The sequence below is a fragment of the Sulfurimonas sp. RIFOXYD2_FULL_34_21 genome (assembly GCF_001830805.1).
GTDB lineage: Bacteria > Campylobacterota > Campylobacteria > Campylobacterales > Sulfurimonadaceae > Sulfurimonas.
This window is the reverse complement of record NZ_MICH01000006.1, coordinates 1-57,671: the sequence shown is the minus strand read 5'-3', so window position 1 is coordinate 57,671 and position 57,671 is coordinate 1. Positions and strand designations below refer to the sequence as shown.

Below are 57,671 nucleotides of genomic sequence, written 5' to 3'. Positions count from 1 at the left end.
TGATTTTGTTTTAAAATATCAACGCCGTATTGAGAGTGCTTCTGCATTATAGCTATCTCTTCAGTTGTTAAAGTACTTTTCTTATTGATAATAGCCGCATCAATTTTTTTTACACCTACATCATGAAGTAGAGCCGCTACGCCGAGTTTTACTAACTCATTGTTTGAAAATTTAAGAGTATTGCCAAGAGCTAGGGCATATATAGTTACATGTAGAGAGTGAACTTTTAAAGAAAAGTCATCTATTAAATACGGCATTGTATTTTTTATAAAAATCTCATCATACTTTATTAGGTATATAATAGACTGAACAATCAGTTCGACACAGTTTAAATGTATTTTGTTATCTTTATTTGTTAGAAACATATCAAATAACTGGTCGTTTACATCATATAGAAGCTGGATTCTTTTTTGCATAGCATCTTTGTAGTGTCTAACATAGTATTTTAAATTTTCGCAAGAGAGAATCTGCTTATTCTCATCCTCTTGTGAAATATATAAATTTTCCTGTTTTTTTAGTTTATCATACAAACTCTCAGACAGTAGCGTTCCTGCTTCGATTATGATGACATAGTTATTTTCTTTTTTGATAAAAAGATCATATAGAGTAATGTCACCAATTTTTAGAGTATTAATATCTAATAAAATATATGAACTTTGATAGTTTAATTTTGTTTTTACGATTTTCATGGTCGCAATTATATCGAAAAATATTGCTATAGATATTTTATAAAGCAATATTTTGATAAAATATCGCTCTTAGAATAAAAGGCAAAACAGCAATGCAAATGATAGTTGATTCTCTTAGAAAAAAAGGGAAGATTTATAAAAAGATGCAAGAGATCTCTCCTAAAGATTTGGGTGTAAGAAACAGAATGAAAATATATAAAGCTACTGATGTAAGCGGATATTTTTGGGCTATTTTTGCAATAAGCCAAAAAAGCAAACTTTTGATGAAAGATGTTCATAAGTTTGAAGAAATTTATGTAAAACTGTCTCTTTTTTGCGCACATAATTTTAAACATAAAATTATTTTTATAGATGCTCCGCTTTGTATAAAGGCTAAAGAGGCTTTTATACTACAGGGATGGAAAATTCAGTAATGCTCTTATGTGATATCGGAAATACGACATATCACTTCTTAAATGAAGAAACAAATTATAAAAAAGATGTTAAATCTTTTAATCCGTCATTGATAAAAGAGAAAATATTTTATATATGCGTAAATGTACATGTAAAAAAAATTTTAAAATCATTAGATAATTGGATAGATTTGTCTTCGTATATAGATATCTCAAAGTATTATGAAACTATGGGAATAGATAGAATTATGGCATGTGAAGCTGTTGATAACGGTGTTATCGTAGATGCAGGAAGTGCAATAACCGTGGATATTGTTAAAAACGGTAAATTTGAAGGCGGTTTTATTTATCCAGGCATCAAAGCGATGGGTGAAGCTTATAAAAATATATCAAACGCGCTTGATTACTCATTTAACTTTGAGGTTGATTTGGATAAAATGCCGAAAAATTCTAAAGATGCCATAAGTTATGGATATCTGAAATTGTTGCAAAGTGAAGTATTTTCCTATGATATGGATATATATCTAACAGGCGGAGACGCTTTGAAGTTTGCAAAACTGTTTCCAAAGTCACATGTAGATGAAATGTTGATATTTAAGGGAATGAAAAATATTATGAAAAGGGCTGATATATGCTGACGGTTGCACTTCCAAAAGGTCGTATTGCGCAAGAAACACTTGAAATTTTCGAGACTATTTTTGGAGATAGTTTTGCATTTGACGATAGAAAACTTATACTTGAAACTCCAAATTTTCGTTTTTTGCTTGTAAGAAATCAAGATGTTGCAACTTATGTTTTTCATCAGGCGGCAGATATCGGCGTTGTAGGACTTGATACGTTAGAAGAGCAGGGTTTGGATGTTATTCGTCTGCTTGATTTAAGACGCGGTATATGTAAAGTAGCTATAGGGATGAAAAAAGGCGAAAAGTTTGACCTTGATAAACCGGAAATCAAAGTAGCTTCAAAAATGGTAAACATTACTAAGCGTTACTTTGAAGAGAGAGCAGTTTCCGTTGATATTATAAAACTTTACGGCTCTATTGAACTCGCACCGTTGATAGGCCTTGCGGATATGATAGTGGATGTTGTAGAGACCGGTACTACGATGAAGCAAAACGGTCTGGAAGTTGTGCAGGACATCATGACCTCTTCAACATATCTAATTGCAAATAAAAACAGTTATATCGCAAAAAAAGATGAAGTTTTAGATATTTATGAGAAGATAAACGCAGTTATTAAAGCAGAGAAAAAATCTTAATATGACAAATCTAGACCTTTACGCAAAAAGCGAACATCTTCTAGGCATAGAAGAGGCGACTGAAGCGCTTTATGATTTGTATCGCTCGGAACTTGATGAGTATAAAGTAAAAACACTTTTAGATGTAGGCTGCGGTCGCGGCGGTTTTATGCAGCGTCTTATTAGTGACGGCGTTACATGTAAAGGTATCGACTTAAGTTCCGTTATGGTTGATGAATGCAAAGAGAGAGGTCTTGATGCAGAGTGCATAGATATTTCTGAGGCAAAAGGCAGTTATGATGCTGTTGTGGCTATTTTTGATGTACTTAATTTTTTAAATCAAGATGAACTGATAAAATTTTTGGACGTGGTTGCACAAAAACTCAATGATAACGGTGTTTTTATAGCTGACATAAACACTCTTTACGGTTTTAGCGATGTTGCAGAAGGTACTATGAGTAGTGAAAACGATAAAGAGTTTCTTATTGTCGATGCCGTTTTTGAAAATGATGAGCTTCATACTAAATTTACTCTTTTTCAAAAGAGTGATGACTCAAAATATATAAAATACCAAGATACGATAGTTCAATATTTCCATAAGATTAGAGTTTTTGAAAAACACTCAAGCCTGAAACTTATAGATAAGCAAACTTTTTCTCTTTATGATACAAAAGATAAAACACTGCTTATATTTAAAAAGAGAGTTGATTAGATAGCTTATATCCAACGCCTTGAACAGTAGATATAAAATCAATACCGACTTTTTTTCGCAGTCTAAAAATCATATTTTTAATGGCTGCATCGCTCATAACTCTACTCTCCCATATATCTCTTTGAACTCTTTCATGACTTACAACACTGTTTGTATTTTTAATTAATAACTCTATAAATAGACTCTCTTTTTTTGTCAACTGCACTGTCGTATCTTTAAGTAAAAGCTCTTTTTTAGAAGAGTCGTACTTCAAATTCTCAGCGATAGCAGTCACTTCTTTTGGCGAGAATTTAGAGGATATTTTTTTTAAAAGTAGTATAAAATCATCATATCTTATTGGTTTTAGCTCATATGAAATCAGATTTAGAGGAATTGCCCGAAAAAGAAACTCTTCATCCTTATATGCACTTAAAATAGCAATGACACACTCTTTATCAATTTCTCTAACTTCTTTTATGAAATCTAAACCGTCTTTTTCTTCTAATCTTATGTCAGAGATTATTACATCTATTCGATTGTCGCCAAAAGTACATAAAGCATTTTTTACACTAGTGCAAATAAATACTTTTCTAAAATAGATATTTAAAAACTCTGCCGTATGAAGTGCAAAATCTTCGTTATCTTCCAAAAAAAGCAAGTTAAGACGGGTTAATTTATCCATGTAATAAACTCTATCGTAAACATAACGCCTTTTTTTGTATTTTCAACAGTAATTACGCCATTGTTCTTTTCAATTAGAATTTTTGATATATATAAACCGATACCGCTACTGCCTTTTGTAGTTATGTTTGGAAGAAATACATCATCAAGAAGTTCCTTTTTTATTCCGCCGCCATTATCTTCAATTGTTACTTTTTGATTTTTGATGGCTATATGAATCTCAGGTTCTATTATATTTCTAATTTTAAATATATCTCTTGAGTTATTTAAAATAGAGAGTATTGCTTGTGAAAATTCATTTACATTTCCAAAAGTTAATTTTTCTTCATTTGAAGTTATATATATTTTTATATTGTCATAATAGAATGTTCCCTCAATTATAGTCAATATATCTATTATAGAGTCCGTTATTGAGAACTCTTTGTTTTCTAGAGAAGGTTCATAAAAATTTTTAAAGGTATCTATGGTTTCAGACATAAACATAATGATATCTTCCGTCTTGGTAATAGCTTTTAGCATATCTTCTTTGTTAATTTCTACTCCTAGGTTAATTTTCGCTTTATTTAAAACATTTATAGAGCTTAGAGATGTTAATGGCTGTTTCCACTGATGGGCAATATGCATCAGAAGTTCGCCTAAAGCGGCTTGTTTTGATTGTTGATAAATCATCTGCTCTTTTATTTTGTTTTTTTGTATCTCTTCTTGAACTCTTGATTCTAAGTTTTTTTCATAAGCTCTAAGTTTTAGGTGTGTATTTACGCGCGATATAAGTTCATCTGGATTAAATGGTTTTGTTATATAATCCACACCGCCTGTTTCAAAGCCTTTTTTAATATCTTCATTGCTATCTTTTGCACTTAAAAATATAATCGGAATATGTTCAGTTTTTGGACTCTTTTTTAGAACTTTACACACCTCAAATCCGTTCATGTTAGGCATCATAATGTCAAGTAGTATAAGGTCGATGTTCTTCTCTTCCATCGCTGTATCAATTGCCACTTTGGCATCTATAGCAGTTATTAAATCATATCTGTTTAGAAGTTCTACTAAAATATCTATATTCTCTTTTATGTCATCTACTATAAGTATTGTTTGCTTGTCTTGCATTTAGCAACTCCTTTGCTTCATTAAATTTATATTTTTGGACTAATTTTTTTACTTTCTTAAATAATTCATCGTCATGTTTTTCAAGAAGATATTTATCAATTTCGTCAATAAGCGGCTCACACATGTTAGGTCGTCTTGAAGCAACTGCCGTGTTAAGTTTTGAAAATAAAATCTCTATTTTTTCTTTAGTTATTGCTATTTTATCTTGCGTATCATTTTTATCTAAAATTTCTATACTGTTCGTAATAGGCATATCAAAATCAATACTACTTTCTTGAAGCTCAACTTCAAAAATAAAACTGCTACCTTTGTTTAACGTACTCTCAATCCAGATTTTACCGTTCATTAGTTCTACAAGCTCTTTACAGATGGCAAGTCCCAACCCTGTTCCTCCGTACTTTCTAGTAATACTCTCATCTGCTTGCGTAAAGGCACAAAAAAGCTTCTCTTGTTGCTCATTGCTTAGTCCGATACCCGTATCAATAACAGAAAATCTGAATATATCATTTTGCTGTTTTTCAATTACTATCTTTACATAACCGCTATTTGTAAACTTAACGGCGTTTGATGTAAGGTTTGTCAATATCTGTGTCAGCCGCAAACTGTCTCCGCAAATATTCATATGAGCCGTTTTATCATAAATAATTTCAAATGATAAACCTTTTTCATAGGCCTTTATTTTTATTAGATTATTTACATTGTCCAGAACTTCTATTAGGTTGAAATCCGTTTTATATATGTGTAGCTTTTTTGCTTCAATTTTTGACAAATCTAAAATATCATTAAGTAATCCAAGTAAATTATTTGAAGCACTCTCTATTATTTTTATGTAATTAAGCTCTTGAGACGTAGCCGCTTTTTTCTTTAAAAGATATGCCATGCTTACTATTGAGTTCATAGGTGTTCGAATCTCATGTGACATATTTGCCAAGAAGTTAGACTTTATCTGTGTTGCTTCTTCAGCTTTTACTCTTGCATTTCTAAGTTCTTTGTTTAAGAGCGAGAGTTTTGCGTTCCAGTAGAGTCCCGCTAATATTATTACTAGAGCGACAAACAAAATTTGCCATGCAAGAGTGTAATCAATCCCGTTTTCATAGTTAACTGCAATCCATTTGTTTAATATGTTTTGTTTTTCATCTTCGCTTACGCTAATAACAGCTTTTTCTAAAATCTCTAAAAGTTGTAAATCATCACTTCTTACACCGATTCCTTGATCTAAAATCTCGTCAAATTTACCTGCTATTTTAAGTTCGCCCGTAAATTCGGTTTGAAACATATATCCGATTGTAGCAAGTGTTCCTATAAAACCGAATAGCTCTCCTTTGCTTACTTTTTGAAGACCGTCTCTCATATCTGCTACATCAACTATATTTAGCTGTGGGTATCTTTTCTTTAAGATATCTTTACTCGCATAACCTATTGGTATGCCTACCTCTTTATCTTTAAGAGTGCTCAAGTCTGCGATAAAAGGTACGCTTGGTTTTGTGGCTATTACAAGGTGTGTGCTGAAATATGCGGATGTGAAGTTAAGATACTCTTTTCTCTCATCTGTTTGCATGACAAAAGATAAAATATCACATTTTCTCTCTTTTGCATACTGTACCGATTGCATCCATGAGTCTGTTTTTATTGTTTTAATAGGAGTAGATATGTTTTTTTGAAATATTTCAAAATAGTCTGCAGTAAGACCTATGTGCTTATCGTCTTTAAAACTCTCAAATGGCATCCATTTAGGGTCTATACAAGCTGTGATTACTTTTTTGTTTTTTAGATATTCTCTATCTTTGTCGCTAAGATTTGCAATATTGTTTATTGATTTTTCAATTCCGTCAATTTTAGAAGGTTCCTCTGGTTTTAAATTATTAAAAATATAACTTGATAATAGATTTGTTATATCATAATTTTTTTTTACCAATCCTAAGTTAGCATACATTTGGGCATTAAGTTTTATAAGCTCCGGAACAACGGCACCGATTTTAAATATATTTGTTTTAAAAAGTTTCTCTGTTTTTTGCGCCTCATACATTAGAGACTCTTTAGACTTTTTTTTAGAGTATTTTTCGTAAATTATATCAACTATCTCCTCTTTATGTTTAAATGCATACTCCCATCCTCTGTTTGTTGCTTGTGTAAATTTCTCTACTATCTCTGAATTCTCCATGGCAAATTCTTTACATGTAAACAGCTCTAAATCATAGGAGTATATTCCCAGATCGGAAGGATTTAATATATTGTATTTAACGCCTTCTTTGTTTAAAAAATAGGGCTGATTTGATATAAAGATTGACATAGCATCAACTTCGCCTCTTTTAAATTTTTCGATATTAAAATCATGAGGTACAAGTGTATAGTCCTCTTTATTTAATTTCCCCTCTTTTAGTAAAACACCGATACTCGTATGCTCTATCTCGTAAGGCACTGCCATTATCTTTTTGTTTTTTAGCCCAGAAACGGTAGTAATCTCCGGTTTAACTGCAAGGGCTAGAGCATTTTGTTTAAAATATGAAGCTAATAGGATAACTGGTTTGTCTCGAAGTTTATCTAAAATTAAAGAAGAAGATGAAACGCCGAATGTTGCTTTTTTCTTTATCACCTCATCGCTTATATCTATGCCATCTTCATATTCTCTTAGCTCAACGTCAAGACCTATACTTTTATAGTATCCTCTCTCTATTGCTGCATAAAATCCGGCAAATTCAAATTGATGTTTCCACTCCAATTGCACGGAGACTTTTTGGAGAGAGGCTAAAAGAGATGTAGAAATAAGTATAAAAAGCGCTATTTTTCTCAAATTGAACCTTTTTTTGTTTATACAATTTTATCACATAATGGTCTCAAAAAAGTCTCAATAATTTTAAGACCTTTTTGTGACAAAATATTGTTATAATCATTTTATGAAAAATTTTACAGAAACAATTTTAATAGTTGACGATACTGAGACGAATATTGATATATTGCTCGAACTTTTAGGCGATAAATATGATGTTGTTGTGGCACTAAATGCACAAAGCGCACTAGAGATAGTTCAAGAAAATGATATAGATTTGATTTTACTGGACATTATGATGCCTAATATGGACGGTTATGAGTTATGCTTGATTTTAAAAGAGCAGGAATTTACAAAAGATATACCTGTTATTTTTTTAACGGCTAAGGATGACGAAGAGAGTATAGAAAAAGCATATAAAGTCGGTGGAATCGACTATATAACCAAACCTTTTAAGCCTGTTGAGCTTTTGGCGAGAATAAATACCCAGCTAAAAGTAAAAGAGTTAATAGACCATCTGAATTTTATCTCCTCTTATGATGAGATGACGGGAATTTACAATAGAAGAAAATTTTTTGAGCTAGGTGAAGCAAAGTTTTCTCAAGGCCTTGATGATTTATATTGCGTTATGATTGATATAGACAAGTTTAAACATATAAACGATACGTATGGACATCCTACCGGAGATAAAGTTATAAAGCTTGTCACTAAAAGTATTGCAGAGCATATAGATAGTAAAGCTATATTTGGAAGGTTGGGAGGTGAAGAGTTTACTATACTTTGCACTCACTCTTCAAAAAAAGAGGTCGTTTCTCACATAGAGAAGATAAGAGAAAATATAGAAAAGCTTGAAATCCTCTCGGACAGTGGTGAAGTTATTAAATTTACAATCAGTGAAGGAGTGGCTTGTGCCGATAAAGATACAAAGTCTTTAGACGAGTTACTAAAAAAGGCGGATGTGGCACTTTATGAAGCAAAGGGATTGGGAAGAAATAGGGTGATTTTTAGATAGAATTTTTTGTAATTTAATTAAAGAGTAATTTTAACTAGCTGAAAAAGGCTCAAGGTATATCTTAGTTATTTCTGAGCTTGCACCAAGACGCATAGGCGGTCCCCAAAAACCGGTTCCTTTGCTTACGTAAATTTGTAAATTTTGGTTGTGTTGATGAAGTCCGCTTATGTAAGGCTGTTGAAGTCCAACCAAAAATTTAAAAGGGTAGAGTTGTCCGCCATGTGTGTGTCCGCTTAGTATCAAGTCAACATTGTCGTAAACTTCTTCTATAAATTTAGGCTGATGAGCCAGAAGCAGTGTAGGGGACTCTTTTTTGCCCAAAAGTGCTTTTTTTAAATCAGGCATATGGTTTTTAACTCTATATCCAAACAAATCATAAACTCCGACTAGGTTAAAACCTCTGCCGTCTTCTCCGATGTAAACATTTTCATTCTCAAGAACTTTTATGCCTAAAGACTTTACATGTAGTATAATTTTCTCTACTCCGTGAAAATATTCATGATTTCCGACTATATAGTACGTACCGTATTTTGATTTTAACTTAGTTAACTCATATAGAGTCTCTTTTGCACTTAAAATATCTACGTCAATCAAATCGCCCGTAATAACTACAATATCGCTATTTAATGCATTGACCTTATCAACCATATCTTTGATAAACTCTTTATTGATTAAACCGCCGATATGTATATCGCTTATTTGTGAAATTGTATATGGCTCTTTTAGGTTTTTGATTTTTACATGTACAGTTTCAAGTTTTATAAATCTTGCTTCGTACAAAGACCTAAGCATTAATGTTGATGAAACTGCCAAAGATGAGATATCAAATGATTTTTTTAAAAATTTTCTTCTTGAGTCTGAAATAGAAGCAAATGAGAGCAGCGTTATTGAAATGTCATATATAACAGCAGTACAAAAAAGTAAAAACAACACTCCTATCGGAAGAGAAAACAAAAAGTAGAGCCAGTTTGGAATATCCACATAATATCTTCCAAGCATATAACCGACAATTCCTATGAGATTTGCAATCAAAAAAATGCGCAGATAACTTTTAGTTTTTTTACTAATATCAAGCTTTGCAATAAGCCTTTTTGATATATACAGATTGAGTAAGATAAATACGCCTAAAAAGGCTGTAAAAAATAGCATAGGATTCATAAAACAAAGTATATCAAAGATAGTTTCTAAAAAGAAAATGGTATTATTTGCTAATGAAAAAATGTAAGATTTGCAACAGCACTACAACTCCCATAACCGACGTAAAAACTTCTAAAATATATCACAAATGTTCTACATGTGAGTATATTTTTTTAGATGAGTCCTTTTATGTAGATAAAGCTAGAGAGAAAAAGCATTACGATAAACATCACAACAGTTTTGAATCACTCGGTTATATTAAAATGTTTGAAAATTTGATAGAGGAGTTTGTTCTCCCACAACAACAAGATATAAAAACAGCACTTGATTTTGGATGCGGGGAGGGCGAAGTTCTACCTATACTTTTGGAGAGAAACAACATTACATGTGATAGGTATGATTTGTTCTACTTTCCAAAAAAAGTGTATGAGGATAAGAGATACGATTTAATACTTTCTACCGAAGTATTTGAGCATCTAAAAAATCCGCTTGAAGTTTTTAGTGAACTGCTTTTACATGTAGAAGAGGGCGGTTATCTTTTGCTAATGAGTGCTTTTGCTCCTGCAAACGACGATGAGTTTTTTAAGTGGTGGTACATAAGAGATATTACTCATATAGGCTTTTTCAACTTAGCGACTTTTGAGAAAATAGCAGATAGTTTGAATTTAAAAATTATTAAACATAACTTTAAAAATATTATACTTTTTAAAAAGAGATGAAGATAACAAATAAATATTGGCTATAATTTGGCATATTTATTAAAGGATTAGGATGAAGAATATTGTTTTTTCTATGTTTTTGGCACTATTTGTTGCATCAAATGCAAATGCACAGGGGAAGGGCGGTTGTGAGCTCTCTCAGGTAGGAGCGGTTGAGGTTAGTTGGATAGGTTATAAAACCAATGAAAAAATAGCTGTAGGCGGAGTATTTGACATAGTTTCTTACACGCCTGTTGCAAAGAGCGGTGAGAATTTTCGCTCAATTTTAGTGGGTTCAAAAGCTGTTATTGATGCTTCAAGCGTTAATTCTAAAAATGAAGGTCGTGACCAAAAACTTTCTAAATTCTTTTTCGGCATGATGAGTTCTAAAAATATTGAGGCAAAAATAGTAGATATAAAAGCCGATAAAAAAATTAAAGATGCTCCTAGAACGGGAATAGTAACGGTAGAGATAACTATGAACTCTAAAAGTAAAACAATACCTATGAAATATAGTTTTGCCAACAAAGTATTTAAAGCCGAAGGTATAATCGATATTTTGGATTTTGGTGCAAATGAAGCATTATCATCAATAAATGAAGCTTGTTTTGACCTTCATAAAGGGAAAACATGGAGTGAAGTGGGAATTGCTTTTAAAACAAATATAGAAGCGCTTTTGTGTAATGCAAAACCGCTTGAAACGACTAAATAAATTTTATCGCACTCTTAATCGCATTGATATAGCTAAGAGTCGAAGCTTTTCCTCTATAAGCTATATCAAAAGCCGTTCCGTGATCTACCGAAGTTCTTATGATAGGAAGGTTTAGAGATACGTTTATGCTCTCATCAAAATAGAGAGCTTTTAGAGGTGCTAAACCCTGATCGTGATACATAGCGACAAAATATTTATAGTCAGCTCTAAAGCGAGGCGTAAAAGCAATATCAGGAACTATTGCACCAAAAAACAGCTCTTTACCTATAATCTTATTTGCTTCACTTATAGCAGTTTCTATCTCTCTCTCTTCATCGCCGAGAACTCCGTTATCTCCTGCATGAGGATTTAATCCTAAAACTGCAAATTTCTCATTTGGCAGATTTTTATTTAAATCAAGAAAAAAGTTAAGCAGTTTTTCTTTTTTTATATGAGCAGGTACATCTTTTAACGGTATGTGTTCGGTATAGAGTGCGACAAACATCTTCTCGCATCCAAGCATCATAATGGCATCTTTTTTAAAGTAATCGCGAAGCAAGTCGGTATGACCTTTGTACTTTATTCCCGCTAACATCCATGCCTCTTTATGAATAGGCAAAGTAACTACGGCATCTGATTCTTTCTTTTCACAAAGTTTAATTGCGCTTAAAAATGAGTCGTAAGAGTATTTTCCTGCATCTTTGTCTATGCAACCCTCTCTTATGTTAAAATTGCCCTTGATATCAAAGATTTTAAAATCACTCGGAATTTTTACGTCTAAAAGTTCGGCAGCTTGATTTAACATGTAGGCGTTTATGCAGTAAATCGGAGTACAAAGTGCAGATATCTCTTTGTGAGCCTTAAGCGCTATCTCTATACCTACACCGTTTAAATCGCCGACACTAACGGCTATACGAGGTTTCATCTAGTTGTTAATCTCTTCATCTCTTTTACAGCATCTGCCAAGCCGCTAAAGACACTTCTTGCCACTATGCTTTGACCTATATTTAGTTCTGTAATTTCGGCGATACTCATCATGTAAGATACGTTATGATAGTTAAGTCCGTGTCCTGCTGCAACTTCAAGTCCTATTTTTTTTGCATGTTTTGCCGCTTCAGTTATAGCCGTAATAGACTTTTCAAGTTTTATGGCAAGTTCATGACGAGGAAGTTCCAACTCTTTTATGGAGTGGTTTGAGTAAGAGAGTGAGGAGTTTAACATGGCATAAATATTTGCAAATGTTCCCGTATGAAGCTCTACCATTTCTGCTCCAAGCTCTTTTGACTTCTCCATTGCTTCAATGGTTGGATCTACAAATAGAGAAACGGGAATGATGTAGTCATGTAAAAGCTCTATAGCATAAGAGATTTCATCCTCATAAGTAAAAACATCAAGTCCGCCCTCAGTCGTAACCTCTTGCCTTTTTTCCGGAACAAGGGTTGCGCGGTGCGGTTTTAACTCCGTTACGATGTTTAAAATGTCTCTGTTTATAGAACACTCCAAATTTACGGGCAGAGTAGAGTGTTTTATGATATTGTAAGCATCAGCGTCTTGAATATGACGTCTATCTTCGCGCAGATGTATAGTTATCTGGTCTGCACCGTTTTGACATGCAACATATAAAGCGTTTAAGATATCTGGGTCATTGACTCTTCTAGCTTCTCGAAGTACAGCTATATGGTCTATATTTACACCTAGTTTCATACTGTTCAAAAGTTTTCCTATTTTCTATGCATCGGGTGCTGATAATCGTTTCTCTCGCAACCACTAAAAGTACCCATAGCTCCAAGTGCTAGTACAGCCATTAAAATAATTTGTTTCATAATTTTGTTCCTTTTAAAAAGTGTTTGAAATTATATCATCTATCTTATTTATACTTTTTGTATTGGCAAAACAACTCTTATCGCCGCAAATCATATAATCTTCGCTTTCGTGAGCCTTTTTTTGAATAAACGGATATTTCAGCGAAGCGAGTTCAAATGCATTTGAGGTTAAATTTTTAGTATTTGATTTTACGACTCTGTCACCTTTTAAGTATCTTAACACTTGACGTAACATGTATGGATATATTACCGGTCGTCTTGCGAGTTCATAAGAGTTGTACTCTAGTGTTTTGAATGCAAAGTGAGCATACTTTTCATCTTCAAGAAGGGTGCTAAGAGATATCAGTACATCAATCATTATGCTAACTGAACTTGTGTATGTGTTGTCTGAAATTTCGGCTTTTGTTTCAAACTCTCCTATGCTGAATTTCCATGTGCCTTTGTCGTAAAATTTCTCTAAAGCACTATTTGCAAAATTTTGGGCACGAATGAGATAAAGTTCATCCTGCGTTGAGTTAAAAGCTTCGATGAGTGCTTGTGCCAGAAATGCATAATCTTCCAAAAAAGCTTCGACTTTTGGAGTTTTATGTATTAGAGTGCTGTGGTAGAGTTTTCCTTCTATAAACATCGATTTTAAGAGTGCATCAAGGTTCTTTATAGCTTTTTGTTTGTAGCTATCATCAATATTTCCAAGAACAAAAAGAGCCTTTATCATCATTGACGACCAAGAAGTTTGAATCTTTTTGTCGATAAACGGATATTCTCTTGAGGCTCTTAATCCTCTTAACAGAAACTTTATATCTTCAAACTCTTTTGGCGGAGTGTTTTTAAATCTAATAATATTTTTGTCCTCAAAGTTACCATCTTCACTGATACTTAATTTCTCTAAAATATCTTCAATGTTTTCATATCCGTTATCTGATAGTAGTTTATAAACCTCATCATAAGAGTATATAAAGTAAGTTCCCTCTTCACCTTCGCTATCTGCGTCACTGGCACTATACATCAAATCATCTTGACTCATGTGGTTATGCCAAAAATCGGCAATCTCTTTTGCTACATGTAAGAAACTATCATCTTGATATGTCAAGTATGCATTCGTATATAGCTCACAAAGAAGAGCATTGTCGTAAAGCATCTTCTCAAAGTGAGGCACAAGCCACTCCTCATCAACGCTGTAACGACAAAAACCGCCCTCTATCAAATCATACATTCCGCCTTTTTTCATATTTTGCAAAGTGTTTAAAACCATAGCTTTTGCCGCTTTGTCGTCGTAGAGTTTGTCAATTACAAGTAGTGTGCCAAGAGTGCTTACTTGCGGAAATTTTGGAGAAGACGAAAATCCGCCGTGCAGAGTGTCATAATTGCTTTTCACCTGAAGCATAAAGTTTTTACTAAAATCCTCTTTTAAAACGGTTGCCTCTTTGGGATGTTCTTTGTGGTTTAAAAAGCTCTCAATCTCATCCGCATTTTTTAGTAACTGCTCATCATGAGAAGATATTTTGTCGGCTATAAGCTTTGTAAGTTCTATAAAGCCCATACCTTCAATACTTCCTTCTCTAGACTCGGGCGGTATATAAGTTCCTGCAAAAAAAGGCTTATTTTCAGGTGTACAAAATATTGAGGTCGGCCATCCGCCGGCACGTCTATTTAGCAATATGTAAACCTCTTGATAGTGTTTATCAATGTCGGGGCGCTCTTCTTTGTCAACTTTTATGCAGATAAAACTTTTGTTTAAAATATCAGCACACTCTTTGTTTTCAAAAACGTTCTCTTCCATAACATGACACCAGTGACATGAACTGTACCCGATACTGATAAAAATTGCTTTATTTTCGACTTTTGCTTTAAGAAATGCTTCGTCGCACCACGGGTACCAATCAACAGGATTGTTTTTATGTTGTTGAAGGTATGGAGAGTCTTCCAATTGTAATCTGTTTGCCATTTAAATTTCTTTTTAATATTATAATATTTGGTAGATTATAAGATTCTCTCTTTCTTTGAGCTTAAAAGTAAGTATATTTTTACCATAAAAGTGTTTCCGTAATCGAGATGGAAAAAAATGGTAGAAAAAAATTTGTAAATTATTATTTTGTTATAATTTTGTGATTATATTTTCACATGAGAGAGCAAGTATGCTAAAAACTATTCTACTTTTACTGTTATCTACACTTTTATTTGGTGCGCAACCGAAGTTTTTGATGCCTGATGAAGCATTTAAACCATATGCAAAATTAAATGATAAGATGCAGATAGAAGTCGGTGTGGAAATGGGAAAAGAGATATACATTTATGTTGATTCTATAAAAGCCGAAATCAAAAACGCTAACGGTATAAGCATCAAGGATATCTCAAAACCAAAAAGCATAGAGCATCACGGAGACATGGTCTATCTTGAGTCTCCGGTTTTTGTTGTTAGTTTAAAAAAAGATGAGAGTGTGAGCGGTATAAAAAGCATAGATTTTGAGCTTTCGTATCAAGGATGTTCGGAGCAGGGTTTATGTTATGAGCCATATACAAAATCTTTTAAGTTTGATATTGATAGTTCAAAACTTGATGTAGGTGCCGATAAAGAAAGTTTGCCAAAAATTGAGACAAAAGCAGAAGCAAAGATAGAGAGTAAGGTAGAGAAAAAAGAGTTGTCACAAAGCGATGCAATAGCAGATACTATAAAACATGGCAATATAGCTTTAATCCTTGTTACATTTTTTGGTTTTGGGCTCTTGCTTTCCCTTACTCCGTGCGTATTTCCTATGATACCTATTATTTCAGGAATTATAATATCTCAAGGAGAAGGTATAACTGTTAAAAAAGCATTTATGCTCTCGGTAGTTTATGTTCTCGCAATGGCTGTTGCATATACCATTGCAGGAGTTTTAGCAGGGCTATTTGGTTCAAACCTTCAAGCTGCTCTTCAGACTCCATGGGTTATCTACTCATTTTCTGCTATTTTTATAGCACTCGCATTTAGTATGTTCGGTTTTTATGAGTTAAAACTACCTGACTCTTTAGTGGCAAAAGTAAGCTCAAATCATCACTCAGAGAGGGGCGGATATATAGGTGTTGCGGTAATGGGCTTTTTATCTGCACTTATCGTAGGTCCTTGTGTTGCTGCTCCTCTTGCAGGAGCACTTATCTATATCGGTCAAACGGGTGATGCATTTCTTGGCGGAGCCGCACTCTTTTTTATGAGTATAGGTATGGGTCTGCCTCTTATAGTCGTAGGTATAAGCGCAGGTAAGTTTATGCCACGCCCCGGTGCATGGATGACTATGATTAGTGCAGTATTTGGCGTAATGATGCTAGGAGTAGCTATCTGGATGCTTGAACGTGTTGTAGATAGTTACGTCGTAATGCTTCTTTATGCTATGCTAGGTATCGGTTTTGCACTCTATTTGGGTGCTTTTGAGAATGGTGCGCATATATTTAGAAGAAGCATGGGTATGATTATCTTTATCTATTCTACGCTGCTTTTTGTCGGTGTAATGGGCGGTTCAAGTAGCATGACAAAACCGCTTGATTTTCTAAAGAGTTCAGTATCAGCGTCTTCTAATGTCGTAAAATCTTCACATGTAGAGTTTAAAATTGTAAAATCAATAAAAGAGCTTGATGAGCTTTTAGCCGCAAACAAAGGCAAAAAAATATTGCTTGATTTTAGTGCAGAGTGGTGCGCCATTTGTAAAGAGCTTGATAAAATAACATTTGCAGATGAAGCCGTAAAAGCAAAAATGAGCGAATTTGTACTTATCCGCGCCGATGTGACAGAAAATAATCAAGAGCAAAAAGAGTTAAGCAAAAAGTATGGGGTTTTCGGTCCACCGGTAATACTCTTTTTTGATAAAGAATTAAATGTAATAAGCTCAAAAACTATTGTGGGATTTATAGAAGCTGATAGCTTTTTAGAGCTTTTAAAAAGTATATAAAAATAAAAAATGTGTTAAAATTGCCAAAAATTTATGAAAAGGAAGAGATATGAAGTCGGTCGAAAATATTAGCGATATCTCTAAACCTTGCTTTTGCAATATATTTTTTGCGCTTAAGACTAGAATCTCTCTTTTGATAAATCATTTTATACCTCGTTGTCCATACTACACAACTTACTTTGCGTTTAGACGCACAGGCGTTCATCCTCCTCTTTAATCTCTTTTTTTAAAATACTACCAATAATTCTCATATCTTTAGATATGAAGCTTTAGTGCCATAGCGGCTAGCATAGTCAAAAGAATTATTTCTTTTGGCGTTATAAATAGTATAACAAGGATATTCTGATGTCAAAAAGTTTCGTAATAGGTTTCCCAAGAATAGGGGAGCAAAGAGAGTTGAAAAAAGTTTTAGAGGAGTTTTGGGCAAAAAAATGCTCATTTGAAGAAGTTTTAGGCGTAGCAGCAGAGTTAAAGAAGAGACATTGGGAGTATCAAAGAGACGCTGGAGTGGAGTTTATAAGCTCTAATGATTTTTCACTATATGACAACATGTTAGATACTTCAATTATGCTTGGAGCTATTCCAAAGAGATTTGAGACTTTAAAAAATGAAGAGCTCTATTTTTCAATGGCAAGAGGAAACAGTTCGTATGTGGCTATGGAGATGACAAAATGGTTTAACACAAACTACCACTACATAGTTCCAGAGTTAAGTTTAGAGGATAACTACTCGCTCAATGCTTCAAAAATCATAGCAGAGTATAACGAAGCAAAAAAGCTGGGCATAAAAACAAAGATAAATATTATAGGACCTATTACTTATCTGGGGCTTAGCAAAAGAGTTGATGGGGGAGATATTTATGAGCTTTGGAGCAAGATAGTACCTATTTATGAGAAACTCATAGAGACTATTTCAGCTGTTGATAATGAGATAGTCGTGCAGATAGATGAGCCGATTTTTGTAAAAGGGTTGGATACAAAAGTACTTAGTATTATAAAACCCACTTATGATAGACTTTGCAAGGTTTCAACAAACATAAAAATTGCAGTTGTAACATATTTTGAACACTCAAATGAGGCTACAAAAGTTTTAGTTCACACTCCAATTTGGGCTATCGGGCTTGACTTTTTATATGGGGATAAAAATCTTAATTCGCTTGAAATTATTGCCTCAAGCGGTAAAAAGCTAATTGCTGGAGTAGTGGATGGCAGAAATATTTGGAGATGCGATATTTTAAAAACTTTGCAACTTTTAGAAAATATTTCAAAAACCGTAAAAAAAGAGAATATTCTCATCTCTTCATCTTGCTCACTTCTACATGTACCATTTAGTAAAAGATATGAGCAGAAAATGAGTAGCGAGATAAAAGAGTGGCTTAGTTACGGGCTTGAAAAGCTAGATGAGATTTCACTTGTCTCAAAACTGTTTTTTGATAAAGATGGTTTAAGTGAGGCAGAAAAAGATGAGTTACGCAAAAATGCCCAAGCAAATGAGAGTAGAAAAAACTCAAATCTTATTCACGATAAAGCAGTGCAACAAAGAGTTAAAAATCATACAAAACTTCAAAGAGATGGCGATGCGGCTGCGAGAATAGACCTTCAAAGAGAGCTTCTGGGATACAAAGATTTGGTAACTACAACCATAGGCTCATTTCCTCAAACTCCTGAATTAAGAGTGGCTAGAAGTGATTTTAAATCTGCCCTAATCTCAAAAGAGAGTTATGAAGCAGAGATGAAAAAGTATATAGATGAGTGTGTTGCATTTCAAGAGGAGTGCGGTTTAGAGGTTTTGGTTCATGGAGAGCCTGAGAGAAATGATATGGTTGAGTATTTTGGCGAACAGCTGAAGGGATATGGATTTAGTCAAAACGGCTGGGTTCAGAGCTATGGAAGCAGATGTGTAAAACCGCCATTTATTTATGGAGATATAAGCAGACCTCGCCCTATGACGGTCGAATGGATAACTTATGCACAAAGCCGTACAAACCTTGTCATGAAAGGGATGTTAACTGGTCCGGTTACGATTTTAAACTGGTCGTTTGTAAGAGATGATATGTCAAGAGGCGAAGTTTCAAAGCAGATAGCAGTCGCACTTAGTGATGAGATAGACGACTTGCAAAAAGCAGGAATAAAAATCATACAGGTTGATGAAGCCGCATTTAAAGAGGGTTACCCACTAAGAGAGGAGAAGATAAAAATCTATGAAGAGTGGTCTGTTAGAGATTTTAAAATAGCCGTTAGCAGTGCAAAAGAAGAGACGCAAATCCATACTCACATGTGCTATAGCGAATTTAACGACATAATTGACACCATAGAAGAGATGGACGCAGATGTTATCTCTATAGAGACTGCTCGAAGCGGAAATGAGCTTCTAAAAATATTTAAAAGTGCAGGATACAAAAATGAAGTAGGTCCTGGAGTTTACGATATCCATAGCCCAAGAGTTCCAAGTGCCAAGGAAATAGTAGAGCAGATAGAGCATCTTTTAGAAGTTCTGCCAAAAGAGCAGTTATGGATAAATCCTGATTGTGGATTAAAGACTAGAAAGTGGGACGAGGTGAAACCAAGTCTTAAAAATATGGTTGAAGCGGTTAGTATAGTGAGAGAGAAGCTTAACGCTTAGCATTAGAGTACGCATTTTAATGTCGTACTCAGATGAATTAATGTTGTATAATTTCTGCCATTCTCTTTGAACTGCCGTGTTTTAAGTAAGTTCTTAATGATTTGGAATCATCCAAAAACTTTTGCGTGTCGTACTCTTTGTAAGATTTTATAAGATTTTGAGCAGTTACGCTCTCTTGTATAAATTCAGGATGAAGGTCTCTGTTTTGAAGTTTGCTAAACATGATGTTGCCAAGACCGATATGACTCAGCTTTACAAGCCTGCTTGCTATAAAATAATCAAGCGGTTTTGCTATATAGCTGAGAATAAAAGGTGTTCCTATAAGTGAAGCTTCAAGTGTTGCCGTTCCGCTGCATATAAATGCAAAGTCTGTCTCAAGAAGTGTTTTATGTGCATCATGAGTTACTACAAAGCTTGAAATATCTCCGTAAATCTCTTTAACATCCTCTTTTGTAAAGTGTTTTGGTATGACAATTGTTGAGTCGATATTTAACTCTTCTCTTACCTTTTTAAAAATCGGCATAAGTTTTTTTATCTCGCCCCTTCTGCTTCCAGGCATAAAAGCGATATGTTTTATATCTTTATTGACACTCTTTTTAAACTCTTTTATCTGGTCTAAGAGCGGATGACCGACATACTCTATGGGAGCATTTTTAGAGTAAAAATCTTTTTCAAAAGGGAGTATTGAAGCAAGATGGTCTATCGTCTTTTCTAAAACAGGAATTCTCTTTTTTTTCCATGCCCAAGCTTGAGGCAAAATGTAGTAGATAATCTCTTTTTCTGGGTACTTTTTTTTGATTTTTTTGGCAAGAGGGAGGTTAAATCCTGATGAGTCTATAAGTAAAATTTTATCTGCATCTTTTGCTAAATCAACCATCTCGTTGTTTAGTTTTATAAAAAATCTTAACTTTTTTAATGCATCAACAAAACCCATGATTGCAAGACTTCTTAAGTCTATTATGCTATCTCCTAGCTCTTTATCAAAAATACCTATAAACTCTATATCATCACTTAACTCTTGTTTTAAAGATTTTAGATGAACGTTTGCCGAGTGTTCCAGTGCGCTAACCAATATTTTCATGAACCGCCGTCTCCTGATACTTGATAACTATCATCATACTTATCTTTGTTTTTTTCTTCCACAAACTCATACATGTAAGTTGTTAGATCATCTATATCTTTATCGCTTAAACCGATGGCAAAAGGTATCATCATCTCTTGTTGTTGATTGTCTGAAATTTTTGAACGAAATCTTTTAAGTTTATAACTCATATAGTTTTTTGCTCTGTTTGCTAGGTAAGGGTACTTATGTAAGCCTTCAAGCTTATTTCCGTGACAGCTAAAACAACCTTTTTGCATATATAGACTTTTGCCCGCATTATACGCAGATGAAGCATTTAAAGATGATAAGAATAGTAAAAGTAAAAATGGGTAATTCAATTAGCAACCTTTAATAAAACATAATTATTTCAAATTAGAGTTAATATATTTGCTAATTGTGCTAAAAAGTTTTTCAATATCTATAGGTTTTGTAAGATGTTCATTCATTCCCGCAGCTTTTGTTTTTTCTATCTCTTCACTCATTGCATTAGCAGTCAAAGCAATAATAGGGATGTTCTTATCAATACCTCTTATTATTCTTGTTGCTTCGCAACCGTCCATAACCGGCATCTGTATATCCATCAAGATAAGTTCATATTTGCCGACTTCAAATAATTCAACGGCTTCCTGACCGTTTTTTGCAATATCTATCTCTTTTATATAATCTTCCAAAAGCCCTAATATTACCATTTGGTTAGTTATATTATCTTCTACGACAAGTATTTTTGTTGCACACAAAATATTTTTATTAAACTTAGGCTCTTCCTCATCTGTTTTTATATAACTAGACTCTGCTTCTTTAAGCTCAATTTCAAATTTAAAGCTGCTGCCGACACCTGTTTTTCCTTCTACCCAAATTTTTCCGCCCATTAATTCGACTAGTTGTTTAGATATAGCTAAACCTAAGCCTGTACCGCCATATTTTCTTGTTGTTGAGTTATCAGCCTGTGAAAATGATATAAATAGCTTTTTTTTCTCTTTTTCACTTAAACCGATTCCTGAGTCTTTAACTTCAAATATTAATTTATCGTTATCTGATTTTGTTATATTTATATAAATATCTCCATTTTTATTAGTAAATTTAATAGCATTTCCTAGCAGATTTGTTAATATTTGAGAAATTCTCAAGCTATCTCCATAAAAATAGTCTTTAAGGTCGTCTTCATATTTAAGATGAATTTTAATATTTTTTTCTTCAGCTATAAATTTTACCGATTCGATAACACTGCTTACTGTTTTTTTAAGATTAAAGTTGATTTTTTCAATTGTTAGTTTACTTGCTTCTATTTTTGAAAAGTCTAAAATATCATTAATTATACCAAGAAGTGATTTGGCAGAGTTATCAATTATTTGCAAATAGTCTCTTTGCTCCTTGCTTAATGTTGTTTCTAAAAGCAGATGATTTATACCTATTACACCGTTAATAGGAGTTCTAATCTCATGTGACATATTTGCCAAAAACTGAGATTTAGTTTTTGTTGCATTTTGAGCTTTTGTCTTTTCTTTCTCAAGCTCTTTTGTTCTCTCTTTAACTGTTTGCTCAAGATAAATACGTTGTTTTATATTGAAGTATATAACAATACACAGGAGTAGTATTCCAAAAAATGCGGCACCGTTTACCCATAAATACTCGTGTAGCATCTCTTCAAGATATCGACTTTTCGTGTAAGATACTATGTATGCGGCAATATCTTTTTCATACATATTTTTTATTGGAAAAAATGAGATAATATAAGTTTCACTTTTATGGTGATTATATAGAGAAAAAGGATTTTGTCCTTGAATTTTTACTGCAATTTGATCTTTTAAAAGCAAGTTTATTTTTCTTTTATAATCTTCAATATTATTGTTAGTTTTAGAGACTAAAAAACCACTGTGTTCTATGCTTGTAAGATATTGAGTATGTATTATATTATTATGTACCGTCGAATTGAAAAGATTTTTGTTTAATATAAAATTTGTATCGGTATTGTGCAGTTTTAACATGCTCTCTCTCATGCTTTTAAATGAGAATGAAATATTAGCACTACCTAAAAATTCATTATTACTATAAATGGGAAAAACATTATAAAAAGCGTGAAACGTTTTGTTTTGCATAGTAGTAGTATTATGCGCTAAATTATTATTTACCAATAGTTTATCGCCATGCATATGAGGTTTATTTGCTCTTAGAAATACTTTGTTATCTTGATTTGTAAATTGTATAACATTGACACCTAACTCTTTTAGTCGTTCAAAACTAGGGTTAATTTCTTGAAACAGCTTTGTTCTGATACTATTTAGTTCATCTTCATTTTTTGTATATTTTGCACTATAAAGTAGTTTTAAGACCGCAGGAGAATTAAAAACTTCATGATTTACAATATTTGAAATCATGCCGTATCTATCGGTAATAACATTGTAGTTGTGTTCAAGATTGCTTATTTCTTGATTTAGGATAAGTTCAATACGTGAACTTTTGTCATTAGTAGTAATAATATATACGGTAGAATAAAGAAAGAAAAACAAGACGACGGTAAAGATTTTAACTAACCTAAGTGAATATTTCAAACTGCTTCCATTTTTTTATAACCTGCAAAGTCGGTTGTAAAGTATAACCTAAATTCATTAAAAGCCGGTAAAATTAATCTTAATTATAAGGCAGAACCCACTACAATTTCATTAACACGACAAAGGTTGAAGATATGGTAGTGAAAAATGCAATAGTTTGTGATGCAGACGGTGAAAGAAATGTCGATATACGAATACAAGATGGTATGATAACCGAGATAGGCTCTGCTTTGTCAGATAATGAGATAGTTGATGCCTCAGGATTATACCTGATACCGCTTTTAGTTGACACTAATATAAGAGTTCAAGACTCTGTTTTAAATGCCAAAAATATAAAAGCTGTTTCGGATGAAGCTCTTGAGAACGGAATAGGGCATATTGTTTTAAATTCAGATAGCTTACCTGCAATAGACAATGAGATAGTATTGGAATTTGCCCAAAATTCACTTCACAATCTAAGCGGCGCTAAAGTTGATTTGATGCTAAACACTTTAAAAGAGGATAGCACCCTGAGTAATATTGCTATTTTGCTAAAACGTGGGGCGATAGTTCCGTTTATGAGTACCATAGCCAAAAATGACGTTGCTATTAAAATTGCCGAATATTGTCAAATGTATAAAGTTACACTCTTTTGTAAAGCAGAGGATAATTCACTTATAAAAAGCGGTGTTATGTTAGAAGGAAACGTCAGCTCAAAATTAGGGCTAGCAGGCATACCTGATTTGAGTGAAGTCTTACATGTATCTCGTATGATAGAGATAGCAAGACATTTCAAGATAAAGATAGTTTTTAAGTCAATAGCTTCACCTCGTTCAATTTATCTGATAAGTCAGGCAAAAAAAGATGGAGTTGACGTTAGATGTGAAGTATCTATTCATCATCTTATAAATTCTGACCAAACATGTAAAAACTTTAACACCACTGCAAAATTAAATCCTCCATTAGCTTGTGAAGATGATATAAAGCTTTTGCAAGAGGCGCTTAAAAACGGTCAAATAGATATGTTAACTACTCTTCATCAGCCAAGCTCTCCGCTAAATAAAGAGGTAGCTTTTTATGACGCGGCTTATGGATGTGACGGGTTAAAAAATGCCATGAGTCTGTACTATAGCAAACTTGTAAAAAGCGGTATGATTTCAATGAGTGAGCTTATAAAGTTGTGCGTAAAAAACCCATCGGATACGATAGGAAAAAAATGTGGAACAATATCGGTAGGACAAAAAGCAAACGTCATGCTCTTTAATCCAAGCCAGATTCTAATAATGGATGAAAAACTTTCGCTTTATAACGGTGAAGAGCTATACGGAAAAATAGAGGCTGTTTTTTAGCCTCTTTTACCGTAAAATTCTGCTTTAAACTCTGCATATTTATCTTCTAAAATTGCTTCTCTTGCTTCTCTCATAAGGTTTAGATAGTAGTGCAGGTTGTGAATAGTTGCAAGTCTGAAATATGTTATCTCACGAGAGCGAAACAGATGGTTCAAGTAAGCTCTTGAGTATCTTTTACATGTAAGACATTCGCACTCACTATCAACAGGAGTGTTATCCTCTTTATATGCAGCCCCTTTTATATTAAGCCTTCCAAATGATGTAAAAAGTGTTCCGTTTCTGGCATTACGAGTCGGCATAACGCAGTCAAACATATCAATACCGCGCTCAATGTTTTCTATCAAATCCTCCGGAGTCCCTACACCCATTAGATAGCGCGGCTTGTCTTTAGGCATATACTGTACGGTATGTTCAACCGTATCGTACATGTCTTGATTGGCTTCGCCCACCGATAGACCGCCTATGGCAAAACCGTCATAATCAAGTTCGCAAAGCTCAGTCGCACTCTTTGTACGAAAAGCTTTATCTGTTCCGCCTTGAATAATCGCAAATATATTTTGCTCTTTTCCTATCCCTTTTGCTTGTTTTTCTCTAAAATATTCAATCGACTCCTTCGCCCATGCGGTAGTTCTCTCGATACTTAAAGCGATTCTCTCTTGCGTTGCGGGAAGTGCTACTAAATCATCTAAAATCATCATAATATCTGAACCGAGATTGTTTTGAATATCGATTACTTTTTTTGGTGTAAAGAAGTGTTTTGAACCGTCTATGTGAGAGCGAAACTCTATACCGTCTTTTGAAGCTTTTGATATATCGCTAAGGCTAAATGCCTGAAAGCCCCCGCTATCTGTTAAAAAACTCTTAGGGTAAGTCGTAAAGCCGTGAAGCTTACCCATCTTAGCAACCGTCTCATCTCCGGGTCGCAAATACATGTGATAGGTATTTGCTAAAATTATCTCGGCACCTAGAAGCTCTAACACGTCTTGCATATCAAGCGATTTAACGCTTCCAAGTGTTCCAACAGGCATAAAAACAGGAGTTTTTATGGTTGAATGAGCTGTTTTAATTGTGCATGCACGAGCATTTTTTGAAGTAGCTTCTAGTATAAATTGCATAATTTGCGTTTCCTAAGGTTTATATTTTTGACATTATAACAAAAGAAATTTAAGTCCTTTTAGGGTAAAATCCAAAAAAATTTTTCAAGGTGAGTGTAATGGCAACTATAGGAATGAGTGATATCAAAAAGAACGTTCGTCTTATCATAGGTGAAGTTCCGTACAAAGTGGTAGAGTTTCAACATGTTAAGCCGGGTAAAGGTGCGGCGTTTGTTCGTATGAAAGTAAAGAGTTTTCTAAACAACAAAGTAGTTGAAAAAACAGTTCATGCAGGCGATAAATTTGAAGTACCTGAAATTACTTACAAAACAATGCAATATCTTTATGACGACGGGGAGCAGTATCAGTTTATGGACAATGATACTTACGAGCAGTTGGGACTATCTTATGAGCAGTGTGATGATGCTTCTAAGTGGTTTAAAGACGGAATTCAAGTAGATATCATTTTTTACAAAGGTAATGCTATATCGGTAAGCGCTCCTGAGATAATGGAACTTGTAATTACAGATACTCCTCCAAACTTTAAAGGCGACACATCAAGCGGAAGCAAAAAACCTGCAACACTAGAAACAGGTGCCGTTGTTCAAGTTCCTTACCATGTGCTTGAGGGTGATACTATTAAAGTAAATACTGTTGATTGTGAATACCTAGAAAAAGTTAAATAGAGTTCTTAGTATATGTGAAATAATAGATTTCTTGCATAACCTAGATTGCTTCGTAGTTCCTATTCGCCATGACCGTCATTGCGAACAAAGTGAAGTAATCTAGGAAAAAAGTTATGCAAGAAATTTAATATACAAACTGCGTTTTATTACCAGAAACCCCCTACATAAAAATAACTAATAGTTAAAATTTATTATATTAGCAATAACTAAGCTCAAAAAACATATAATGTTTGCTATTTTAAACTTATAAATAGTTCAGGAGATGTTTGATGCCAAAAACTTTAAAAAATTTTATATTCTCAATTAATATTGTACTTCTATCAACTCTTTTCATTGTTGTTTTACTCTTTACATCATATCTTCATACTACATTAGCACAAGAAAATGCAATAAAACACTCAAATATAGTCTCAAATCAAATCTTTTCTTCTATGTATCAGGTTATGAAAAAAGGGTGGAGCAGAGAGGATTTAAATGAGTTTATGCACTCAATTGAAGAGAATTTTGATGATAGCTACTCTGTAAATATCTATCGCGGAGATAAGATAAAAGAGCTTTTCGGTGAAGTTAATGAGAAGCAAAAAGATGATTTAACTATCTCTGCCATGAGAAGCGGCGAAAAAATAGTACTTAGTGATATGGGAAAACTTAGAAATATTTTACCTCTTAACGCAAAAGACGAGTGTTTGAGCTGTCATGTTAATGCAAAAGTAGGAGATACTTTAGGCGTTATAGATGTTGAGCAAGATTTTGTTGAAATCATTAAAGATACATTTTTAGATTATGTTTATTTCTTTCTTATTGTATTGCCGCTTTTTGCATTAGCAGCTTTTGTTGCATCAAGATATACGTCATCTAAAATTACGGATTCGCTTAAACATTTTAACAAAAAAGTACAAAATATCAACTCTATAAAAGATTTTAAAGAGTTTGACTCTACTGATATAGATGCTAGGTTTGACGAGATAAATGCTATCATCTTAAATGTAAACGAACTTGCAAGAAAACTTCAAAAAATAGCAGTAGATAAAGACTTGCTAGAGTTTGAAGTCCAACTTTTAGATAAATTTATTATAACTTCTGAAGTTGTTAAAGATTGGCGTGATTTTATAAATGAACTTTTACATGATATAAATAAAGTTATGCCCACTTATACGCTTATGACTATATTTAGAGTAGGAGAAGATCAATTTGAGGTAGATATTTTTTGGTTTGGTTCTCCAAATAATGAAGTTAAAAAACTTTGCGAAGAGTTTATAAATAAATCAATCGAAAGTAATGAACACTTCCTAGGATATACAGACTATAAAATAAGACACAATACCTCAAACCATAATAACCGTATTGATATCAAAGATTATGATACGTTTTCTCATAGGACTAAAACTCTCTTTTTAGATACTCCAAAAATAGGCGGAATAGTAGGACTTAGCGTTCAGTCTGATGTTGCAGCAGATCCTGTTAAGCATATAGTAATTGACAGCATCTTAACTACCATGGCAAATTTAGTAGGTTCTGTTAAAGCTATAAATAAATATACAAATGATTTAGAGTATTACGCAGCACACGATCCGCTAACTGGACTTTTTAATCAACGTGTATTTACGGACTTTTTAGAATATGAGATAAAAAGATCTGCTCACCATAACAATTCGTTTGCCGTTATGGTAATAGACTGTGATAATTTTAAACCTATAAACGATAGATACGGACATGCATTTGGAGATATGTATTTGCAGGAATTCGCAAGACTGTTGCTTGAGGTCAAAAGAGGTGAAGATATTTTATCACGTTACGGTGGGGATGAGTTTACGGTTATTTTGCCGGAGTGTGATTTAGACGGAGCATTGGCAATCTCTAATAGAATAGTAAAAGCGGTAGAAGATTTTAAACTATTAACAACCGATGGAAACTATATTGGCATAACAGTCTCTATAGGTCTTTCTGTATATCCTCTTCATGCAAAAACGGCTAAAGAACTTTTTCTTATTGCTGATGCTATGATGTATAAAGTCAAAGAAGATGGGAAAAATAATGTTAGAGCGCCGATGAGTGATGATATAGTAGCTTTAGTTAAAGAGCAAAAAGCAAAATCCGCACTTCTCTTAGATGCTATTGCAAACAATCGTATAGTTCCGTATTTTCAGCCGATTCAATCTGCAATCAGCGGAAAAAATGATATACATGAACTTTTAATGCGTATTGAGATTAACGATAAAATTATTTCTGCTTATGAATTTATAGAAGTCGCAGAGAGTATGAGTATTATAAACCGTATGGATTTAATGGTAATTGAGAATGCATTTATTAAGATAAAAGAGGAAAATTATCAAGGATTGCTCTTTATAAATCTATCTCCTAAATCTTTAGTAGTAGGCAATTATGCAGACTCTATTACAAAACTGATAAGCACTTATAATATTTCTAGGGATAATATTGTTTTTGAAATTACAGAACGAGAGACGGTTACAAATTTTTCAGTATTGGAAAAATTTGTAATAAACCTTAAAATGGCAGGATATAAGTTTGCCATAGATGATTTTGGTTCAGGATTCTCTTCATTTCATTATATTAAAAAGTTTCCGATAGATTATCTTAAAATTGACGGTGAGTTTATATTAAACATTAATAGAGACAAAAAAGATAGAGCTTTTGTACATAGTATATTAACACTTGCAAAAGAACTAAATGTTAAGACGGTTGCGGAGTTTGTTGAAGATGAAGAGATAGTTAAAACCCTAAAAGAGATGGGAATTGACTATATGCAAGGGTTTCACATTGGAAAGCCGAAAAATTGTTTTACAATAATTGAATAATTTTAACAGGATTATAGGTAAAAGAACTCTATCTTTACACCAAAAGGATGAGAAATCTGTTTTCATTTCTTTTTACAGCCTGATTGAGTACTTTTGTTTCCACCTGATACAACTCTGCCAAATATCTATCGAGCATCACTTGCAGACCTCTTATAAAGTGGATGTCTAAATGTAGAAATAGACTGTTTTATAAGCTCATAATCCGTATTTCATTTCACTTTAAAATGTGCAAAAGCACCCTCTACACTTAACACATTTTTATAGCTAGTCTTTGTAATAGTTACTTTTTTTGTATTTAAGTCACACACCGCGATACGAAAGTTTGAACTCATATACGGTTCAACAATGCAGATGATTTTATCATCAATCTGTCTTGTTGCATAGATAACACCTTGCAGAGTATGAAAAAAATATTTTGGATAACTTAGAGGCGTAATCTCTACAACCTCCGCAACTATTTTTTTATCAAGATTTTGTCTTATAAAATTTGCATCTTCATAGTTGTCAAACTGCACACACCAGTCGTCAAACTCTTTGTTGAAGCGCTTTAAACCTTCGTCCAAAAAACCGCCTGCGGCTGATTGTAGGGCAAATATACTCATCTGTTAAATCCTATAAAAATGTTCATAATTATACTGATTAGCCTCTTTGATATCCTTTACAATTAATTCAGACAAAAAAAGATTCAATCTCTGCTTTGCAGCTCTTTTATAGCATCTGTAAAAATATCGCAGTTTTCTTGTGAAGAAAATACAAAGTTTACTTCCATGGAGTCATCTGCGCCTAAAAAAGATTTAACTGCTTTGTAAGCGACTTTTGCCGCTTTATCTTTTGGGTAGCCGTAAATACCGGTGGAGATGGCAGGAAACGAGATGCTGCGGCACTTTAGCTCAGAAGCTGCTTTTAGTGAGTTTATATAGCAGTTTGACAGAAGCTCCTCGCAGCGATTTTTGCAGGATGAATAGACAGGACCGACGGTATGGATCACATATTTTGCTCTCATCTCTCCTGCGGTTGTAGCAACAGCTTCTCCCGTAGGCAACCCGTTTGGATACGAAGAGGCTCTTAAGCTTTTGCATTCGTTAAGTATCTGCTCTCCGCCCGCACGATGAATAGCGCCATCTACACCGCCACCGCCCAGAAGTGAACTGTTTGCCGCATTGACCACTGCACATACATCTTCTTGTGTAATATCTGCTATTTTTATGTTTATGTTTTTCATTTATTTGTTCACAACTTTCCCAATGTATAAGTATACATTTTCAGTCTAAAAGATTGCGAGTACTGATTTATCAGGTTGATTAAGCACCTATGACATGTACTTCTTTGGTTAAAGTGCTATTGGCGTTAGATTCTATGAGTGTATAAAGATATGGAGCGGGTCTGTCATAAAGCACTTACAATTGCTAAAAGGATATTAACCTCTAGTAGCTATACATGTCTTATAAGTGTTGCTTTAAAATCAGTAACACTACACAATTGGGATAATCTGAATAAAAAATTAGAATCATTTATATTAGTGTTAGCAAATTTTTTAATTCTTCTAAAAATTAGTGGAAATATATAATCTTTTGATGAAACATAAATAGTTGAGTTTAATTGATTGTTTATTAGTTTAGAGGATATATCTAATCTATCATTAGAATATGTAACTATGTTTAGAAAAGTTTTAATTTCTTTTTTTAAGTTTTTTATTCTTTTGTTAATTAATATGTTGTCAAGTTCACATAGAAGTTTTGATCCTTTCTTCTTTTGTAGCCTTGCAACATTATACTTTATAGTAGTAAGACCTAATTTATTCTTTTTTTCTATCGCATATTCTAAAAATAGTTTTGATAAAAGCTTGTCTTGTTTTTTAAACCATTTATTATATGAAAAATCTTTTATCATTAAATCTTTATTGTTATAACTTGAGCATTCTTGATATAACAATTCATGTATAGCATTTTCGTCAAGTAAATAATTTTCAATGCAATATTTTTCAAGTGAAACTAAACCCTTCTGAAATGTTGTATTTTCAAAAAGTAAATATAAATCTCCATCTATAATAAAAATTTGTTTTCTTTGATCGTCTCTATTAATATACTTATCTTTAACTTTATCTCTTCCACCTAATGGAAAAAGTTGAGACACTTTAATACTTTTAGATAAACTTCTTTGAATTAGTTCTAAAAGTATTTTTATCGTATTTTTATCTGTGTCCTCAATGAAAAAATCTATATCATTATAGTCATGATATAGATAACTTTTAGCATATTTACTTTTTGGAGTTCTTGCTGGAATACTATCTCTCACAGCTTATATTCCTTTAACCTGAATTACCTTGTTTTCATACCCAGCAAAAATTTCAGGTGAATGGGTGGCTAAAATTAATTGTGTTTTTGGACTTGATTCCAGGGCGTATTGAACAAATTCTTCTTGCCATTTAAGATGCAATGATAATTCAGGTTCATCTATGATAAAAACTCCACTTGGATTACTTTCATTTTTAAAAACTAAGTGAGAAAACATAACTATTAACTGTCGTTCACCAGATGACAATGCGTCTATCGTGGCATATTGTCCATTAGGTTTTTTTATTTTTAAATTCCCAATATTATCAACTTCTATACTTTTTTTTGTATCGCCTAGAAAGTGATTAACAGTATCTATAAATTTATTAATTGTTTCATAACTTTTTTCAACTTTTGCATTACTTTCATCGATTAGTTCAATTAATTTTAAAATTCTATCAATTTGAGATTTATTAATAAGCCATGCAATATTCACGCCTTTGGTATCAGAATTTTTCATTTCGGAAAATAAACCTTCTATTTTGAGAAAAAAATCTTCCATTTCTTTAAGGTTTTTATCTCTATCAAAACCAATATTTTTCAAAGCATTAGCGATGGCTTCTTTTTTTGTTGTAATATTAAACTGTTCATCAATATTCATTGTTTTAAAATCGCCGTTGCTATCAAGTAAGTCACCAAAATTAGCAAAATTGAATGATGTTAATAATATGTCATCTCTTAATTTCTTTCTTTGAAAATCTTCTTTTCTTCTAATTTTTTCATATACATTTTTTACAATTTCTTGTGTTTCTTGTAAGCTTTGTCCTAGTGAACCGTCAATATATCTATTGTGTCTAATAATTCCTTTACCACTATTTCTTAATAAAATTTTTTCGTGAAAAAAATGATCTTCATCTCTATTGTTCTCTCGTCTTTCAAGTCCTAAAAATAATGGAACTTCAATTTCATGTATAAATTTGAAAATATGGTTTGTTTTTTGTTCAAATAGTTTTTTATTAAAAAAATCAATAGATTTTTCTTCTCTAGATAAAATATATGCTAATTCATCTTGATCATGGATATTATCAAGTGTCAGCTTTTCTTCATGGTTCCCATCTAAAAAAATTGAAATTTTGATTTTAGTTTTTTCTATGAAAATTGTATATTTCTTATTATCTTTTTCAAATTCAAGTGCCATTTTTTCATATGGTATTAAATAAATATCTTTTAAATTTGGTGTCAAAATAGCTTGAATTAACTTTAGAACTGTTGTTTTTCCGCTTCCGTTCCCACCAACTAAAAAAGATAAATCATTATTAAAAGTAATATCAAATTTTAGATAACCATATACATTTTCTGCACTGAATTTTATTAGTTTCATTTTTTTTCCTTAAGTTTTATAATTGTATTATATCTGTCATTCTACAATTCCACAACCAACTCAAACATCTCCTTAATCTCCATCTTGTGGCTTATCAAAATATCTGTCTATACTGCTCTTTGATGGTGTGAAAAGCTTCAAGTATCTCCATGCGGCGGCTCTCGTCTTGACTTCCGAAAACTTCATTAACTATAAAGTACATCACCCATCCAACCTCTGCAAAATCTCAAAACTATCCATCTCCATTTTTGAAAATGCAAACCATTTTTTGCCGAGGTCTTTTAGGCTCGCACCTATGTGGTAAATCTTTTTGCCATCAAGTATGAGAAATCTGTCATGAGCGGCATCAAATTTTTTGAGCGTGATATTTGGGTATTGGGCATTGTACTTTTTCACATCAAGCTCTAGCTGTTTGGAGATGGTTTTTGTGTAGATGATGGCGCTTACTTTTGGGTCTCTTTTTGAGAGCATGGTTAAAACACTCTCATCGAGATAGTTGTCCACAAGCACTATGCTTTCTTTGGCACTTTTTATAAGGTCTGAGACAAAGAGATAGGCGTCGTACACTTCGCCATCAAAAAATATACCCTGTTTTGGTTTTATAGAATTTTCTTCTAGTGCATCAAAGAGCTTTTCAAATTTCCCATCTGTTTTTATCTCATATGAAATTTGTCTTTTTTCGACAAGCTCAAGTCGTTTAAAAATATCGGCATTTTGTGAAAGAAAGCTTCTCATTTTGACAAAACTATTGATAATTAGTATGCTTGTTTTGACAGCAGTTTCACTTCTAAGAACTGCTGAAAGCATTGAAACACCTTGTTCTGTAAAAGCAAAAGGGAGAGATGAAGAGTGTTTTAGTAACTCCAACCGGTCGCAATTTGCGACCAGTTCATTTTTTTCTTTTTCGGTAAGTTGATATCTGAACTCTTTGGGGAATCTTTCAATGTTTCTTTTGACTTGTTCACCAAGTCTTTTAGGCTCTACCCCATATAACTCCGCCAAATCTCTATCTATCATCACTTGCAGACCTCGAATAGTAAAGATTTTGTTATTTATATCTTCATCTGCGAGTTGGATTTTATGAGGGGTTGTATCCAAAACATTTCCTGCTATTTAGTTGAAATTATTTTATCGAAATAAATCTAAAAATAACAATTTTTATCTAGGAGCTTCGAGATGATTATGCCTACCATTTTACTCAAAGCAAAAGAAAAAAACTTTAGACTCAAATGATAGGTTAAGCTAGAAAAGAGTTATCACAACTCCACAACCCGCTCAAACATCTCCTTAATCTCCATCTCGTGAGATATCAAAAATATCTGTCTATACTGCTCTTTTATGGTATGAAAAGCTTCTAGTATCTCCATGCGGCGGCTTTCGTCCTGACTTCCGAACACTTCATCAAATGCCAAGAAACCAATGCTACTCGCACCGCTAAGTTCGGTTAGGGTTTTTGAGATAGCGATGCGTAAAACGAGGTTGGCAAGGTCAACTTCTCCGCCTGAATATCGCTCTATGGGGTACTTTTTGCCCTCGTCGTAGATGAAAAAGTCAAAGTCGTTGCTTACTTCTATGTGCTGGTATTTGCCTTTGGTTATTTGAGCGTACATGTCAGAGGCTAGACTAGAGATGCGTGGAGCTACTTTTGCGTTGAGACGGGTCTTGAACTCGGCTAGAGAGACTTTTATTTTCTCGTAGTCAACCAAATCATCTTTTTTTGTTTGCACTTTTTTTAGCTGTATTTCGTTGTTCTCAAGTGAGTTTTGGACGCTCTTTATCTCGCCCTCACATGTAGCTATTTTGATTTTTACTTCGTTTAAAAGCGTTGTTTTTTCATCACTGTTTTTTTGGGCTTCGTCATGCTCTTTTTGCTTTTCTTTATGCTTCGCTTCATCATAGACTACAAGGTTAAACTCCGCTTCTTTTGCCTTTCTTGCACTGCTTAACTCTTCTATCTTTTTGTTTACTTTTAGCAAGTCAGACTTTACTAGAGCGACTCTTTTTAGCTCCGTTTCAAGGCTTAGAACGAGTTTATATTTTGGTTCTATGAGCGCAAAACTTTTTCTTATCTCCTCATGCAGTTTGTCGTTGTAGCTGAACTTTTCAAGCTCTTCTAGTTCATTCTTGTTTTGAATACCTTTTTGTTCTACATGTAAGAAATACTCTTTAGCTTTTTTGAGGTCTTTTAACTTACTTTCCATAATGTTTATGTTTTTAGTAAGCTCCAAAAACTCTTTCTCTTTAGCTTTTCTGTCGGCTTCAAAAGCATTTTTTTGTTCTGTTACGTTTTGAAGCTGTTTTTTATACTCGTCTATCTTTTTTTGATGAGTCTCATTTACGACTAGCGCAAGTGAGTTTACGACATTGTCATACTCTTCTAAAAGCGGTCTTGTACATGTAGGACACGTTCCTTCATTTCCTAGTTCTTGCAGTTTTTCTATTTTTTCGTTTGTCGTAGCTATCTGTTTTTGTTCACCCGCTATCTCTACTAAGAGTTCGTTTTCTATGGTATGTTTTGTTGTTACGCTCTCTTGAAGCATTGCTATATTTATCTCCAGATTTTTTGCATTCAGTACAAATTCATCATAATTTTCGGTCTCTTTTTCAAGCGTATGAATATCTGCTTTGCTCTTAATGTACTGCTCTCTGAGCTGGATTTGCTCTTTTTTAACACCCTCTTTTTTTAGATATATCTCTTTTAGTTTCTCTTTGTCTTTAAGAGATTCTTGCAGTGACATGTACTCTGTTTTTACCTCTTTTAGAGCGTCTAGTTTCTCTTGTTTGTCCTCTAGTTCATGAAGCTCTGCGGTAAGTTTTACCTGATTTAGTATCTCAAGGCTTTTGGAGTTTTTTATTAGCTCAAGCTCTGAGAGGAGCTTTTGCTTTTGCTCTTTTGTTTTGGCAAAGAGTTCAAGCTCTTTTTTTACATGTTGTACTTTTGTTTTTATCTCTTCAAGCTCTTTGCTTTTTTGCTCTGCATCTTTTGCAAGAGCCTCTTTTGCGGCAAGGCTCTCTTTTATGAGCTGTTCTTTTTGTTTTATCTCATCTTCGCCGAGCAAAATCTCTTTAAACGCTTCTATCTCCCGTTTTAACTCTCTGCTTCTCTCAACGAGAGAGTTCTCTATAAAGTCTATCTTTTCAAGTCCAAGAAGCTTTCTTATCATCTTCTTGCGGTCTTCGTTTTTAAGAGTACTTAGGCTTGTGAGTTCTTTTTGAGAAGCAAAGAGTGTGTGCATAAAAGCATCTTTGCTCATCTTTGTAAGTTTGACTATGGCAGATGTTACCTCTTTTGCTCCGCTTGTTGTAAGTTCTTCGTTTTTGTAAAGCTTTGCATTTGCAGTGAGTGCTTTTCCTCTAAATTCACGCACGACTCTAAACTGCACACCGTCAAATTCAAAGATGAGTTCCACGACAACAGAATCCTTGTCGCTTGCGTTTGCATTTCGCACAATATCTTTGTAGCCTTTGTTTTTAAGCTCACCGTAAAGTGCGAAAAGTATCGCTTCAAATATGGTGCTTTTTCCGCTTCCGTTTTTGCCGATGATGCCGATAAGACCTTCGCCAAACTCGATGTCGTAGGAGGTGTATTTTTTGAAATTTTCAAGGTGGAGTTTAGAGAGTATCATTGTTAGCCTCCTCGTACTGTGCAAACAGCTCTTGTATTTTTGGCATAAGGCGTTCAAACTCTTTGTCATCGCTGTCTTCTTTTACATGTTGTAAAAAATACTCTTCTAAAGAGAGTGCTTCTACATCAACTGCGATACCTTCATTCAAACCTTTTTTAAACTCTCTTTTTACGCTTACATGTAAGGCATTTGGAAATATATTTTTAATATCCGCATTTTGGATGTCAATTGATTGCAAAGACGTAAGGTTTGAGAGTTTTACTTCAACTATGGCATCTTTAGTGTCGCTTGCATCTATCTTTAAAATAGAGTTTTCAAAATCTTCGCAGTCTATCTCTTTTTGCACAAAAGGGCGGATATTTATCTCTTTGTACTCTACATGTAAATCATCGCCAAGAGTAACAACTGCAAACCCCTTTGAGTTTCGCTTATCACTCATGCTTGTTCTCTCGGTTGAGCCGCTGTAATAAACATTTTCATGTTTGCCGACTTGAGAAAAACTGTGCCAATGACCGAGTGCCACGTAGTCCATCATCTTAAAAATATACTCTTTATCACTCGGATAGACCCATTCGCCAAACTCTTGCATGAGGTAAAACGCACCGACCGAACAGTGCATCATCATGATATTTTTTTTGTTTTTATGGATGTTTTGTTCGCAAAGTTCTATTTGAGAGAGTGCTTTTGTTTCGTCGTTCATGTGTGGCAGGGTGTGAAAGATAATATGCTCAAATTCTACTTTTTTATACTCTTGATTGAAAGATACATGTATGTTTTTTAAACTCTCAAATATCTTTAAAATAGGCGAAGAGAGATTTGTTCTGGGAGTAGAGTGGTTTCCGGCGATGAGAATAAAAGGGATATTTAACTCATCTATGATTTTAAACTGTTCAAGGGCAAAAGTAATAGCACGGTTTGAAGGACTGGCTCGGTGGAATAGGTCGCCAGTATGAATGATGTAATCGGGCTTGATTATCTTTATCTGCTCTACTACCTGAGAAAAAGCGTCGTAAAAGTCGGCTTCTCTTTGGTTGATATTTTCGTTATTTAAGATATCAAGGTCGTTAAATCCTAAATGAGTATCGCTAAAATGGATGATTTTCAAATTGCACCTCCCAACGGTTTTAAATATTTTACCCAAAAAATAAATCTTTTAATAAAAGTTCAATGATATCTATTATCAAAATCAGAATTGTTTAAGCAGTAAAGTTATATGATTTTGATTGCGATTATCAATAAAGGCAAAAAGTATGGAATATTTAAAAGAGTTTGTAGATTATGTGATACTTGGAACGCTTCTTTTGATGAGCTTTGTATCAATTGCATTGTCATTTGAGAGATATTTTTTTTATAAAAGTATAAATTTAACGGATTATAAAACAAAAAATGAGATAGAAGTTATTTTGACAAACAATCTCTCTACAATCTCTAGTATAGCTTCAAACGCTCCATATGTAGGACTGCTTGGAACCGTTGTAGGGATTATGGTCGTTTTTTACGATATGGGGCAAAATGCTTCGCTTGAGACTTCGGTTGTAGTTATCGGGCTTTCTCTTGCTCTAAAAGCAACGGCACTCGGGCTTTTAGTGGCGATTCCGTCTATGATGCTCTATAGTGCATTTTTACGAAAGAGTGATATTTTATTTGCAAAGTGGGAAGATGAAATCGATAAAGAGATATGAGGGAATAAACGTTGTTCCTTTTATAGATGTACTCCTTGTTTTACTCGCAATAGTATTTGTTATATCAAACTTTATTGCACTCGGTAAGATAGATGTAAATCTTCCGACTTCATCTACAAAAGAGGCAATAAAACAAGTAAAACATAATATAGTCATAACGGAGATGGGAGAGTTTTTTATCAAAGATACTCTTTATACAAAAGATGAGTTTATGTTAAAAATAGCAACATTTTCTAAAGAGGATATTATCACGATAGTCTCGGATAAGAGAGCTGTTTATGAAGATTTTATCTTTGTAGTGGATACATTAAAAGAGAGGGGTCTTGAAAAAATTTCTATGGCGGTAAAGAGATGAAAGATATTATTTTGATAGATTCTTCAGAGATTTTTGCAGATGCAAAAGTTGTTCAGATAATCCACAACTCTCAAGTTTACACGCTTAGAATTACTCGTGATAACAAGCTTATACTTACAAAATAGGAGTTTACATGTTAGTAGCAGACAAAAACAGTATAAACGGTTTTTCTATATCATTTATACTTCATATTTTAGTTGCTTATGTTCTGTTTTATGTTCTAAATAACAAGATGGATTTTCCAAAAGAGAGTAGTGTTAAAGAGATGATAACAATCTCTTTGGGCAGTTTTGAAGAACTAAAAGAGGTTGTTCAAAAGATAGAGATGCCAAAACCTATAGTCCAGAGCATAGTAAAAAATGATAAACCAACGATAGTAAAACCTATAGAGAAAAAAACAGAACAAAAAATAGAGCAAAAAGTACAAGAGATTATCCAAACAAAAGTCGTGGAAGCAGAAAAAAAAGTCGAAGTTACGCAAGAAACTGTAGGTACAAAAGTTGAGCCAAAAGAGGAAGTAGCGAATCAGGTACAACAACATGTAGAACCGACTCCGCAAGTTTTGGAAGCTGAGTTCGTAAAAACAAACTTTCAAAGTATTAGAGATATGGTTTTGGCAAATCTAAAATACCCAAATATTGCCAGAAGAATGGGACAAGCCGGAATAGTTGAGCTTTTATTGGTCATAGATACAAAAGGAAAGCTGGTAGATATCTCGGTGTATAAGTCCTCAGGTCATAAACTTTTAGATAATAGTGCAATAAGTGCGGCAGGTAAGCTGTGCGCTGAGGCACTGCCGATTCCGCAAACGATTTCAAAAGTCACTTTGCCGATTTATTTCGCATTAAACTAAGATAACAATAGCCAGCAAATACGGGATTTTCTCTCCTGTTTTTTTCGTTAGTAGCCAGCCAACATGTTAAAAAATCAGGAAATAAAATTATGAATAAAATAAAAATCAGTGTACTATCAGCGTTAATGCTTAGCGCACAAGTAGCAACGGCGCAGACGGTTGAGCTAGAGAATATTACTATTACTACCGCTACTAAAACCCAAAAAAATATAGACGGGGTATCGGCATCGGTTGAAGTAATAACCAAAGAGGATATAGAAAAGATGGGAGCGCAGTCTTTAAAGGACATTATAGAGTACTCTCCCTCTTTTGTTATGCAGTACGGCAGATTTCCGCATCCGAGTTCAAAATCTAAAAGTTCTGTCTCTATCCGCGGAGTGGGGGCTAACGGGACACTTTTTTTGATTGACGGCAAGCGAATATCGGGTGAGACCGAGAGTCCCTACGAGATGGACAGGATACCTGCTTCAATGATAGAGAGAATTGAGGTGGTAAAGGGTTCTATGTCCACGCTTTACGGCTCAGATGCCACGGGCGGAGTTATAAATATCATCACAAAAAAGCCAAAAGATTCTCAGTTCATATCACTTGATATAAGAGGCGGCATGAACGATAAAGGCGATAATGAAACTAGCTCCGCTAATCTAAGCTATTTCGGCAAGAAAGATAAACTCGGATACGGTTTTTACGCAAGCATGCAAAGCAGCAGACCGTATGAAGAGAGAGAAAGTTATACTCAGTCGGTACTTAACCCATCAAATAACAATCCCATCCCTACCGATGCAGAGTTTGGCAAGAGCGGCGATGCGGATGTGGCATACCGTGATGATGCCAAAGTATATAGCGTTGGAGCGAAGCTCTCTTATGAGCTTACCCAAAAGTTAAAAGCAGGGCTGGATTTGAACTTTTTTAAAGAAGACAGAGAAGGAGCGTATCTAGGGTCTGCAAAAGCGCCCAGACCGCTTGGCACTCCGTCCGCAGTTCTTGTTACAAATACGCCCGTAAAATCCGTTGACGATAATCAAAGAATAGACGGGTCTGTTGATGTTGAGTATTTGGCAAGCGATGATTTAACGACAAAGTTTAGAGTCTATAACTCATACTATGAAAAAAGAAATGAAACAACGCCTATAAATTTTGCAGGTCCGGTAAATAAAAAATTTAGTGCAAATGTTGATATAGCAGGATATGAGGCTGTAGCAAACTATGCCGGTATAGAGGACCATCTCATAACATTCGGTGCAGACTACAGAAACGAAAAGAGAGAGAGTGCGGCTATAAATCCTAATCCTGCAAGTGAAGAGTTTATAACAAAAAAAGTGGATTACATATCCGCATATATTCAAGATGAGTGGCAAATTACCGACACGCTCTCTACGATATTGGGTGCAAGATATGACGATATAAGCAATGCCGATTCTAAAGTCACTCTAAAGGCAGGCATGGTTAAAAATATATCAAAAATGCTAAACCTAAGAGCTAACTATGCGGAAGGTTATCGTGCTCCCGATATAGCAGAACTTTATGTAGTTAGCCCTCAACCGGGAAAACAGCCGAGATACGGTGCGGAGGTGGTTATAGCAGGCGTAAAAGATGCCAATACCCTAAATCCGGAGTTTGTGCGCAGCTATGAAATCGGAGCAAACGGAAGAAGCGGTAAGTTTAGTTATGATATAGCGTTATTTTTTAATGATATAAAAGATAAAATAGAACTCGAGCTTGTCGATAACAAATACTACACGTCTTTAAACAAAACCAGCGTCGAGACAAAGGGAGCCGAACTCTCTTTGGGGTATAGACTAAGCCCAGAGATTGATACAAAGCTAAACTGGCTTGAGCTGAGAACAGAAGATAAAAACACGGGTGGAGACTTGTTGTTTAATCCCGATAGAAATATAGCGGTTTCAATTAACTATATGCCTATTGAGAGTTTCTCGGTTATGTTTACGTTAAGACATGTGGCACAACAGTATATCAGCACGAGCGAGAAGGCGGATGAGTATATGCTGGCAAATCTAAGTGTTTCAAAGGAGTTAAGCAAAGATATAGAGCTATACGGAGGAGTAAACAATCTTTTTGACAAAGAGGTAGCCAAAGAGCTAGGCTCAAATGCAGGTGTTTACTATTTTGCAGGTGTGAGAGCACACTTTTAATATTTAAAGGATATTTATGTTGACACAAAAAATGATTCAAAGACTTAACGAGCAGGTAAATCTGGAGATGTACTCCTCAAATATATATCTTGCTATGAGCGCTTGGTGCGCAAACAAAGGGCTGCACGGAAGTGCAAAATTTTTAAAGGATCACTCTCAAGAAGAGTTAAGCCATGCTTATAAGCTTTTTGATTATATCAATGAAACAGGTGCTGTAAGGGGGTAGATGAAATGATAGTGCCAAATATTTTGCGCTTACCTTTTTGAAGCCCCATTTTTAGGGCGTTTGTTTGAAGTTGTAGTTTATTTTATCTGCAAATTTTAGGACGCTTTTTTTCCTACCACTCCCAAAAGCCGTTTGTTTCTCCCAAAAGCTCACTCAAAAGCGATACTTTTTCCAATGTATAAAGAGCCTTTAAACGCCGTATAAAGCGATTTTAAACGGTATTTTATAGCTCATCCCGCCGTGATGGAAAATAGGCGGAATTTTAGAGCGTATGATGAGGTGATGTGAAATTGCAAAGAATAGAGAAAGACACATCATTTTTTAGAGAAAGACACATTTTATAAAAAGAAAGACACATCAAGAAAGACACATTTTGCCGTTTAAAATTTTTATCGACAAAGCGACTCGCACGGAGTACCGTCTTTGTCTTTGTCAAGAGCAGACACGCCACACTCCTCAAGATAAAATCTCGCCTCGGCACATGTTGTCATTTGCTTACATGTACGCTTTGAGCCACACTCTTTTTTTGATGAGGTCTTTTGAGCTGTTGGCTTTGAGTCTTGTTTGGCTGATTTTTTGCCTTTGCGGTACTCCCACGGAGGTGTCGGCTCCGAGATACTCCATAAACCCTCTTTTGACGCTTTTGCCTCTGCCTCTGCTTTGAAGTATCGCTGGTCTGATGCGTACTGACGATAAACCCATGCTAAGCCCTCTTTGACTTGCTGAAGATTTGCCTCGGTTCCCTCACAATATACAATCGCAACGCTTCTTTGGTATCTGTCTGTCGTTTCGACTTTGGCTTTGGCTTCTTTGCCGTAGCACATTCGGGAGAGGCTTTGTTTTGATGCACTGCCAAAGTCTTGAGTGCTTTCGGGTGCGTCTATCTGAGCGAGACGGATTTTGTGTTGTGTCTTTGAGCTGTCGAGAATGGTGAGCGTGTCGCCGTCGTGAACTCCGACAACCTTGCCGGTGATGTCTGCTCCATATAAAGATGAAAGAAGAGCTACGAAAAGCAGTGTTTTAGAAAGGACGGAATTTTGCACGGACGACTCCTATTATATTAATGTATTGAAGCTCATCATCTTTGAGCATGATGTCTTCGTAGCTTTTGTTTGTTGAGATGAGCTTGACCCATTTTTGGAACGGGTCACGGAGGAGTCTCTTGACATAGACTTCGCCGTTGACATTTGCGATCACTATCTCATTGTTTCTCGCTTCATCGGTACGCTCGACGATGACATACTCTCCGTTTGATATGAACGGCTCCATGCTGTCGCCTTGGACTCCTATGATGTCAAGATTTTTAAAGACTTTGAGTCCGAGGATGTTTGAGAGGAATGAGCGGCTTATCTCAAGCGGCTCGGGAAGCTCATCGCCATTGATGCAACCATAGCCAGCGGCAGCAGTAGTGTCGTGGTAAAAGTTTATTGTAACGATGTCGTCACTGTAGGTTTTAATCATATTTTTATGCTCATTTACATCAGGCTCTTTCCCTGTCAATAAATATTCAAGAGAGATACCTTCATTTTTTGAAAGTAAGTCAAGTCTCTTTGTTGGTATGTTGTCTCTATTCTTCCAAGTGTCGAGCGTGCCGTATGGTATGCCCCACTTTTCGCATAGTTCTTTATCCGTAAAAACGCCAAAATGCTTTCTTATCCTCTCAAGGATACTTTCAATTCTTTTCATTTTTCCCTCCAAACTACTTGACAATACTTTCAAAACACATTATAATTACTGCAATATATGAGGCAATTATATCAGAAATGACAGTAATTTACTCTAAATATTGTGTTTTTTTACAATCTGCGGTGTGCTTATGCTTAAAACTACGACCAGCACCGCCATTTTTGAATGTAAATACTTTCAAAAATGATGTCAAAAGATTAGGACTGGGGATAGAGTGCCTAATTGCCGATGCCCACACTAAAGCCGCTCCTTTGAGAGCAGCTTCACTGTGGACATCTGTTTGCTCCAAAACCTCCATTTGTGGGCGGTTTTGGTGTGAATAAAACACACGAAAGGATAAGAGAGATGAAAGAAATGCCGGACATGAGACAGTATTTTATTGATAACTGCATCAATTTTGCGGCTTTTGCACGAAAACACGAACTCGACGAAACGATACTCTCAAAAGTGCTCAGCGGAAAGCTGAAAGGTGAGAGAGACCGTGGAGGCGAAGACGGACGAACTGCAAAAGTAGTCAAGGTTCTTTGGGAACTTGGGATTTGGAAAGGCGAGAAGCCGAAAATATTACAAAAAATCGAAAATGACGAGCGGGGGGGTAACACCTCTAACGCACTCTAACTAAAGGAGCGTTGCCCGTGTATGTAGAAACGAAAATCGCATCGGTAGTGTATGGAGTAACATTGTCGGCTATTAAAAATGCCGTTCAACGCAACTCTGACAAATACAACTATCGCTACATCGACGGTGTGGGCAGAGGCGGCAAAAAATTACTTATCAAAGTTGACGAGGTCGAGCTTGCAGTCGCAATCGACAAAGGCGAACTTGAGGAGTCAATCACTATTTATGAAGAGCTGCCCGAGGGCGGTCTTGGAGAGGTAGCTTGGAATGACTTTAACGGCGAACAGGAAGAGCCTGAGATAAAAACGGCAAAACCTAAAGCAGACAAAGAGGTCAAATACTTTGAGCTTGACGAAGAGCAAAAGCGAGAGGCTACTGAGCGTCTGCGAATACTCAAAGACTGGGATGAGTACAGAAAAGAGGGAGTAGCGACCTCGAAATTTTGCGATAACAAAAACCGCTTCGATCCTACACTAAAGCTCAGCGAGCAAAAGTTGTATCGCTGGCAGAGAGACTATAAAGAAAAAGGGATTGTCGGCTTGGCTGATATGAGAGGCAAGGCAAGAGCGGGTAAGACAACGCTCAAGCCTTGGATGCAAGACTTTGTGTTAGCACAATTCAGAGCCTTTGGAGCTGGAGGTATCAACTATCTCCAGTTATGGGATGCGTTGCATGAGGAGGCAGCTCGCAAAGGCGAGTGCGATTATATCAAGTTCATCAAAAAAGAGCAAAAGCCTCTTTGCGACTACGGCACCATCAAACGCTTTATCGACAACTACTATAAAAACAATCGGCTTGAGTATGTGATGGTCACGCTGGGCGAAGATAAAGCAAAAAGCTACTTGCAACCTGCAATGGGCAATCAAAAAGAGCTCATCATCAGACGCAATCAGTGCTGGCAAGTTGACTCATCGCCTCTTGACGCAATGGTACGAGATGGAGATAACGGGACTGCCTTTAGACCAAACATCCTCTCAATCGTGGATGTGTTCAGCGGTCGAAGCGTGATGAGCTTGGAGCGAACATCAAACGCTCTCTCACTTGTCCGCTTGCTATGGAAAGCGTTGGAGAAATTTGGAAAGCCTGAGTACATCAAAGGTGACAACGGAAAAGACTATCTATCCAAACAGTTTCAAGAGCTGCTGAGCGGTCTTGGTATCGACTACGACAGAGCGATTGCTTATGCCGGTGATGAGAAAGGATTTGTTGAGAGACACTTCCGAACGGTTCAGCATAGCGGTATCAGCTTTACACCAGGATACATCGGAAACAGCTTGGCAAAGCGTGAGATGATAGAGCAGAGAACGCCAAAGCGAGACCGAAAAGCAAAAGACCAGTTCGGGAATGTGAAAAAGACAAACCAGCTGCACCTTTTGACATTTGAGCAAATGAAGATGAGGCTTGACACTGAGGTTGCCAAATGGGACATCATGCGTATCAGACGCAAAAATGAGTCTCCGATGGATAGATGGAACTCGGACGATACGGCAATCAGAAAAGTCGCTTACGAAGAGTTCATCTTGTATGCGGGTGGAGCCGACATCAGAACGGTCGCTAAAAAAGGTATCGAATACGAAGCGTTGCGCTTTGTTGGAGACTCACTGCCTCCGGTCGGTACCAAAGTGGTATGCAGAGCAAACATCGACAACGCTCAAGAGATATTTGTTTTCTCGCTCACTGGAGATTTTATCTGCCGAGCCTACGACAAAGAGATTGCTCTTATGTCAGCAGAGCAGTACAAGGCGGTCAAAAAGGTTTTCAAAGAGGAGATGCGTCAAGTCAGAGGCGTTATCAAATCAGCGGAGTTCAGTGCATTTACACGGCTTGCAATCGAGGAGGACTTCGAGCGTATGCTGGAGGAGCACAAAGAGTCGCTTAAACCTCAGAAAATCGAAGCGGTCAATAGTGATGTCGTCGCAGATGTCAGAGAGAAGCTTCGAGAGCAAAGAGAGGTTGACAGCATAAAAGAGCGTGTCTTTGACATAGACGGGGTGATGATGCCAAACAGCGAAAAGCGAAACAAGCTGAGCTGGGACAGCGTCATCGAGCGAGCGGTCAATTGGAGTTGAATTAACAGACTCTCCCACGGGAGGGTCGCTTAATCCAACAATAAAAAGGAGAAAGATTATGGATTTACAAAGTCAGATTTTGGAGTTTTTAGAAGCTCAGGGGATTAGTCAAAATAGGTTCGCAAAGACAATCGGAGTTAATCCGGCTTATTTGAGTGGGTATATGCAGCAAGGAGATGATTACCAGTACAAAGATAAAGTCATCGCCCCTGCTAAAACATACATCGCAAATTATATCGAAAAGACAAGTAAAAGAAAAGAGGCAGAGCTTGAATTTGTGATGACAAGAGACGCAAAAAGCGTCTTTGCGGTTATCGAATGGGCGGTGATGGATGAGGATATGGCGGTCATCGTAGGTAAAGCCGGAACTGGCAAGAGTCGAACGCTCAGGGAGTTTGCAAAAAATCATCCTGAGTCCATCTTGATTGAAGCAACCATCAGCACCACGGCAAGAGACCTTTTCAAAAAGATTGCTGAGCTGCTTGGCTCTCAATACAAAGGAAGCCTCGACCTCACGGTGCGAGAGTGCGCTTCGATACTTCAAAAAAGCGAGAAGTTTATCATCATCGATGAGGCAGAGCACTTGCCTTATCGGGCTTTGGAGCTGCTTCGACGGATGTATGACTTCTCAAAAAGTCCTTTGATACTTGCCGGAACCAAAAAGCTCATCAAAAACCTCACCGGTGGCGAGAGTGATTATGACGAATATGAGCAGCTCAGCTCAAGAGTCGGCGGCAAGTGGATACTTCAAGGACTCACTTATGCAAAAGAGAGCGAGGGCAAAGTCGTTGAGATAGACGATGACCTCAAGGCGGTCTGCAAGCTCTTTGGAATAAACGACATTGCGACAGCGAAAACAATCAAACAGTTCACAAAAGGGAACTTCAGAAAAACAGAAAAGCTGCTCAAGCGTTCTGAGAGACTGGCAAAAAGCTACGGCACGGAGATCACAAAAGATGTTATCGAGACTGCGGTCGAGATGTTACTGCTGAGATAGGAGGCGAATATGTTGTTTGAATTTGGTTTGGTTGTTGCGGGATTTGTCGTTGGGTGGGTCTCCTGTGAAATTTACATCGTTTTTAAAAAGGATAGAAGATGGTAAAAAATCAAGCATACGGTCTTTTGAGACTTGTTGAAGAGAGTGATAGTTTTGAGTGTAGTTTCATAGGAAATTTAAACGACAAACTAAAGACGGCTTTGGTACTACTTGAAGAGATTAACGAAGAGGAAGAGATATCGACGGCTTCAATCCTAACTAGTGTCAGAACCGCAAAAAGAGCTTTGTCTCAAGCTGTAAAAAGAGCCCAATAAACATTGTTAAAGCCCATTTACGGTGGGCTTTATGGAGTGTTTACACCCAAAGTATATAGAAAAAGGAGAAAAATGGGATTAAAAATTGTCAAAAAAAACAAAAGCAACCTTACAGTGCAACTTCGATACGGCTTCGTATGCGCAGACAGCATGGCAATCAAATACAACCTAAAGGAGAAACAAAATGGCAAGTATAGATAAAAAGTTGGCACAACCGCCAAAGCCTAAGAAAAAAAACAAAAAGGAGAAAAAGTGATAATAAAAATAGGGAAAAAGAGTTTTGGAAGCGATAAAAAAGAGGCTATCAGGGCAGTTGAGGACTTTTATGACATCAAAAAAGAGATGGATATCCTCTATGAAAAACTCAAAGAGCATAAAGAGGTGATTATCACTTATGCCAAAGAGGCTCTTGATGGAAGCGACAATGCGACGGTGACTTTTGAGGAGGGCTCAAAATCTATAAAAGTTTCTTTCGGATGGGACATCAAGATAGAAGATGAGGCAAAGCTTAAAGAGATTTTAGGTGAAAGGTTTGATGTTCTCGTTAAGACTGAGACGGTTTTAAAACCAGAAAGAAGACTTAAAGAGATGGCAGTAGAAGATGACGGTTTAAAACTTTGTCTTAGCGTGAAAGAGAAAACACCTACGCTAACGGTGATTTAACATGCCAAAGTTTGGAGAAACATCAAGGAGTCGTCTTGACACATGTCACCCCGATTTGCAAAGAATTTGCGAGAGAGTTATTACGGTGTTTGATTTCAGCGTCCTTGAGGGCGAAAGAACATTAGAGCTACAACAAAAGTATTTCAAAGAGGGTAAGAGCAAGCTTGACGGTGTAAGCCAAAAGAGTAAGCATCAAAGCAAGCCGAGCAACGCCGTTGACATTGCGCCTTATCCGATTGATTTCAACGAAAAAGAGAAAGCCCGAGCACGGTTCTATCATCTTGCCGGTTATATGTTTATGGCGGCAGCTCAGCTCAAAGCCGATGGTGTTATCACCCATGAGCTCAGATGGGGCGGTGACTGGGATAGCGACAAAGATTTTGCAGACCAAAACTTTGACGACTTACCACACTTCGAGCTTGCATAAGTTTAAAAGCCCGTTTAACACTGTTTAAACGGGCATTAAAACGCTTTTTAAAGTCTCCAAATTGCTTGGCGACTTTCAAGATCGTTTATAGGAGAGAGAATGGATTTAGGAAAATTAACTGATGAACAAAAAAAAGGTCTCGGAGAGCCGAACGCAAGATTTTTAACCGCAAAAGAAAAAATAGGTCTTTTTAGGCTCATGTCAAAAGTGATTTTAAGCTCGGGAGGACAAAGTGCTACATCCGCAAACACAAGATGCGACAATGAACGAAGCATACAAAAATCTAAGTGAACATATTGGGAAGTTTGCGGACTTTGATGCTTTTTATAGATATTTTTTAACAGTAGTCAAAACAGACGACCAATCTAAAATAAACAAATGGCTTTTAAAAGTTCTTTTTGTGCTTTTGAAACAAAATCAAAATCACAAACACGACTTTGACAAGCTGTGTGAGATCGTTGATATGCAAAAGAGAGAAGATCTTATGAGTTGGCTCAAAGAGAGTCTAAAAAAAGCTATGGAGGCTAAAAAGTGAATAATGTTTTTGAATATCTGCAAACGCTCAAGCTGCAAGACACTCATTTTAATGCAGAGGTTGAGTTTTTAATCCCCGACTTTTTGCCAAAAAAGCTCATAACAATGTATTACGCAGACGGAGGCAACGGCAAGAGCTGGCTTGCTCAAGCGATTACAAATCATTTGCTTGATGAAAAAAAGGTCGCAATGTTGACTTATATCGACTTCGACAATCCGGTGAGCATCTTGAAAGACCGGAATATTTATGATCTACTCATCAAGAAGCATAAAAATCTAAATTATATCCAACGCTCAACACTCAACATGCCGCCGTTTGACTTGCTCTTAAAGCTTGAAGAGCATGCCTATAATGGAGCTTATGAAGATTGTGTTTTTATGATTGACAGTTTGCGAAATGTGGTTGACATCATGCACGACGGCAAGGTGATGAGAGTGATGGATGCCCTGATGAATATCAGGGAAGCCGGAGCAACAATCGTACTTTTGCATCACAGTAACAAAGACGGTCGAAACTATCAAGGCTCAAACAACATCAGAAACTCTATCGACTGTATGTATAGACTCGATAAGAGACCGAGTCAAGAGAATGAGATTAATTTTTTGCTTGAAGTGCAAAAAGAGCGTGCCGGTATCAAAGACCGTGCGTTTTGTGTCAAGACGAAAGAGCTGAGCCTGCAAGAGATGGATTTTGATATTGCTTGCATGAACGAGTATGAGCTTGAGTTTGTCGAGAAAGTTAAAAAGGCTTTGATGCTTTACAAAGAGGGCTTGAATAAAACCGAGCTGCTTGAGAATACTGGTCACAAAAAAGATGATAAGACGGCGAGAGACACGCTAGATAAGTTCACCGACAAGTTTTGGAAGTCCAAAAAAGCGGGTAACAAATATGTTTATAGTTTGGGTTGATACAACCTTTACAACTTCTACAACTTGCAAGTTGTAAAGGTTGTAGATGTTGTATGCCCCTCAGCTACAACTTGGAAGGATAAGAGATGACAGCAAAACAAAAAGAGCTTAAAAAGCACCTTATCAAGGTGTGTCATACGCTCAAAAGAGACAAGTTCCCCGATGATGATATACGCAAAGATTATCTCTTCGTGACCTACGGCAAAACATCAACGAGTGAGCTGAGTATTGACCAGCTCAAAGAGTTTGCAATTTTCCTCGGTTATGGAAGAGCAGCTTATGAGAAAAAGCCTTTTATCAAAGATAAGAGCCAGATGTCAGTGCAAAACGCAACCCAAAGTCAGATTGATACTATCGAGGGCGTTTGGTTTAGGATTGCTAGAGAGCCGAGCGATTTTGCGCTAAGAAACTACATTCACAGAATAACTGGCATGAGACCGCTTTATTTGCGCTTTTTAAGTCGCACGGATGCGGGGAAAGTCATAACTGGTCTTTTGAAAATGCAAGAGGATTGGAATAAGAAAAGAGAAGAAAAGAACGAGCAGAGTTGAGCCTACTCGTTCATGTTCGCTTATGGAGTTGAGGGTCGAACTCGAACAACCCAAAAATTATAGCACAAAAAGGGGTTAATCGTGGTTACAACCGTGGAGCTATTTGAACAGTTTTTCCAAAAAATCAAAGAGTGCGACTCTATAACCGACATTTACAAAGAGTTTGGTGGCAGTTCTATTTATGTGCCTTCTTATAAGTCCGTATGCAGAAACAAAGAGATATTGAACGAATACGAAGCCTTAATTAAAGAGGGAGCTCAAGGAAGCGGCATTATCCGTCGTCTCGCCTCAAAATATGACTTGTCTGTCTCTCAAATATACGCTATTACAAAAGACATCAGAGAGCCTTCACTTTTTTAACACCAAAAAGGCTCTTTGTGGTTGCCGAGATTAAGGCGATTGCGGTCGCTTTAACTTGTCAATTGCAAAATTTAGGTAAAATAAAGGAGAAAAAAAGGATGGCACGATTGAAAAATATAGAATTGTTTGATTTGTATGTCGGTAAGACATTTGTGAAGCTTTATGAGAGCTTCCCTCTAAGATGTGAACTTGATATTTGTGAAATGACAGATAAAGAGTTCGACGAAGAGACTCTCAAGACACCAAAAGAGTGTGATATATACAGAGATACCGTGATTTGGTTAAGCGAGAGCGGGTATATCAACTATGATGCACAACATGAGTATGGCTTTAGAGGTGTAGTTTTAAGTGCAAAAGGACTGGAATTACTCAAGGCAATACCTGAAAGCATGCAAAGAAAAACAGGCATAGGCGAAAAGCTCTCTTTCATAGCCAAAAATGGCGGAGACGAAGCCCTAAAGCAAACCGTCAATGCTATGCTGAGCATGGGGCTTAAAATGTTTGGAGGTGTGCAGTGAGTGAAAATATTATAAAACTTACATGTAAAGAGCTGGGGATGACCTATCGTCAGCTTGGCGATGCGGTAGGGTATAGTGAAGGGGCTATTAAAAATGCCGCACTTGCTCCAGAAACAAGTCCATCTATGCAAAAAGCCATAGAGCTTTATCTTGAAACTATCGAACTTAAAAACAAACTGCAAGCCTCCGAAAACTTCAAACAACACCTCAAAGACTTTCTTCAAGAGTAGTTTATGGATTTCAAATCCATAAACTACTTATCTATCTTCCTAATTTATGACTTCAATTATTTTAAAATTCCTAAAATATGCTTTTAACTATTGACAAAAGAAATAAAACAGGATAATATTACGCCCAATTAGTCCTAAAATGTGACTAAATAAAAAACAGGAGTGATAATGGAACTTATCCAAATTAGAAACGAGGTGGCTGTAGTTAGTCATAGAGTGATTGCAGAGCGTACGGAGATACAAGAAAAATCTGTATCAAGAATTGTCAGAAATCATATTGCTGATTTTGAGGAATTTGGAGGGGTTGGATTTGAAATCCATACCTTGCAAACAAACGGAGGTGCTCAAGAGGCAAAGACATATTACCTCAATGAGCAACAAGCAACACTTTTAATGACTTTTCTTCAAAACTCCCCAGTCGTGAAAAATTTCAAAAAAGCACTTGTCAAAGCATTTTATCAGCTTAAAGCCAAAAATGCAATGATGAGTGAGTCTCAGCCTCTTTGGCTCATCAGTAAAGCGTTAGAGACGATGATGTCTCAGCAGACAACTATTTTGGCACTTCTTGAGCAAAAGCTCCGTGATGAGCCTGTGGTAAACAGAGAGTTTATCTACATCGACAAACCCACTTCTCGTATGCAACACCATAGGCTTAGCAATGAAGAGAAGTTTATCGCTAAAGTGGTCAAAGCTCTTGAAAATGAAGAGGGCATCACGCAAGGCGAACTGCTCCGCCGTGTGGGCAAGATAAAAGCCGACAAAACGGCGATAAACTGGTTAAGAGGGTATGATGGCATTTACTGGAGAGCCAATGTGCTAAGCGGCACGACATTTAGCTACTCTCTTATCAAGGAGGTGTGAGATGGGCGTTATACTTCAAACAAGCGAGAGCTTAAAAAAAATCAACCTCAAGATGGATGTACTGGCTGAAGCGGCACTGCGTATCAAAGAGAACGACTTAGCGATAGACTATTGCGACTTTTCCAAAGGCATAGGTCTTATCCTCGAAGACATCTGCGTAGAACTAGCCCAGGTGCAAAAAGTGCTAGATGAGACAAGTGTGCGGATGGCTTAACTACTAGCTTGGAGCCTTCACTTTTTTAATAGGCTCCAAGCGTCCGCTTTTGCTTTTTCAGTCTTACGCAATGCTTGAGCTGATAACTCACTTAACTTCTTATCATACGATTTTCCTGCGTTGTAATTCCAACCATCATCCGCAAATCCTACCTTAGCCACATCCGGCGTTACTCCAAACTTTTTGGCTTTGCTCTCTGTTATGGCATACGCCTGACAGCGACAGTTGAACCCGTTTGGAGGATAAAAACTATCCCAAAACTTATCATCTATCGGCAAAACCTTACCGTGCATCATTGCGTGTGATGGACGAGTGTGATTGTCTAAAATTGCAGAGTACCTCAAATAAGGAAAGTCCTCTTTTGTCTCTTGCATTTGCTTCCATGTGCCGATTGACTTTGCTTGGTGCATATTGGTCTGATAAACTGTCTTGACCCTAAAATCACTCCAGCCCTTTTGCTTCCAAATCTCCTTTGTCTGCTTTTTCCATTCCGCAAACCCCTGACCATCTTCCAATGCCTTTTTGATAGAACCAAACACAAACTCAAGCTCTGAGCTCTTGGTGAGTTCGCTGACTGTAAAAGCGAAGACCTTTGCGTCTTGCTCAAGAGCTGCAAACTCTTCGGGTGACAAGAGCAGCTTTTTTACAAAGTATTCAATCGCCTCATCGGGAGTGATTTTGCCAAAGTTAATCATCTTTGCTCATCCCATAAAGCTCAGAGATAAGGATTGCTTGCTCTATGGTCTTTTGATCCACATTCTCAAGTGAGTCCAGCGCATCAAGCAAATCCTCAAAGCTCCCCGACTTATCAAGCAGCTCGATAAAGTTTGACTTGCTCAAGCTTGCATTTTCGAGAAACGATGAGACGAGTTCGTCAAATAGTATGGCTCTTGCCGCTGCTTTCTGCTCGTCTGTATCTGTTTTATTCGCTATTAAATGGGCTTTAAACGGTGTTTTATTTGCCGTTACCGTTTCTTGTTGCTGCATCTCTTCGACCGTGATATTGTAGGTCGCTTCGATGTATTCTTTTGTTGGTCGGTATCCCATATCAAAGATAGTCTTGTCTCTCGTTGCAAGCTCAGTGTGTGGATCATCTTCATCTTTGAGCATTGCATACATTTCGTCAGTGATACCGTTGACCTCTTTGAAATAGCCTATTGCACGATTTAAGACATGCTCAAGTATCTTTCGGTCTGCATTTGCCAAGTCCTCTCTGATTTCATTGTGAACCTGAGTAGCTGCCAAAGAGCCTGAGCTTACATTGCCGGTTAAGTTGCCTCCGAGTATGGCACGGTTGATTTGTGAGTCACAATAATCAATGAGCTTGTCAAAGTCGCCTTTGTTTGAGCTTGGATGTATGAGCTCTATCTTTTCATCAGGGTCGATGACTGCCGTGTCACCGCTGAGCATTGCGTTAATCTCGTTTGCGAGTTCGTCCGCATCAGAGTCGGTCTTGCCTATTGCCCACGGGCTACCAAACTTCTCAAGGAACCTAACCCAAAACTCCATCGAAGCGTTTTTGAGTTTAACCGGAAAATAAATCTTTGCAATTGTGCCGTCGCCGTATGGTTTATTGAAGCGTTTGCGGTATGTAGCTGTGATTATTTTATACTCAGGTATATCATAGAGCATGCCTTGGTTTCTCCACTTCAAAACGCCCTCGCTGTCATACACAAAGGTGCGATAATCTCTTTGGATGAGTTCCGGCAAGTAAAGTCCGTCTTTGAGTTTCCAGTTGATTTCAAAGACATTAAAACCGTACATGTAAGTGTCGAGAATTTGAGAAATGACATCCGGTGTGAATACCTCCTCAAGAGCTGCTATGTGTTTATCATTTTTGCTGACAATCTGAAGCTCTTTTTTTTCGGTTACGCTTTTGCGGCTTTCGTCTGCTTGAGAGACGCTTAAGTCCCTGATGATTTTATCCATCTGCTCGTCGGTTAGCCCTCCGATTATAGATGAAGTGTCAATCGAAAAAAGCTGCTCGACGAGACTATTGTTTGAACTTACAAGTCTGCTCTTCTTGTTTGCATCGACTTTATTTGAGAAAAATCCCTTAAACATCTTAATCATCCATCACTCCTGGTCGTTTTCTAATTATGCGGTTTGTCCGTTTTTTCTTTTTATTCTTGCTCTTTTCGAGCTTGCTGAGCTTATAGGCTCCATGTAAACTATCGGGTGCGTCATCGTGCTCTCCTTCAGGAAACTCCTCAAGCTGCTCAATGAGAAGCGTGTGGCTCTTATGGAATAGTATCTCTGCGTTTTCAATCGGAAGCTCAAGCTCCTCAATCCTCGCCTCTTTGTTTTGACAATTGTTAATCCCTCTGAGCGGTAAGTGTACTCCGGCATCAAATGCCGCCTCAAGCATCCAGCCCTTGAGGAAAAATTGACCGCCGTTTGTCTCAACACCGATAATCTTGCAGCGGTAGAGCTGCTGAAGCTTGATGACGGTGTTGATGATTTCTCTTGCTGGCATAACTTTGACTTTGCTCTCAAGAATATAGCCTTTGCGTTCACTGTCTTTTATTCCAAGGACAGTGATTGCCGTGTAGTCGCTTTTCTTTTTCTCTCCAGCTGGGTCAACCCACATAACATGGCGGTCGCATTTTGGAGCAGTGAGGTAAAAGTGCATATTCTCTTTTTTGAACTTTTGAGCCTCACTAAGAGGATTATTCATCTGCTCTTTGTTGAAAGCTTTGGGGTTTTCTGCTCTGATTTGCATAAGCTTATTGATCGGGAGAGCTTCTTTCCAAAGAACCTCTGCACCCTCGTCCATTTCGGTTTTATGCTTGAGATAGAAAGCCTCTGCCTCATGCGTCCCCATGTTTTTGTAAAGAAAGCCGTATCTATCCCATAAGTCCATGCGCTTTGGAAAAGTGATAACGGACTGAAACTTTTTAGGGTTCCAAAACTGGAGCTTGAGCTTTCGTGCGAGTACGCTGTCTCGGTGTAGAATGGTTCCGATGTAAAGAATATCCATCGACCTATCGGCTGAGCCTAAGTTCAAGACTGCTTCGTCCAGCCACTCTTCAAGCTTGTCTCTTTGAGGTTTGCTTCTTACATTTGTGTCGTTCTCAAGGTCGTCAAGGATTGTGAGGTCGGGTCGATATACGCCGAACTTCACACCTCTGAGCCTTTTGCCACTACCAAATGCCTTGAACTTGACACCGTTACGAGTGACAAACTCTCCAACTTTCCAACTAGTGCCTATACCGCAGACATCAGGAAAGTCAGCTTTGAGGTTTTCGTTGTCCTCAAGCTCGACCTTGATTGCCTCAAGGTTTCCCTCGACCAGTTCGACTGCGTCTGAGATTTCGACAATAAAGCGTTTCTTTTTGTATGTCGCACACCATAGTGGGAAGAGCTGCGAAACATAAGTAGTCTTTGCATGTCCCCTTGGTGCAGCTATGGCGTTCTTGGTTCCCTCAAGCGTTGTTGTAATCTCGACAAACTTTTCCTCAAGGTATTCGTGAAGAGCATTTTTGCCAGGTATGCTGAAATAATGTGGGAAGTATGTTCTTGACCAAAACTCAAAGTCATGCTCACCTCTTGCAACACGCTCATCTCTTGTTTTTGGGTCAAGGGTGGCGTTGCATAGGATTTGAGCTCTCAGCTCCTCTTTGAGGTCATCCAACCAATCAACAAAATCTTTGCGTGTCAGCTTTCGGATAGTCTTCTCATCCTTGCCGTCAAGCTCATAGCTGAGTCGTGTCTCATCTAAGAACGAGCCCAGCTCTTCTTTACTAAACAACATCAATCGTTCCTAAGCTGTCGGTAAATTCTTTGCTGCCAAGCATGTCAACCATCTTCTCAATGCACTTTTTGTCGCCGGTATTTTTAAACTCTCCGACGATCAGCTGCACAACTCTTTTTGCGATTGCGAGTTTATAGCTCTCAGGGTCTTCAAAACTTGCCACTTTTTTCATTTTGGCAAATGAGTCTCCGAGCTGAGAGAGTGCTGATGCTTTCTCGTTTGCTTTTAGACTGGACTCATTTATCTCTTTGACTGCGAGATACATTTGCTCGATGAAGTTTTGATAAATCACGACTTTGTCATCGCCACGCTTATTCAGATAACCGGCAGCTCTGAGCTCATCCCAATCACCGTCTAGGCTTTTGTAGTTTTTGATAGTCTTTACATTCTTTGACAATATCTGAGCGATTTTGTCGATGTCAAAGCCTTTTAAGTAAAGCTCTTTTGCGAGCTCTTTTGTGTTAGTTGTTGGTGCCAAAATGTTTCCTTAGTTGGTTTGTTAGAATTTCGGTTATTTCCTCATAGTCGTCTTTGTTGATGCCTAAAAACGCTCTTGCTGGCATCTTCTTTGTGCCGAACTGATGGAAGACTCCGTAATTGACTGATGCACCTATCTTTACAAATCCTTTGCCATCGATGTAAGTTACCCTTTTGAGCTGTCCGGTTTCGCCGTGCAGTATTTTTCTGCCTTGAGTCTTCTTTGTCTCTACCTTTCGACGCTTCCATTTGTTACCGTCGGGGTCAATCTCATTCTCAAACCGTTCTATCGTTTGACCGACAACTGCTTGACCTATACTCTTGAGAGCTCTTGTAAGTGGAGCATCGCCAAAGCGTCCGAGCATTTCAAGACTGGCATTGAGTTCATCGAGTCCGCTTACTTTTACTTCGAGCGTCATTTAAACACCTCTTAAAGACCAGTTAAATCCAAACGCTGGCTATTGTGGACAAAGCTGCGTTTCTTTTGCACCGGACTCTTTGCACCGCTTGTTGTTACCTCTGTCGGTATTTTCTTTGCCGCCATTTTAAGAAGGAGCGACTCGCACTTCTCTTGAACCTCTTTGATTGACTCTTTCGGAAAGCCGTTGCGCTTTTTTAGCTCAATTACTGTCAGGTCAACGGCGATGTCTTTGAGTAGAGGCGACGGGTTTGAAGGTATAGTGATAAAAGAGCTAATAAAAGAGATAGTGTCTTGCATACAGTCGTCAATGATGCTTTGGTCAATCTCGCCAGTCGCATTAACATCGCTAAGCTGTAAAAGCTCTTTTTGAGATACCTCTTTTAGTAGGTCTTCGTTAGTTATCATCTTAGTCCTTTGTGTAGTACCGTTTAAATGCCGTTTAAAATCGCCGTAAATCGTTTAAAATCTTTTTTT

The 57,671-nt window shown here is 36.3% G+C and carries 62 protein-coding genes (1 of these 62 running past the window's edge); 34 read left to right on the top strand and 28 right to left on the bottom strand.

Annotation, left to right across the window (positions count from 1 at the left end; translation table 11 throughout):
• Positions 1–689, bottom strand: the 5' portion of a protein-coding gene (locus A2530_RS03855) for an HD domain-containing phosphohydrolase (RefSeq protein ID WP_294885843.1). The gene continues 268 nt to the left of window position 1, outside the view; only the first 689 of its 957 coding nucleotides appear in the window; its start codon is at positions 687–689; its stop codon lies off the left edge, out of view.
• A gap of 92 nt (positions 690–781) precedes the next feature.
• On the opposite strand from A2530_RS03855, the gene A2530_RS03850 reads away from it, so the two are divergent.
• The 4 genes from A2530_RS03850 to A2530_RS03835 are packed head-to-tail and all read left to right on the top strand — an operon-like array spanning position 782 to position 3,030.
• A complete protein-coding gene (locus tag A2530_RS03850; protein WP_294885842.1) occupies positions 782–1,102 on the top strand; it encodes a hypothetical protein in 321 nt (106 codons plus the stop codon).
• A complete protein-coding gene (locus tag A2530_RS03845) occupies positions 1,087–1,719 on the top strand; it encodes a type III pantothenate kinase (RefSeq protein ID WP_294885840.1) in 633 nt (210 codons plus the stop codon). The genes A2530_RS03850 and A2530_RS03845 overlap by 16 nt, the downstream gene beginning before the upstream one ends.
• On the top strand, positions 1,713–2,339 hold the full coding sequence (gene hisG, locus A2530_RS03840; protein ID WP_294885839.1) for an ATP phosphoribosyltransferase: 627 nt from the start codon (positions 1,713–1,715) through the stop codon (positions 2,337–2,339). The genes A2530_RS03845 and hisG overlap by 7 nt, the downstream gene beginning before the upstream one ends.
• Position 2,340: 1 nt before the next feature.
• Positions 2,341–3,030, top strand: coding sequence for a class I SAM-dependent methyltransferase (locus A2530_RS03835; RefSeq protein WP_294885838.1), 690 nt, complete (start codon positions 2,341–2,343; stop codon positions 3,028–3,030).
• Here the strand turns inward: A2530_RS03835 and A2530_RS03830 are convergent.
• From A2530_RS03830 to A2530_RS03820, 3 genes are read right to left on the bottom strand one after another with little or no spacing between them, the layout of a single operon-like run.
• Positions 3,011–3,691, bottom strand: coding sequence for a winged helix-turn-helix domain-containing protein (locus A2530_RS03830; protein ID WP_294885837.1), 681 nt, complete (start codon positions 3,689–3,691; stop codon positions 3,011–3,013). The genes A2530_RS03835 and A2530_RS03830 overlap by 20 nt on opposite strands.
• Positions 3,679–4,797, bottom strand: coding sequence for a hybrid sensor histidine kinase/response regulator (locus A2530_RS03825; RefSeq protein WP_294885836.1), 1,119 nt, complete (start codon positions 4,795–4,797; stop codon positions 3,679–3,681). The genes A2530_RS03830 and A2530_RS03825 overlap by 13 nt, the downstream gene beginning before the upstream one ends.
• Positions 4,763–7,588, bottom strand: coding sequence for an ABC transporter substrate-binding protein (locus tag A2530_RS03820; RefSeq protein WP_294885834.1), 2,826 nt, complete (start codon positions 7,586–7,588; stop codon positions 4,763–4,765). The genes A2530_RS03825 and A2530_RS03820 overlap by 35 nt, the downstream gene beginning before the upstream one ends.
• Before the next feature lie 103 nt (positions 7,589–7,691).
• Here A2530_RS03820 and A2530_RS03815 point away from each other — a divergent pair, with 103 nt between their 5' ends.
• Entirely contained in the window at positions 7,692–8,576 is an 885-nt protein-coding gene (locus A2530_RS03815) for a diguanylate cyclase (protein WP_294885832.1), read from the top strand.
• Between the two features lie 30 nt (positions 8,577–8,606).
• On the opposite strand, the gene A2530_RS03810 is transcribed toward A2530_RS03815, so the two are convergent.
• On the bottom strand, positions 8,607–9,725 hold the full coding sequence (locus A2530_RS03810) for a metallophosphoesterase (protein ID WP_363114183.1): 1,119 nt from the start codon (positions 9,723–9,725) through the stop codon (positions 8,607–8,609).
• Positions 9,726–9,787: 62 nt separating this feature from the next.
• On the opposite strand from A2530_RS03810, the gene A2530_RS03805 reads away from it, so the two are divergent.
• Together A2530_RS03805 and A2530_RS03800 are read left to right on the top strand one after the other, a co-directional pair.
• Positions 9,788–10,432 carry a class I SAM-dependent methyltransferase gene (locus tag A2530_RS03805; protein ID WP_294885828.1) on the top strand — a complete coding sequence of 215 codons (645 nt, stop codon included), beginning with the start codon at positions 9,788–9,790 and terminating at the stop codon, positions 10,430–10,432.
• Between the two features lie 52 nt (positions 10,433–10,484).
• The gene (locus A2530_RS03800) at positions 10,485–11,123 is read left to right on the top strand and encodes a YceI family protein (protein ID WP_294885826.1); all 639 of its coding nucleotides are present in this window, start codon (positions 10,485–10,487) and stop codon (positions 11,121–11,123) included.
• Here the strand turns inward: A2530_RS03800 and pdxA are convergent.
• From pdxA to A2530_RS03785, 3 genes are all read right to left on the bottom strand, one after another.
• The gene (pdxA, locus tag A2530_RS03795; RefSeq protein WP_294885824.1) at positions 11,116–12,027 is read right to left on the bottom strand and encodes a 4-hydroxythreonine-4-phosphate dehydrogenase; all 912 of its coding nucleotides are present in this window, start codon (positions 12,025–12,027) and stop codon (positions 11,116–11,118) included. The genes A2530_RS03800 and pdxA overlap by 8 nt on opposite strands.
• Positions 12,024–12,806 carry a pyridoxine 5'-phosphate synthase gene (locus tag A2530_RS03790; protein WP_294886153.1) on the bottom strand — a complete coding sequence of 261 codons (783 nt, stop codon included), beginning with the start codon at positions 12,804–12,806 and terminating at the stop codon, positions 12,024–12,026. The genes pdxA and A2530_RS03790 overlap by 4 nt, the downstream gene beginning before the upstream one ends.
• Positions 12,807–12,938: 132 nt before the next feature.
• Positions 12,939–14,870 (bottom strand): thioredoxin domain-containing protein, encoded by a 1,932-nt coding sequence (locus tag A2530_RS03785; RefSeq protein WP_294885822.1) that lies wholly within the window; start codon positions 14,868–14,870, stop codon positions 12,939–12,941.
• Positions 14,871–15,060: 190 nt separating this feature from the next.
• Here A2530_RS03785 and dsbD point away from each other — a divergent pair, with 190 nt between their 5' ends.
• The 3 genes from dsbD (at position 15,061) to metE (ending at position 19,470) form a co-directional block, all read left to right on the top strand.
• Positions 15,061–16,848: a protein-disulfide reductase DsbD gene (dsbD, locus tag A2530_RS03780; protein WP_294885821.1), complete on the top strand. Its 1,788-nt coding sequence runs from the start codon at positions 15,061–15,063 to the stop codon at positions 16,846–16,848.
• Positions 16,849–16,897: 49 nt separating this feature from the next.
• Positions 16,898–17,065, top strand: coding sequence for a hypothetical protein (locus A2530_RS03775; RefSeq protein WP_294885819.1), 168 nt, complete (start codon positions 16,898–16,900; stop codon positions 17,063–17,065).
• Positions 17,066–17,193: 128 nt separating this feature from the next.
• Positions 17,194–19,470 (top strand): 5-methyltetrahydropteroyltriglutamate--homocysteine S-methyltransferase, encoded by a 2,277-nt coding sequence (metE, locus tag A2530_RS03770; protein WP_294885818.1) that lies wholly within the window; start codon positions 17,194–17,196, stop codon positions 19,468–19,470.
• A gap of 37 nt (positions 19,471–19,507) precedes the next feature.
• On the opposite strand, the gene lpxB is transcribed toward metE, so the two are convergent.
• Genes lpxB through A2530_RS03755 form a run of 3 tightly spaced genes read right to left on the bottom strand, consistent with a single transcriptional unit; the run spans position 19,508 to position 23,121 of the window.
• Positions 19,508–20,551, bottom strand: coding sequence for a lipid-A-disaccharide synthase (gene lpxB / locus A2530_RS03765; protein WP_294885816.1), 1,044 nt, complete (start codon positions 20,549–20,551; stop codon positions 19,508–19,510).
• Positions 20,548–20,910 (bottom strand): c-type cytochrome, encoded by a 363-nt coding sequence (locus A2530_RS03760; RefSeq protein WP_294885815.1) that lies wholly within the window; start codon positions 20,908–20,910, stop codon positions 20,548–20,550. Before A2530_RS03760 ends, lpxB begins: the two co-directional genes overlap by 4 nt.
• Before the next feature lie 24 nt (positions 20,911–20,934).
• The gene (locus A2530_RS03755) at positions 20,935–23,121 is read right to left on the bottom strand and encodes an ATP-binding protein (RefSeq protein ID WP_294885813.1); all 2,187 of its coding nucleotides are present in this window, start codon (positions 23,119–23,121) and stop codon (positions 20,935–20,937) included.
• Positions 23,122–23,231: 110 nt separating this feature from the next.
• Here A2530_RS03755 and A2530_RS03750 point away from each other — a divergent pair, with 110 nt between their 5' ends.
• Positions 23,232–24,449: an amidohydrolase family protein gene (locus A2530_RS03750; protein WP_294886152.1), complete on the top strand. Its 1,218-nt coding sequence runs from the start codon at positions 23,232–23,234 to the stop codon at positions 24,447–24,449.
• Here A2530_RS03750 and tgt read toward each other — a convergent pair.
• Positions 24,446–25,564 (bottom strand): tRNA guanosine(34) transglycosylase Tgt, encoded by a 1,119-nt coding sequence (gene tgt / locus A2530_RS03745; protein WP_294885811.1) that lies wholly within the window; start codon positions 25,562–25,564, stop codon positions 24,446–24,448. The two genes, A2530_RS03750 and tgt, sit on opposite strands and share 4 nt — an antisense overlap.
• 98 nt (positions 25,565–25,662) lie before the next feature.
• On the opposite strand from tgt, the gene efp reads away from it, so the two are divergent.
• On the top strand, positions 25,663–26,229 hold the full coding sequence (efp, locus tag A2530_RS03740; protein ID WP_294885810.1) for an elongation factor P: 567 nt from the start codon (positions 25,663–25,665) through the stop codon (positions 26,227–26,229).
• A gap of 269 nt (positions 26,230–26,498) precedes the next feature.
• Positions 26,499–29,045, top strand: coding sequence for a bifunctional diguanylate cyclase/phosphodiesterase (locus tag A2530_RS03735; RefSeq protein WP_294885808.1), 2,547 nt, complete (start codon positions 26,499–26,501; stop codon positions 29,043–29,045).
• Positions 29,046–29,079: 34 nt separating this feature from the next.
• Here A2530_RS03735 and A2530_RS03730 read toward each other — a convergent pair whose 3' ends face one another.
• The 8 genes from A2530_RS03730 to A2530_RS03695 all read right to left on the bottom strand — a co-directional run bounded on the left by A2530_RS03730 (position 29,080) and on the right by A2530_RS03695 (position 37,430).
• Positions 29,080–29,199, bottom strand: a complete 120-nt coding sequence (locus A2530_RS03730) for an ORF6N domain-containing protein (protein WP_294886150.1) — start codon at positions 29,197–29,199, stop codon at positions 29,080–29,082.
• Positions 29,200–29,254: 55 nt separating this feature from the next.
• Positions 29,255–29,647: a hypothetical protein gene (locus A2530_RS03725; protein ID WP_294885806.1), complete on the bottom strand. Its 393-nt coding sequence runs from the start codon at positions 29,645–29,647 to the stop codon at positions 29,255–29,257.
• A gap of 83 nt (positions 29,648–29,730) precedes the next feature.
• Complete coding sequence (locus tag A2530_RS03720) at positions 29,731–30,267, bottom strand: O-acetyl-ADP-ribose deacetylase (protein ID WP_294885804.1); 537 nt, start codon at positions 30,265–30,267, stop codon at positions 29,731–29,733.
• Between the two features lie 209 nt (positions 30,268–30,476).
• Positions 30,477–31,340 carry a DUF4435 domain-containing protein gene (locus tag A2530_RS03715; RefSeq protein ID WP_294885802.1) on the bottom strand — a complete coding sequence of 288 codons (864 nt, stop codon included), beginning with the start codon at positions 31,338–31,340 and terminating at the stop codon, positions 30,477–30,479.
• A 3-nt stretch (positions 31,341–31,343) separates the two neighbouring features.
• Positions 31,344–32,699 carry an AAA family ATPase gene (locus tag A2530_RS03710; RefSeq protein ID WP_294885801.1) on the bottom strand — a complete coding sequence of 452 codons (1,356 nt, stop codon included), beginning with the start codon at positions 32,697–32,699 and terminating at the stop codon, positions 31,344–31,346.
• 201 nt (positions 32,700–32,900) lie between these two features.
• A complete protein-coding gene (locus A2530_RS03705) occupies positions 32,901–33,797 on the bottom strand; it encodes an ORF6N domain-containing protein (RefSeq protein WP_294885799.1) in 897 nt (298 codons plus the stop codon).
• Positions 33,798–33,955: 158 nt separating this feature from the next.
• Positions 33,956–36,325: an SMC family ATPase gene (locus A2530_RS03700; RefSeq protein ID WP_294885798.1), complete on the bottom strand. Its 2,370-nt coding sequence runs from the start codon at positions 36,323–36,325 to the stop codon at positions 33,956–33,958.
• A complete protein-coding gene (locus tag A2530_RS03695; RefSeq protein ID WP_294885796.1) occupies positions 36,312–37,430 on the bottom strand; it encodes an exonuclease SbcCD subunit D in 1,119 nt (372 codons plus the stop codon). The genes A2530_RS03700 and A2530_RS03695 overlap by 14 nt, the downstream gene beginning before the upstream one ends.
• Positions 37,431–37,575: 145 nt before the next feature.
• Between A2530_RS03695 and exbB the strand changes: the two genes are divergently transcribed.
• The 6 genes from exbB (at position 37,576) to A2530_RS03665 (ending at position 41,594) form a co-directional block, all read left to right on the top strand.
• Positions 37,576–38,007: a TonB-system energizer ExbB gene (gene exbB, locus A2530_RS03690; protein WP_294885794.1), complete on the top strand. Its 432-nt coding sequence runs from the start codon at positions 37,576–37,578 to the stop codon at positions 38,005–38,007.
• Entirely contained in the window at positions 37,985–38,362 is a 378-nt protein-coding gene (locus A2530_RS03685; protein ID WP_294885793.1) for a biopolymer transporter ExbD, read from the top strand. Before exbB ends, A2530_RS03685 begins: the two co-directional genes overlap by 23 nt.
• A complete protein-coding gene (gene hemP, locus A2530_RS03680) occupies positions 38,359–38,487 on the top strand; it encodes a hemin uptake protein HemP (protein ID WP_294885791.1) in 129 nt (42 codons plus the stop codon). The genes A2530_RS03685 and hemP overlap by 4 nt, the downstream gene beginning before the upstream one ends.
• Positions 38,488–38,495: 8 nt before the next feature.
• A complete protein-coding gene (locus A2530_RS03675; RefSeq protein WP_294885789.1) occupies positions 38,496–39,215 on the top strand; it encodes an energy transducer TonB in 720 nt (239 codons plus the stop codon).
• 89 nt (positions 39,216–39,304) lie between these two features.
• The gene (locus A2530_RS03670; protein WP_294885787.1) at positions 39,305–41,368 is read left to right on the top strand and encodes a TonB-dependent receptor; all 2,064 of its coding nucleotides are present in this window, start codon (positions 39,305–39,307) and stop codon (positions 41,366–41,368) included.
• A gap of 16 nt (positions 41,369–41,384) precedes the next feature.
• Positions 41,385–41,594, top strand: a complete 210-nt coding sequence (locus A2530_RS03665) for a ferritin-like domain-containing protein (protein ID WP_294885785.1) — start codon at positions 41,385–41,387, stop codon at positions 41,592–41,594.
• Between the two features lie 389 nt (positions 41,595–41,983).
• Here A2530_RS03665 and A2530_RS03660 read toward each other — a convergent pair whose 3' ends face one another.
• Together A2530_RS03660 and A2530_RS03655 are read right to left on the bottom strand one after the other, a co-directional pair.
• Positions 41,984–42,637, bottom strand: coding sequence for a thermonuclease family protein (locus A2530_RS03660; protein ID WP_294885783.1), 654 nt, complete (start codon positions 42,635–42,637; stop codon positions 41,984–41,986).
• Positions 42,615–43,280 carry a S24 family peptidase gene (locus A2530_RS03655; protein WP_294885782.1) on the bottom strand — a complete coding sequence of 222 codons (666 nt, stop codon included), beginning with the start codon at positions 43,278–43,280 and terminating at the stop codon, positions 42,615–42,617. Before A2530_RS03655 ends, A2530_RS03660 begins: the two co-directional genes overlap by 23 nt.
• A gap of 345 nt (positions 43,281–43,625) precedes the next feature.
• Between A2530_RS03655 and A2530_RS03650 the strand changes: the two genes are divergently transcribed.
• From A2530_RS03650 to A2530_RS03580, 15 genes are all read left to right on the top strand, one after another.
• Entirely contained in the window at positions 43,626–43,898 is a 273-nt protein-coding gene (locus tag A2530_RS03650) for a hypothetical protein (protein WP_294885780.1), read from the top strand.
• Positions 43,899–43,915: 17 nt separating this feature from the next.
• Positions 43,916–45,967, top strand: coding sequence for a DDE-type integrase/transposase/recombinase (locus A2530_RS03645; protein WP_294891467.1), 2,052 nt, complete (start codon positions 43,916–43,918; stop codon positions 45,965–45,967).
• A 58-nt stretch (positions 45,968–46,025) separates the two neighbouring features.
• Complete coding sequence (locus A2530_RS03640) at positions 46,026–46,964, top strand: AAA family ATPase (protein WP_294891465.1); 939 nt, start codon at positions 46,026–46,028, stop codon at positions 46,962–46,964.
• Positions 46,965–47,062: 98 nt separating this feature from the next.
• A complete protein-coding gene (locus tag A2530_RS03635; RefSeq protein ID WP_294891464.1) occupies positions 47,063–47,278 on the top strand; it encodes a hypothetical protein in 216 nt (71 codons plus the stop codon).
• Between the two features lie 252 nt (positions 47,279–47,530).
• Complete coding sequence (locus tag A2530_RS03630; RefSeq protein ID WP_294891462.1) at positions 47,531–47,941, top strand: hypothetical protein; 411 nt, start codon at positions 47,531–47,533, stop codon at positions 47,939–47,941.
• Between the two features lies 1 nt (position 47,942).
• Complete coding sequence (locus tag A2530_RS03625; RefSeq protein WP_294891460.1) at positions 47,943–48,368, top strand: hypothetical protein; 426 nt, start codon at positions 47,943–47,945, stop codon at positions 48,366–48,368.
• Positions 48,369–48,467: 99 nt separating this feature from the next.
• Positions 48,468–48,659: a hypothetical protein gene (locus A2530_RS03620; RefSeq protein ID WP_294891458.1), complete on the top strand. Its 192-nt coding sequence runs from the start codon at positions 48,468–48,470 to the stop codon at positions 48,657–48,659.
• The gene (locus A2530_RS03615) at positions 48,631–48,903 is read left to right on the top strand and encodes a hypothetical protein (protein WP_294891456.1); all 273 of its coding nucleotides are present in this window, start codon (positions 48,631–48,633) and stop codon (positions 48,901–48,903) included. The genes A2530_RS03620 and A2530_RS03615 overlap by 29 nt, the downstream gene beginning before the upstream one ends.
• The gene (locus tag A2530_RS03610; protein WP_294891454.1) at positions 48,900–49,811 is read left to right on the top strand and encodes an AAA family ATPase; all 912 of its coding nucleotides are present in this window, start codon (positions 48,900–48,902) and stop codon (positions 49,809–49,811) included. Before A2530_RS03615 ends, A2530_RS03610 begins: the two co-directional genes overlap by 4 nt.
• Before the next feature lie 86 nt (positions 49,812–49,897).
• A complete protein-coding gene (locus A2530_RS03605) occupies positions 49,898–50,362 on the top strand; it encodes a phage protein GemA/Gp16 family protein (RefSeq protein WP_294891452.1) in 465 nt (154 codons plus the stop codon).
• 81 nt (positions 50,363–50,443) lie between these two features.
• Positions 50,444–50,722 carry a Mor transcription activator family protein gene (locus A2530_RS03600; protein WP_294891450.1) on the top strand — a complete coding sequence of 93 codons (279 nt, stop codon included), beginning with the start codon at positions 50,444–50,446 and terminating at the stop codon, positions 50,720–50,722.
• Positions 50,723–50,820: 98 nt separating this feature from the next.
• Positions 50,821–51,240 (top strand): hypothetical protein, encoded by a 420-nt coding sequence (locus tag A2530_RS03595; RefSeq protein ID WP_294891448.1) that lies wholly within the window; start codon positions 50,821–50,823, stop codon positions 51,238–51,240.
• Entirely contained in the window at positions 51,237–51,470 is a 234-nt protein-coding gene (locus A2530_RS03590; protein ID WP_294891446.1) for a transcriptional regulator, read from the top strand. Before A2530_RS03595 ends, A2530_RS03590 begins: the two co-directional genes overlap by 4 nt.
• A 168-nt stretch (positions 51,471–51,638) precedes the next feature.
• Complete coding sequence (locus A2530_RS03585) at positions 51,639–52,331, top strand: Rha family transcriptional regulator (RefSeq protein ID WP_294891444.1); 693 nt, start codon at positions 51,639–51,641, stop codon at positions 52,329–52,331.
• Position 52,332: 1 nt separating this feature from the next.
• Positions 52,333–52,545 (top strand): hypothetical protein, encoded by a 213-nt coding sequence (locus A2530_RS03580; protein WP_294891442.1) that lies wholly within the window; start codon positions 52,333–52,335, stop codon positions 52,543–52,545.
• A gap of 17 nt (positions 52,546–52,562) precedes the next feature.
• Here the strand turns inward: A2530_RS03580 and A2530_RS03575 are convergent, their stop codons facing one another.
• Genes A2530_RS03575 through A2530_RS03550 form a run of 6 tightly spaced genes read right to left on the bottom strand, consistent with a single transcriptional unit; the run spans position 52,563 to position 57,602 of the window.
• The gene (locus A2530_RS03575; RefSeq protein ID WP_294891440.1) at positions 52,563–53,240 is read right to left on the bottom strand and encodes a phage minor head protein; all 678 of its coding nucleotides are present in this window, start codon (positions 53,238–53,240) and stop codon (positions 52,563–52,565) included.
• Positions 53,233–54,618: a DUF935 family protein gene (locus A2530_RS03570; protein ID WP_294891438.1), complete on the bottom strand. Its 1,386-nt coding sequence runs from the start codon at positions 54,616–54,618 to the stop codon at positions 53,233–53,235. Before A2530_RS03570 ends, A2530_RS03575 begins: the two co-directional genes overlap by 8 nt.
• Positions 54,611–56,299, bottom strand: a complete 1,689-nt coding sequence (gene terL, locus A2530_RS03565) for a phage terminase large subunit (RefSeq protein WP_294891436.1) — start codon at positions 56,297–56,299, stop codon at positions 54,611–54,613. The genes A2530_RS03570 and terL overlap by 8 nt, the downstream gene beginning before the upstream one ends.
• Positions 56,289–56,777, bottom strand: coding sequence for a DUF1804 family protein (locus A2530_RS03560; RefSeq protein WP_294891433.1), 489 nt, complete (start codon positions 56,775–56,777; stop codon positions 56,289–56,291). The genes terL and A2530_RS03560 overlap by 11 nt, the downstream gene beginning before the upstream one ends.
• Positions 56,761–57,195, bottom strand: a complete 435-nt coding sequence (locus A2530_RS03555) for a phage virion morphogenesis protein (protein WP_294891432.1) — start codon at positions 57,193–57,195, stop codon at positions 56,761–56,763. The genes A2530_RS03560 and A2530_RS03555 overlap by 17 nt, the downstream gene beginning before the upstream one ends.
• 11 nt (positions 57,196–57,206) lie before the next feature.
• Positions 57,207–57,602: a phage protein Gp36 family protein gene (locus tag A2530_RS03550; RefSeq protein WP_294891430.1), complete on the bottom strand. Its 396-nt coding sequence runs from the start codon at positions 57,600–57,602 to the stop codon at positions 57,207–57,209.
• Positions 57,603–57,671: the final 69 nt, after the last annotated feature.

Coding starts and splice junctions, on each gene's coding strand:
- A2530_RS03640 (WP_294891465.1), top strand. CDS start 46,026: ATGGATTTACAAAGTCAGATTTTGGAGTTTTTAGAAGCTCAGGGGATT.
- A2530_RS03805 (WP_294885828.1), top strand. CDS start 9,788: ATGAAAAAATGTAAGATTTGCAACAGCACTACAACTCCCATAACCGAC.
- efp (WP_294885810.1), top strand. CDS start 25,663: ATGGCAACTATAGGAATGAGTGATATCAAAAAGAACGTTCGTCTTATC.
- A2530_RS03790 (WP_294886153.1), bottom strand. CDS start 12,806: ATGAAACTAGGTGTAAATATAGACCATATAGCTGTACTTCGAGAAGCT.
- A2530_RS03725 (WP_294885806.1), bottom strand. CDS start 29,647: ATGAGTATATTTGCCCTACAATCAGCCGCAGGCGGTTTTTTGGACGAA.
- lpxB (WP_294885816.1), bottom strand. CDS start 20,551: ATGAAAATATTGGTTAGCGCACTGGAACACTCGGCAAACGTTCATCTA.
- A2530_RS03685 (WP_294885793.1), top strand. CDS start 37,985: ATGAAATCGATAAAGAGATATGAGGGAATAAACGTTGTTCCTTTTATA.
- exbB (WP_294885794.1), top strand. CDS start 37,576: ATGGAATATTTAAAAGAGTTTGTAGATTATGTGATACTTGGAACGCTT.
- dsbD (WP_294885821.1), top strand. CDS start 15,061: ATGCTAAAAACTATTCTACTTTTACTGTTATCTACACTTTTATTTGGT.
- A2530_RS03620 (WP_294891458.1), top strand. CDS start 48,468: ATGGATTTAGGAAAATTAACTGATGAACAAAAAAAAGGTCTCGGAGAG.
- A2530_RS03555 (WP_294891432.1), bottom strand. CDS start 57,195: ATGACGCTCGAAGTAAAAGTAAGCGGACTCGATGAACTCAATGCCAGT.
- A2530_RS03575 (WP_294891440.1), bottom strand. CDS start 53,240: ATGATTAACTTTGGCAAAATCACTCCCGATGAGGCGATTGAATACTTT.
- A2530_RS03830 (WP_294885837.1), bottom strand. CDS start 3,691: ATGGATAAATTAACCCGTCTTAACTTGCTTTTTTTGGAAGATAACGAA.
- A2530_RS03815 (WP_294885832.1), top strand. CDS start 7,692: ATGAAAAATTTTACAGAAACAATTTTAATAGTTGACGATACTGAGACG.
- A2530_RS03710 (WP_294885801.1), bottom strand. CDS start 32,699: ATGAAACTAATAAAATTCAGTGCAGAAAATGTATATGGTTATCTAAAA.
- A2530_RS03635 (WP_294891464.1), top strand. CDS start 47,063: ATGGTAAAAAATCAAGCATACGGTCTTTTGAGACTTGTTGAAGAGAGT.
- A2530_RS03700 (WP_294885798.1), bottom strand. CDS start 36,325: ATGATACTCTCTAAACTCCACCTTGAAAATTTCAAAAAATACACCTCC.
- A2530_RS03655 (WP_294885782.1), bottom strand. CDS start 43,280: ATGAAAAGAATTGAAAGTATCCTTGAGAGGATAAGAAAGCATTTTGGC.
- A2530_RS03670 (WP_294885787.1), top strand. CDS start 39,305: ATGAATAAAATAAAAATCAGTGTACTATCAGCGTTAATGCTTAGCGCA.
- A2530_RS03810 (WP_363114183.1), bottom strand. CDS start 9,725: ATGCTATTTTTTACAGCCTTTTTAGGCGTATTTATCTTACTCAATCTG.
- A2530_RS03580 (WP_294891442.1), top strand. CDS start 52,333: ATGGGCGTTATACTTCAAACAAGCGAGAGCTTAAAAAAAATCAACCTC.
- A2530_RS03585 (WP_294891444.1), top strand. CDS start 51,639: ATGGAACTTATCCAAATTAGAAACGAGGTGGCTGTAGTTAGTCATAGA.
- terL (WP_294891436.1), bottom strand. CDS start 56,299: ATGTTGTTTAGTAAAGAAGAGCTGGGCTCGTTCTTAGATGAGACACGA.
- A2530_RS03625 (WP_294891460.1), top strand. CDS start 47,943: ATGCCAAAGTTTGGAGAAACATCAAGGAGTCGTCTTGACACATGTCAC.
- hemP (WP_294885791.1), top strand. CDS start 38,359: ATGAAAGATATTATTTTGATAGATTCTTCAGAGATTTTTGCAGATGCA.
- A2530_RS03570 (WP_294891438.1), bottom strand. CDS start 54,618: ATGATTAAGATGTTTAAGGGATTTTTCTCAAATAAAGTCGATGCAAAC.
- A2530_RS03785 (WP_294885822.1), bottom strand. CDS start 14,870: ATGGCAAACAGATTACAATTGGAAGACTCTCCATACCTTCAACAACAT.
- A2530_RS03845 (WP_294885840.1), top strand. CDS start 1,087: ATGGAAAATTCAGTAATGCTCTTATGTGATATCGGAAATACGACATAT.
- A2530_RS03650 (WP_294885780.1), top strand. CDS start 43,626: ATGAAAGAAATGCCGGACATGAGACAGTATTTTATTGATAACTGCATC.
- A2530_RS03735 (WP_294885808.1), top strand. CDS start 26,499: ATGCCAAAAACTTTAAAAAATTTTATATTCTCAATTAATATTGTACTT.
- A2530_RS03615 (WP_294891456.1), top strand. CDS start 48,631: ATGAACGAAGCATACAAAAATCTAAGTGAACATATTGGGAAGTTTGCG.
- A2530_RS03665 (WP_294885785.1), top strand. CDS start 41,385: ATGTTGACACAAAAAATGATTCAAAGACTTAACGAGCAGGTAAATCTG.
- A2530_RS03595 (WP_294891448.1), top strand. CDS start 50,821: ATGGCACGATTGAAAAATATAGAATTGTTTGATTTGTATGTCGGTAAG.
- pdxA (WP_294885824.1), bottom strand. CDS start 12,027: ATGAAACCTCGTATAGCCGTTAGTGTCGGCGATTTAAACGGTGTAGGT.
- tgt (WP_294885811.1), bottom strand. CDS start 25,564: ATGCAATTTATACTAGAAGCTACTTCAAAAAATGCTCGTGCATGCACA.
- A2530_RS03550 (WP_294891430.1), bottom strand. CDS start 57,602: ATGATAACTAACGAAGACCTACTAAAAGAGGTATCTCAAAAAGAGCTT.
- A2530_RS03720 (WP_294885804.1), bottom strand. CDS start 30,267: ATGAAAAACATAAACATAAAAATAGCAGATATTACACAAGAAGATGTA.
- A2530_RS03605 (WP_294891452.1), top strand. CDS start 49,898: ATGACAGCAAAACAAAAAGAGCTTAAAAAGCACCTTATCAAGGTGTGT.
- A2530_RS03775 (WP_294885819.1), top strand. CDS start 16,898: ATGAAGTCGGTCGAAAATATTAGCGATATCTCTAAACCTTGCTTTTGC.
- A2530_RS03800 (WP_294885826.1), top strand. CDS start 10,485: ATGAAGAATATTGTTTTTTCTATGTTTTTGGCACTATTTGTTGCATCA.
- A2530_RS03825 (WP_294885836.1), bottom strand. CDS start 4,797: ATGCAAGACAAGCAAACAATACTTATAGTAGATGACATAAAAGAGAAT.
- A2530_RS03675 (WP_294885789.1), top strand. CDS start 38,496: ATGTTAGTAGCAGACAAAAACAGTATAAACGGTTTTTCTATATCATTT.
- hisG (WP_294885839.1), top strand. CDS start 1,713: ATGCTGACGGTTGCACTTCCAAAAGGTCGTATTGCGCAAGAAACACTT.
- A2530_RS03850 (WP_294885842.1), top strand. CDS start 782: ATGCAAATGATAGTTGATTCTCTTAGAAAAAAAGGGAAGATTTATAAA.
- metE (WP_294885818.1), top strand. CDS start 17,194: ATGTCAAAAAGTTTCGTAATAGGTTTCCCAAGAATAGGGGAGCAAAGA.
- A2530_RS03835 (WP_294885838.1), top strand. CDS start 2,341: ATGACAAATCTAGACCTTTACGCAAAAAGCGAACATCTTCTAGGCATA.